Source organism: Daejeonella sp. (assembly GCF_044348475.1).
Classification (GTDB): domain Bacteria; phylum Bacteroidota; class Bacteroidia; order Sphingobacteriales; family Sphingobacteriaceae; genus Daejeonella.
Genome location: NZ_JBIKSU010000010.1, coordinates 1 through 57,671 on the forward strand (window position 1 = coordinate 1; position 57,671 = coordinate 57,671).

Here is a 57,671-nt window from a genome sequence, read left to right on the forward strand (position 1 = left end):
GGTATATGCGGCCATCAGGAAATGAAACGCTTACTTGGCCGTCTAAGTAACCATGCTCGAAGCTTCCTTCTGCAATTATTCCTTTTGAACTGGTAAATTTTCCCTTTCCGTGAAATTTACCATTGAGTACTTGTCCATCGTAATAATCTAATTTTTCCATTATTCTAATTGAGTTTTTTAAAAAAATAGGTCGGTTTGGGCTAACTAATCCCTTTAATGTGATGAAAAAGTTTTGAGTTTTGAATTTCACTGGGTTAGTGCTAATCTTGAAGAATGAGTTTTGAATTTTTTAGTTCAATGTCATTATCTTAATCGTACCCTTGCGAGATTTTGTATCACACTAATTGAAAAAATTAATCCCTCACCGACCAGTATCTTAAATCTGGGTTTTATGGTTATAAAGTTCTATCTCATTTTGAATCTCATCAATTTCATTCTCCAAATCTTTAATCATTTTATCACGCTCCAATAAAGTTATACCAGAAACCTCAATGGTTATGTTTGAATAATTTTCTGTTATTTTCTCACCTTCAATACAACATAAAGACTTGAGGCTCTCAATGGTATCTTTTCGTTCTGAAAGTTTAAAAATCTTTTCCTGAATGCCTTCATTGGCTCTGTGGATTTTAGATTTTAATTGTATTAATTCTTCTTTTAGGGTTAACCAATTTTGGTAGGTTTGTTTAGCCTCGTAAGGCACTGTGGATCCTACCGTATAAGTATTCCACTTGTAGAGACGGTTACTTTCTTTTTGAATGTCTCTAATAATTCTTGATTTCTGTTTTAACGCCTGACTAATATTCATCTTTCCTAAATTTTAATTAAACCTTTTTTTAATTGCACTGCAAAGGTAATCCAAGGATTTAGGGATGGGGGTTGATTTACAAGCTTGTATTTTTGGTTGGTATTCAGTTATCGTTTAAAAAGATAGTTTAAATGGGCGGTTGAATTATTTTTTATATTTATAGTTATGTAATGAATAAATTAGTGATTTAGACACCTTTCACATATACTTTATCAATGATAACGCGGCCCCTCCATCAGTATAACTTTCTTTTTTTTCATATTTAAACATAGTTTAAACTTAGCAAAGAAATCATATCCCAAAATGCCATTATTGCCATCAATTTTTGATAAAAAACCTTCTAATGGTTTGGGAAGGTTTCCATAAAAAACCTCGAAAAGATGTGGCCCTAATCCGCTAAAAATTAAATATTTAGTAGTCGTAAATCTTCCAATAGTTGGATAGAAATCTTCTGTTTCGCCAAGATTTTTATGATGCTGAGTAATGTCTCTTTTTAAATAAGATAATTGCGCACCCGAATCTAGAAACATGGGTATATATTGGTCAATTATTAAAACAGGAATTACTGGAATTCCAGAATTGATATTAATTGCAATCTCTTCACCTTCAAAGTCTTCATCCTCTGACAAACTTATTTGATTGTTATGATAATCAAAAATGATACTTAAGTCTTTCAAAATATCCATTCCCAATAAAGTGGTGATTTGCATCCCCATTTTTTCGCTAATATTTTCAATATTAAATGCGCCTGCACTAGTTTGAACTCGATAATTTTTGTCCAAGAAATTAAAACTTGTTGAATTATGGATTGTATATGGCGAACCCGTATCCAATAAAATGACATGGTCATTATCACGTATAATTGGAACCCCTGATATTAACTCAATAGAAAATGTTTTAATTGACATGATGTAAAGGCTTTATGTTTGTAATTCAATATATGTAATTTATTCAATATGGTATTAAACTAGAGTATTTGCTGATAGAATTCATCGCATTTTATTTGATATTTTTGATATTCTTTTCCGATGGTGATGTTATAATCTAATTCTAATTTCTTTAATTCTAACATCTCATCATCAATATGTTTAATTGACTCTAATTCTGCTTCTAAGGTAGAAATAGGGGTTCTTTCTTCCGATTTTTTTTGTTGATCTTCAGTTAGAAAATTAGTCCACGAATTAACTTGATCTAATGCGGGCAATAGCATTTCTTTAGGCATAAAAGATCGTCCGCTGGCATCTGGTTTATGGAGTCCATTCACAAATTCTGGGAAACTTAATTCCAAACCAGCAATGATTAATTGATTAATTTCATCATTAGTTAAAACCTCAATATTCATTGCTTTAGTAAGCAATTGGATTTGTTCCAAATCATTGTCCTGGCTAGCTTTAACGTTAAGGGCTTGCAACACCATCATGGGCCCTAGGTTATAGGGGTCATAACTATGACTTTTGAGCTTATTTGATATAGTTTGCCAATTTTCAGGGTTTTGCTCACTAAGGCTAGTCACGATTGCCCAATTTTTCTGGAATTTGTTTGCCGCTTGATTAAATGACTTTTCTGCTAACATACCCCTTAAAAAAGTTGAAAAACAAGCAAGCCCTTCTGATTGGTATTTCAATAAGTAGTTTACTATAAACTCTTTTGGTGTTTCTGGATTAATTCCTTTAGGATTATAGGCCCATAGGTTTTGATCCATTCCATGGATTAGTTCATGATCAAAATTTAATTCATAATAGGGGTTGGTATACGCATTAGCGTAAAAGTGTTTTTCAAGAAATGATTTAACCATTCCTGGGCCAATTCCGATTCCAATATTATTTTCTCCTGATTGCTGATAAGAACCCGAATTCAAACAAAATGCATCAGTATCATTCATGCCCATTAAGTCGACATTGACAGAAATATGATGAATAGGAAATTTCTTCAATACAGAATCTAGTCGATTGATTGCATTGTCTAAATTTAAATGGATGACTTCATCCAGCATATCGCAAAAATTAGATTCTTTACTATCTTCATCATCATACTCTCCAGGGAAATAATCAATTTCATCGGCCCAATCTTCTTCATCAATAAAATACCATGAAGTAGGGATTTGACTCTTTTTGTTCGTGCTTATGGTTAATGTTTCCATGTTTATAATTCTAAATTTTAGTGGTGCAAAATTGCTAGAACTAATTTTAATAGGACACTATTTGACAAGCTTGTTTTTTATAAGAAAAATTTAGTTGAATTAATGATAATTGTGGTGACTAATTTTAGAGTAGTTTAGTTTAAAATGCTTAAAAACTTACATTACACTGGGGTCCAAAAAAAATTGAGGCCGTAAAAACGGCACTCAATTTTCAAACACACATTATGAACAACAAAATCAAACACACACGAGTCAAAAAATTGGAATTTTTATTGACCTTACAAAGGTAGAAATGTTTAGGGGAATGAATTTGAGTTTACAAGCTTGTATTCTAGAAAGATTTTTTCACATATTCAAAAGGTTGCTCCTTACCATGCCCATCCACAAAACGGAAATATTTTCTATCTAGATCTATCTTCTTTTTATGACTCCTTGGCCCATCTATTGAATAAAGTTCTGCCAAAGTAGATCCTATTGCAAGTTCAAATTTCCCTTTAATTGTATTTCTGTATTCAGAATAGCTTTTACAAATTCTTTGGATGCTTTTAACCCTTTTGCTGTAACCTTTATCTTCTTCATCAAGTGGATTATCATTAATTGAATTGTTATATAATTTAAACATCTCTTTTTCATGGTTATCAAGTAACTCTGATTCCCGTATACCATTGACATGCTTTAAAAATGTTAAATAAAATACTTTTTCTAGATCGGTTAGTTTTACTTCAATATTTCCCAGCTCTTCGAAATAGAATTTATTTGTGAATTTATTGATGGTTAAAATTAAGGGGTTAGGTTCAAATTGATAGCGTCTTTTCAAAAGCATGAAACTCCTCAATTTCTCTAAAATTTCTAGAACTGTTAAAATTAGGTTGGGGTCAACTTTTTTCTCTATTAAACTGTCTATTTCCTTTTGAGAAAGGTCGGCGGTGCGAAGTTTTAAACTAACATCTTTTTTATAGCTGCAGAAGTCAAGAATCCCGCCCGTACTTTTGAAATAATTGATAACTTTTTCTGCTTCTTCATTATTTTCAAACCATTGCATAATTAAAATAGTAACCGCAATATGAAAGGCTATTGGATGCCGGATGTCGCTACCTGGGAAATAATCGTTATACCCTGAGGTTTGTATATACGCATTAAGTATATTAGTATCATCGGTTCTTAGAAAATAATTATTCTTATTCGGTAAATCGCTTAGGTAAATAACCATGTCGGTATCGCCAACATCTGCATTGGCTCTGAAGGTATTACATTGTTCAAAAAACCAGCTATGCTCCTGTGATGTTTCTAGGAGATTTTGGTATTCAGTTTCTTGATTTAAATCTTCTTTTTCCTTCGTATAAAATTTTATAACCCCTGATATAGATTTTAAAAGGTTAATTATATTCCAATATTCGTTTTTATTCAACTCTGGCGAGCGAACTAGCCATACTTTATAATTAATTTTTTTCATAAAGAGATCTGCAATATGCTGTTAGTAAGATTTCTATTAGTACCAAATTATTAATTATAATTCCAAATCTGACACTATTTAGTAAAAGAAATTTAAAGGCTTTTGCCACAAATGTATTTTTGTAAATTTTCTAGCGCATATTGAATTGCTACAGGGTCTTTTGCATATTGCCCCATAGCTGGGATGGTAAGTTTGATATCACAGTCTAAATCATGGAAAACTCCACTTATTATAATAAATTCTGCTTGGTTTTTTTTTCGAAATTTAATCAGGCTTTTGTTCAACTCTTTAGGGTTAGTATTGCTTGATTTATTTTCATGGCCATCACTTATTAGCGCCAAGTATATTTTGCAGGGTTTGGTTATGCCGGCATTATCTAATTTACTGGATACATACTTCAAGTTTTCAGCAAGAGCATCAAAAATATTGGTATTTCCACTCAACTGCTTTTCTCTAGTTTTCTTGAGCAGTTTTATTGTAGAGAGGCATGATTCTTCAAAACCTAAATTCTCGGAATTGAAATAACTACAAGAAATGTGAATCAGTTTTCCTTGCGCTAGCATTGATTTATTGAGATTTTGCAAATGTTTGATCAGCATGGTATAGAGTTCGGGTTGATGTACCTGCATACTCTTACTAGTATCTAATATAATATGGTAGATAATTGTCTGCGTTTCTGTTTTTAATTTAGTATCTAACATTACTGAGTGGTTCATGACATTATTTTGAGATCTAACTAAATGTCATCAAGCACCTTATAATTCAATTTTTGTGCTTCATGTTTTAATTAATGCATCAAAATTAGTGTAAACAGTTATTCCAAATTCCGTTTTACAAGCTTGTATTAAATGCTAGAATTTTTAAATCATGTGAGCGTTCAGAAAATTAATTGATCTATGAGTAAATCAATTTTATTGGAATGCTAGGGCAGAATCTTTTGCGCGCTATAATCTTTTAAATTAATGGCCAATGTCAATAGTGCAAAGCTTGAGGGAATAGTAATTAGCCTATGGCTCTGATAAAAAATTACGGTTTGCTTACCTTTTTATTCTGATTGGTAAAGTACTTATAGGGTAGATACCATAAAGTCAAGGTAAAAATCCAAAAAACAACTATTCCCCAACCTGGTAAATTACCTCCTTCGGCTTGCCCGCCACTAATAAAATTCAATAAAATGACAAAGAAAAACTCTAAGAGTATGTAGATTAAAATGGAGAAAACGATTTGATTAATTTTCATAATGTATTACTAGCTATTTTTTAATTCCTGAATTATTGTTCTTATCTCTATTTAAGGTGTAATTGACTATCGGTCTTGCCCTGGTACATTGCAATTAACATGGTACTTACAATAGCCCATGTTATGATAAAATTAGAAAGTCTTTAAGCTAAAATTTAGCCATGACATTCTCACCAACGCTATCAAAAATTGGCCTTGGATTTATTTTTTAACTTTGAAATATGTAATACACACTTGGAATTAAAACTAATAGTATACCTAAAATTTTAAGTAAAGTATTCTTCAAAGCAAGTGGAATTAAAATACCTCCTATCAGATTCAAAATACCAATTGCTTGAAAAAAATGGCTAGTATTACTGCTAGACCACTCACTTTCTTGTGGTAATCTTAGGATATTAAATATCAGTATTTGCATACAACTTGCTACGAAACTTATACTTATACCACTAATAATCAAACGATCTGCCCATGGATTATTGGAAGATGTTAAATTATTAGAACTAGATAATGGTGTACCACAGTTTTTACAAAATTTAGCGCTCCCGCTATTTTCAACGTTACATTGAGTACAAATCATAAATTTTTTTACAGTTTTATAAATATTGAAAATAGGACAGCAGACATAAATATGGAGAATAAAAATAGTATACCCATATAAATAAGCATTGCGCTTGCCCAATTTTTTCTTAGAATATTTTTATCATCATTTGCCCAAATTACGGCAAAAATTAAACCTACTACCGGTATTGACAAGATTAACAAATTAATTATCCAATCTTTTACGGATACAACCTTGGAAATATCTCCCTTTAAATTTTCGGGTATAATATAACCGCCATCATCTGGACAAAAAAATACATTCTCATCCTCATTATATTCTTTGGAACAATTAATGCAAATTTTTTTCATACAGATAGATTTATTTTAAGCTATTATAACAGTTTAAATGAAAATATATAAAATTATTTAATGCTTATAAAAATGTATAAAAATTAAAGATTTACAAAAACGCTCCCGTATGCTTATAAGTTGCTGATGTAGATTGGCGGGCACTATTTTGTGTAAAACCCAATTCTGTGCAGTAAATACAGCTAGGAATATTTCAACATGATTTATTTTCGCACTGATAACCCTTTGTTACCCTTTTTCGACCTTGTCCTTTTGAAGCGCAATACTCTTTGCAAATTTATTATGAACTAAGATTATTAAAAGACCAAAAATAATGGCGCATACAATCAATATATTATTTAATAATCCAGTTATAGAAAATGATAAACGGATTAGGATAGTTGATATAATAAATCCCGAATTTCTAATAACCTTATGGAATTCATCAGTTAAAAAAAATGAGAATAACAATAATATAACATCTGCAAAAATTAGAAAAGTAAAAAACTGCTCAAAAAAGATGTTGTTGATATTGGCAAATGAAGAATTGCTGCTCACCACTGGGTTAATAATTTTTATTGACCAGTCTACAAAAGAATAAATAGCAAGTAAAATAAAAATAGGAACCAAGGCCGTAGCTAGTATCTTCTTAATTTTCACAAATCTTGATACAGCACCAAGTTGTGCTTGATTTAGCGGTTTTGAATTGTATGTGATTTTACTCTGAATATAGAAAAGGTAAATAAGAAAAAACATCAAAATTGAGGTAGCTAAATCGTATGTGAATTGTAAATCATACTTGATAGTAAACCAATCAGTTGTTAAAGTCAAATTTGAAAGGTCCTTAAATAATCTACGAATTACAATCAAAGTCATTATCTCATATTGCTTACCAATATACGTGGTAAAAGATTTTGGAAGATAATATATCAGTAGATATACCTCATACAATAGTATAAATGAAAAGGGCGTATAAATAGCAGCAATTGGATTGCTTAATAGATCAGTTGAATTGTTTATTGAAATAATTCCAAAGTCAACCAAATAGATTAGTAAAAGGTGACTTATGAAACTAGCAATGGCTATGGATAGTATAATCCACTCACTACTTTTCTTTGTTTTTTCAGAAAGAAATTTTTGATAAATTGGTTCAACTAGTTTTTCAAAAGTCATAATGAATAGTTATTAGTGTTTAACTAGTTTTAAAAGATTTTTCTTTCTCATTAAAGAAAACAATTGAAATTAAACATTTTATCTAATTAATCAATGGCTTAATTATAGGGGGGGGGGGCTTATAATTTGGGCGACGCTTATGAGGTTCCATAATTCCAGACCTCAATATCAAGCCATTATAGCAACAATCTAAAACGATTGGGGAAAATTAAGATGTCTAAAACATCTTTTTAATGACATGGCACAATTTTTTTTACAAAAACCTATTAACAATTGGTTTTGTATTCAAATAATTTTTCTATTTTAATTTATTATTTGAATTTTATCCTAATAATTAAACCATTAATTAATTAATCATGAATCAAACTGTCAATGCAAATCGCCTATTCTTGGCTAGTTGCTTTGCACTTATTACAACGGCATTTTCGTTTAGTATACGTGCAGGCATTTTAACACAACTTGGAACTGAATTGAATCTGGACACAGTTCAATTGGGTCACATCAATCAAATGTGGTTTTTGGGTTTTCCAATATCTATGATCTTAGGGGGTATTTTTTACGCTAAGATTGGACCTAAATTGATTATGCAAATTGCTTTATTAGCACATGCAATTGGTATAGTGATGACTATTTATGCCACAGATTACTACACCTTACTGATTTCTACATTATTAATTGGTATAGGTAATGGTTGTACCGAAGCGGCTTGTAATCCATTGATCGCTGATTCTTATTCAGGCTTAGACTTCAGCCGAATGATCAATCGTTTCCACATGTGGTTTCCTGGGGGTATCGTTCTAGGTGCTTTGATTTCAAAATTCATGACTGAGGCAAGCATGAGCTGGCAGGCTCAAATTTGGGTAATTTTGATACCTACTATTATATATGCGGTATTGTTTTTTGGTCAAACTTTCCCAAAACCAAGAATTTCGGCAAATTCAACTTTGGATAATTTTAAAGCAATGTTAAACCCATTGTATTTATTTATGGCTGCATGTATGGCATTAACTGCTATATCTGAGTTTGGCCCGCAGCAATGGGTTGGCCCTATCCTTTCAAAGGCAGGAGCAAGCCCAATGTTGATCTTGGCTTTAGTAACTGGTTTGATGGCTGTTGGAAGATATTTTGCAGGTCCGCTGATCAAGAATTTGAATACTGTTGGTGTTTTACTGGGTTCGGCCATTTTCGGTGTGATTGGTATTTACATGATGAGCACCATGGATGGTAGCATGCTTTATGTTGCTGCTGTGTTTTATGCACTTGGAATTTGTTATTTCTGGCCAAATATGATCGGTTTCATTGCAGAGACTATGCCACAAACAGGAGCTCTGGGGCTTTCAATTATGGGAGGAATAGGAATGTTTTCTTCTTCTATGTTCCAGCCAATTATTGGAGCATGGATTCAGGAAAATAAAGTAGTGGCGGTGTCGCAAGGATTAGTTGGTGATGCAGCAGATTTAGCTGCCGGTCAGGCAACTTTATCAAATATGCTTCTTTTCCCTGCTATTTTAATCGTAGCATTTCTTGCATTATACTTGTACATGAAAAAACAAAAACCGCTAAGCGCGGCTGTTTAATAATTTACAGAGGGGGCTTTTGCTCCCTCTGTTGTTATTTTCTATTTTATTTTACCTTTATTCATGCTACTCATTTTTTGTAAAATGAGTAGATGCCACTCGGCCTTATTAAATAAAGCAGTAGTATTCATATCAATTTCTTACCTATCTGTACTGGCTTTTTTAAAATAACTAGTTCAATACCTCAATTCAAATCAATTTATTCCTAACAATTTGCTGTTACTGATTTAATATTCAGGTAATATGCGTTCATTAATGTTGTAAAGATTAAATAGAACGATTTGAATCAAATCTACACTCAGTTATCCGAATTTCTTTTCTACTTCATCTTTATTCGTTTTTCTAAGATCAACTCCTTTTTTAGACATTAATGAATAAAAACAAAAGAAAGGTAGAACTAGTTGTGATCTCAGATGTGCATCTCGGCACCTATGGTTGCAGGGCAAAAGAGCTCCTGCATTATTTGAAATCAATCAAGCCCAAAATTGTTGTATTGAATGGTGATATTATTGACATATGGCAATTCAATAAAAGCTATTGGCCTAAGTCGCATATGAAGGTGATTAAGTATATCATGAACTGGCTTAGTAAAGGTGTTAAAGTATATTATATTACAGGCAATCATGACGAAATGCTTAGAAAGTTTGAAGGTTTCAAGATGGGGTCCTTCCAAATACTTAATAAGCTGATTATTGAGTTGGATAACCAGGAAAAGGCCTGGATATTTCATGGTGATGTTTTTGATGTGACCATGCAACATTCAAAATGGCTTGCAAAACTTGGAGCCATAGGTTATGATACACTGATCATCATCAATAGTCTTGCAAACTGGATATCAGAAACGATATTTAAAAGGGGCAAAATCTCATTCTCTAAAAAAATTAAAAATAGTGTTAAGGGTGCTGTTAAATTTATAAACGGCTTTGAAGAAACTGCTGCAGACATTGGCATAAGTAACAATTATCACTATGTAGTTTGCGGTCATATCCATCATCCAGAAATGCGTAAAATTGAACATGCCCATGGAAGCATCATGTATCTGAATTCTGGCGATTGGATTGAGAATCTTACTGCTTTAGAATACCACAAAGGACAATGGGATTTATTTCGCTTCAGTGAATCAGAAAGGATTGCCATGTTGAAAAATGCTGAAGAAGAAGTTGAAGAAATGGATATTAAGCAATTATTTAACCAGATGGTTTCTGAATTTAATTTAAAGTCATCATGAAGATTCTTTATGCCATACAAGGTACAGGCAATGGGCATGTTACCCGTGCAAGAGAGATCATTCCATTGTTAAAAAAAGAGCACGATGTTGATTTATTAATCAGTGGAACTCAGGCAGATGTAGCACTTCCGTTTAAAATCAACTATCGCTTTCATGGCTTAAGTTTCATATTCGGTAAAAAGGGAAATGTAGACATAACTGAAACGTATAAAAAATCTCGTTTAAAGCAGTTGATCAAAGACATAAAATCACTTCCTGTCAGCGAATATGATTTGGTAATCAGTGATTTTGAACCTGTTTCATCTTGGGCTTGTTATTTTGCCGGAAAGCCTTGTGTTTCAATTAGTCACCAAGCTGCTGTTATTAACAAAAAAGCTCCAAAAGCTAAGAATTTTGATCCTCTAGGAAAAGTTATTCTTCGATCTTATGCCCCCTCAACCAGCCAGTATGGCTTTCATTTTTTACCTTATGATAGCAATATCTATACTCCTGTAATACGTGCTGAAGTACGACAAAAAGAACCTCTTAATTTGGGCCATTATACCGTTTATCTACCTGCTTATGATGATGAACGATTAGTGAAAATATTATCGAAGGTTGAAAATGTTCAGTGGCAGGTATTTTCAAAGCACAATAAGGAGTCATTTCACGAAAAAAATGTCTGGATACGACCTATCAATAATGATGAATTTATAGATAGCATGTCAAAGGCAAGCGGTGTGTTTTGTGGGGCTGGGTTTGAAACTCCTGCAGAAGCTTTGTTTTTGAAAAAGAAGTTGATGGTTATTCCTATGTCTGGCCAATATGAGCAGCAATGCAATGCAGAGGCATTAAAAAACCTGGGAGTTCCTGTCATTAAAAGTTTGAAGAAAAAACACCTGCAAAAAATAGCAGATTGGGTTTCGAATGGTAAAGTTATACCGGTAAATTTTCCGGATATGACTGAAAAAATATTGAAAGATATCATTGAAAAGGAATCACAGGATTCAACAGTAATTAAGCCTTTAAAAATTAAGCGATCTGATTTTAAATTATTTCGCAATTCTAATTTCTTTAAGATATTAGAGAAAACTTCTTTTAGATTATTTTGATAATTAATAAGTCCGATTTTGGTGATCAATTTGTCTGGGGTGTAGCAGCTTCGGCATTTCAAACTGAGGGTTCGATCAATTCTGATGGTAAAGGCTCTTCTATATGGGACGAGTTTTCGAAAAAAAAAGGAAAGATCTTTAAAGGGCATTCTGCCGATGTAAGTTGTGATTTTTACAATCATTATACCGGAGATATTGCATTGATGAAATCAATGCACATCAATAATTTTCGGTTTTCACTCTCCTGGTCGCGCATATTTCCAAATGGTAGTGGACAATTAAATAGCAATGGAGTTGCATTCTATGACCGCGTTATAAATCTTTGTCTTGAATTTGGTATTACCCCATGGGTAACTATTTACCATTGGGATTTGCCCCAAGCACTCCAGCAAAAAAATGGATGGGCAAACCGAGAAATCGTTAATCATTTTTCTGAGTATGTGTCTTTTTGCATCAATCATTTTGGCGACAGAGTAAAGCATTGGATGATATTGAACGAGCCAATGGTCTATACCGGGGCAGGATATTTTCTAGGTATTCATGCACCAGGCAAACGGGGTATGGATAATTTTATTCCGGCAATCCATCACTCAGCACTGTCGCAGGCTGTAGGTATTACAATTGCAAAACAACTACGGAGCGATCTGGAGGTTGGCACTACTTTTTCATGCTCAGCCATACATCCGCACACAAGTAGTGAAAAGGATATCAAGGCGGCAGATAAAGTAGACGCCCTGGTTAATCGATTGTTTGTTGAACCTTTATGCGGGCTTGGTTATCCGCTTGAAAGTTTACCATTCTTAAAAAGAATTGAAAAATTTATGCGCCAAGATGATGAGAAGGCATTACAGGCGGCACCTGATTTTATAGGCATACAGAATTATACCCGCGAAGTTGTCAAGCATTCTTACTTCACACCTTATATAAATTCATCATTGGTGAGTGCAAAAAAAAGAGTGAATGAAGTAACAGAGATGGAATGGGAAGTATACCCTCAGGCCATGCATGAAATGCTTCATCATTTTTCAAAATACAACTTCAAAAAAATGTACGTAACAGAAAATGGAGCTGCATTCCCTGATACCGTATCCGATGGAAAAGTACATGATCATCAACGAAAAAATTACCTACAATCTAATATTGCAGAACTACTTAAAGCAAAGTCGGAAGGTGTAAATGTGCAAGGATATTTTGTGTGGAGTTTTACCGATAACTTTGAATGGGCAGAGGGTTACAGGCCTAGATTTGGACTGGTTCATGTAAATTATGAAAACCAGAAAAGAATTATTAAAGAATCAGGTCATTGGTACAGTAATTTTTTGGCGGGCATTTCTTAACAATTTCCTAATCCTCCAAATGCCTTGTATTCACAGTCTAATTATTGATTGCAGGTTCAATAATCAGCTTTAATTTTAATTGGTATTACTAAAAAGTTAACTGAAGATTAAAAAAATGACTTGTTTTTATAAAGTCTTCCTCACCTGAATTATTAAATTCTTTTTTTCATAATCAAAAAAAAATATAGGCTTACTTTTTTGATAATATCTGAAAGGCACTTTTGAGCATTAATAAAAGCTCACTCAAAAATCCTTTCAATGAAACGACAATTTTTACAACTTATTTTTAAAGGTTTTATTCTCCTTCTAATTAGTCCATTTTCTTTTCCTATTGAAACTTTTGCCCAGAGTTCAGTATCAGGAAAAGTTAAAGATTCAAAAAATGAACCGATTCCGGGTGTTAGTGTTCGTATTAAAGGAACCACTATTGGAGTAACCACTGATGTGAATGGCGATTTTAAAATAGCTGCAACAGCTAGTCAAGGCTATCTTGTTTTTTCATCAATTGGTTATACTACCCTTGAAGTTCAGATTGATAACAGAAAAACCTATGAGGTTATTCTTACAGAAGACAATAAATTCTTGAATGAAGTTGTTGTAACTGCTCTTGGAATAAAAAGAGAAGAAAAATCACTCGGTTTTGCCGCTCAAACTATTAACGCAAATGCCGTGGTAGATGCCAAAACAAATAACTGGGTAAATTCACTTTCCGGTAAGGTTGCTGGTTTAAATATACAGGGTACAGGTGCCGGACCGATGGGCTCATCAAGAATCACACTCAGAGGTGAATCATCGTTGAACCTTGATAATAACCAAGCATTAATTGTAGTTGATGGTGTTCCAATCAGTAGTAAGATAACTGGAACAGGGTTTAATTCCCATCTCTCTCAGGACAGCCCGGTTGATTATGGTTCAGGAGTTTCAGATATCAATCCTGATGATATAGAATCTGTAACTGTACTTAAAGGACCGGGTGCAACAGCTTTATATGGTAGTCGTGCAGCTGGTGGTGTAATGATCATAACAACAAAGAGTGGTGAGCGCAAAGGCAATGGATTGGGAGTAACTTTTAATTCCAACTTTAATATAGAGCAGGTTAATCGCTGGCCTGATTATCAGTTTGAATATGGTGAAGGTAGAACAAGTGCTTATTACTCTTATTTGGATAGTCCGGATGGGATCAATACCAGTACAACGGTAGCTGCAGGTCGTGCTTGGGGTCCTAAGTTTGCCGGACAAAGCTATTACCAATATGATCCAAATACGGTTGGGAACAAACCCACTCAAAAAACTCCTTGGGTAGCCAATAAAAACTACATATCTGATTTCTTTCAAACCGGTCAAACCATTTCTAACAGTTTGGCGCTTGATGGTGGCAATGATAAAGGCTCTGCTCGAATATCCATAACTCAAATGAAGAATAAATGGATTATTCCAAACACGGGTTTCGAAAGGTTAAATGCTGCACTTTCTGTCAATCAGCAACTTTCTCCAAAGCTTAAGATCAGTGGAAGAGCAAATTATTCGAATAAGAAAAGTGATAATCTTCCAATGGCGGGATACAATAATCAATCACTCATGTATTTTTTAATCATTGGCCCTGCTTCAAACCAGCAAGCTTCATGGTATAAGCCTTATTGGGAGCCTGGATTAGAAAACGTAGATCAAAAAAGTCCGTTCAATCCTGGTCCTGATAATCCATACTTGGCTATGTATGAAATGCTGAATTCAATGAATAAAAATGGATTGATTGGCTCAGTATCTGCAAATTATGAAATATCTAAAAAGTTTGATCTTATGCTTAGGTCGGGTATTGATATGGCAAATGAGTTTCGTGCTCAGCAGCGTCCGTTCAGTATGACCAGGTATCCAAGAGGAATGTACCGTGAACAAAATGTATTCAATTTTGAGTCAAATACCGATGTTCTATTAACCTTTAAAGACAAAATTTCATCTAAAATAAGTTTTAATGCTTCGGCTGGTGCAAATGCAATGAATCAAAACTATGATTTTGCAGGCATGTATGCTGATCAACTATCGCAGCCAGGCATTTATCAGATATCAAATAGTTTAGATCAGGCAGTTGCCGATCCATTAAAAACCAGTAAATCTATTCAAAGTGTTTATGGATCTGCACAGATAGCATTTGATGAAAAAATATTTTTAGATATTACTGGAAGGAATGATTGGTCGAGTACACTACCATTTAAAAATAATTCATTTTTCTACCCATCATTGAGTTCGAGTTTTATTCTGGATGAGATCTTTAATTTACCAGCTTCTATATCTTTTGCAAAAGCAAGAGCTTCTTGGGCACAGGTAGGTAATGATACCAGACCTTACCAGACAGCAAGATATTATGACCGGATATACGGGAATAGTTTCACTAATCCTTCGCAGCTTTTTAATGCAGAATTAAAACCTGAAATAACCGCCAGTTATGAGTTTGGTTTAGATGTGAGATTATTTAAGAATAGGCTTGGTTTTGATGTGGCCTATTATAACAATAATAGCCGGAATCAAATCCTTTCAATTCCTTTAGATCCTGTTTCTGGATTTTCAACTGCTCTGATCAATGCTGGATTAATTAATAGCAAGGGTTGGGAATTGAAATTGTCAGGTAAGCCAATCTCAAACAATAAATTTAACTGGAATACTACTTTGCTTTGGAGTAGAAATAGAAGCTATGTGAAAGAACTTACTGAAGGAATTAACAATCAAATTATTTATCAGCATAATACAAATGTTTCAATAGAGGCTCGTGTAGGTGGTTTGATGGGTGATATGTATGGTAGAGGATTTCAGCGTTCTCCGGATGGTCAGATAATCTATAGTTCGGCAAATGGTTTACCTGCACCGCTTGACCAAGTTGCCCGTAAAATGGGGAATGCCTTTGCCGACTGGAAGGGTAGTGTCATGAATGAATTTAGTTATAAAAATATAAGATTTAGTGTTCTAGTTGATGGTCAAAAAGGTGGTGAAATGTATTCACAAACCAGTCATAAAAATAATACGCTTGGCAAAACCAAAGTAACCTTGCCGGGCAGAGAGGGTGGTGTTATTGGACAGGGAGTTGTGAAACTGGCAAACGGAACTTTTATTCCTAATACGGTTAAAGCAGATGCTAGCGCATACTATGATAATTATTATCAAATAAGTAATGCCGAAACCAATATTTTTGATGCATCCTTCATCAAAATAAGAGAAGTACGTCTTGAATTTGGATTGCCTTCTCAATTACTCAAAAAAATAGGAGTTCAAAGAACGAGTATTGCATTATGGGGTAGAGACTTGTTTAATTTCACCAAGTTTCCTGGATTTGATCCGGAGGGTGGAAATCTAAATAATGGTACGCTTACACCAGGGGTAGAGCTTGCCCAATTTCCATCAAACAGGACAATAGGTACCAACCTAACCTTCAAATTCTAATAATAATCAGATTTATTTATTAAGTATTAAATAAACAACAATGAAATTCTCATCAAAAATAGTTCTAACATTAGGTGTATTAATGATTTTGATCACATCCTGTACAGACAAATTCGAAGCACTAAATACTGATCCCAACCGACCAAAAGACGTAACTCCGGGTGTCTTGCTGGGCCAGATGCAGTATAGGATAATTATTAATAATGTAAGTGCATCAAGAAATTTTACAAATGAACTGATGCAGGTTGATGCTCCCCGATCAAGCACAAGTGGGCAAGGGTTACATCGTTATGTGGTACAACCAGGACAGGCGGTTTGGTCAGCTTATTATGATAGACTTACTGATATTCAAGACATTTACAATGTTTCTGAAAGGCTAAAAGAAAATAATTATAAGGCAATTGCCTTGGTTTACAAAAGTTGGGCTTACTCAATTTTAACGGATTTATATGGTGATATTCCTTATTCTCAGGCTATTAAAGCCCAGGAAGGGAACTTTTCGCCGGCATTTGATAAGCAGAAAGATATTTATATTCAAATACTAAAAGATCTAGAAACTGCCAATACGCTGTTTGATGATACCAAGGCACTTACCTACGGTGGTGATATGGTGTACAATGCTAATGTATTAACAGGCAGTAAGAATGTTGGTATTCAGCGCTGGAAAAAATTTGCAAACTCGCTTCGATTAAGGTTATTATTAAGAATTTCAAAACGTGATGGCGAAATCAGCGTAAATCAGCAGATCAATTCAATTCTGTCTGACCCAAGTACAAATCCTGTTTTTTCATCGAATGCGGATGATGCGATATTTAGATTCCCAGGTACATTTCCTTATTTCAATCCATATTATAATGCCAGGTTGTCTGATTGGAGTGCCGGCAACTATTACACCAAGTACTTTTTAACGAAATTGAATAGTTCTAGTGATCCTAGAAGAGCGATATGGATGAGTACTGTAACAGTAAGTGGAGCAAGTGTTTATCAAGGTATTGATAGCGGTTTTCCACCTAGTTTAGAATATATAGTAGGTAGAAATTCAAGTTATAATGATATCCTTAAAACCCTCCCACAATTAGGTATTATGATGACCTATGCGGAGGTTGAATTTATAAAAGCCGAGCTTGCATTGAAAGGATTTAATACAGGCAAAACACCAAAAGCACATTACGAGACTGGAATTACCTCATCTATTGTTCAGTGGGGGGCAACTATGCCTGCAAATTTCTTATCACAAAGTGAAATTTCATACAATGCAACGGCCTCAAAAGAAGCACAATTAGAGCAAATTATGCTGCAGAAATACTATGCTTTCTTCTTTGTGGATTATCAATCTTGGTTTGAAAAACGCAGAACAGGATATCCTGTATTGCCAAGAGGAACCGGTATACCGGCCGAGAATATATTCCCTTCACGTGTTCCTTATCCTACTTATTTGCAATCATTGAACCCCACTAATTTACAGCTGGCGGTTACTTCAATGGGTGGAGACAAGAGTACAATTAAAGTTTGGTGGGAAAAATAGTAAATTCAACATTTTAAATTCATCACTATGAAAAGAATATTGGTATTCGGATTTCTGTTTCTGGCCTTTACTGTAAATGCACAGAATTTAGCTTCTAAATTGGAGGCAAAAACAATACAATTGCCCAATGGTTGGTCATTATCTCCGGCAGGTAGGTCTTTAGAACTTGGAGATCTTCCATTGAATATTGCGGTCTCTAGGTCAGAGAAATTAATGGCTGTCAGTAATAACGGACAAAGTATTCAGACCATACAGTTAATCGATCCTAAATCTGAAACGGTATTAGACAAGGTTGAAATACCCAAGTCTTTTTATGGCTTAAAATTCAGTGCTGATGATAAATTTTTATATGCTTCTGGTGGAAATGATAATTGGATCCTTAAATATGAAATAGTTGGTTCCAAATTGCAAATCAGGGATACCATTAAACTAGGAGAACCATGGCCTGAGAAGATATCACCCGTAGGGATTGAAATTGATGATAAGGCAAACGTACTATATGTTGTGACCAAAGAAAACAATACGCTTTATGTTGTTGATTTAAAAAGCAATAAAATACTTTACAAGCAAAATATTGGTTTTGAAGGTTATACCTGCGTATTATCACCTGATGGGAATATGCTTTATATTTCTTTATGGGGAGGCAAGAAGGTGGCTTTATTTGACACCAAACTTCGTAAAATTACCAAGCATATTGATGTGTCTTTTAACCCGAATGAGCTGATTTTAACTCGGGATGGCAAAACATTATATGTTGCAAACTCACAAGATAATAGTGTCTCTGTAATTGATGTAAATGCTCAAAAAGTAACAGAAGTATTGGATGCGGCAATATATCCTAATTCGCCTATTGGTTCAACAACCAATGGATTGGCACTTTCAACTGATGAAAAAACGCTGTACATAGCGAATGCAGACAATAACTGTCTGGCAGTATTCAATGTAGGCTTGAAGGGTAAAAGTGTTTCTAAAGGCTTTATTCCGGTGGGTTGGTATCCCACCAATGTTCGGGTACTAAAAAATAAGATTTTTGTTAGTAATGGAAAGGGATTTTCGTCTTTTGCAAACCCTCTTGGCCCGCAGCCTGTCCGTAAAGATGTAAAATCTGAATCTCATAAGGGTGAATTGCCCCAGGCTAATAGCCGATTGCAATACATAGGTAGCCTGATGAAGGGAACAATGAGTATTATTGATGTTCCTTCAGTTACTGATCTGGAAGTTTACTCAAAGAGTGTTTATAAAAATACACCTTATAAAAAAGATAAGGAGCTAATCACTGATGGTGAAATGGGAAATCCAATCCCTAAGAAAGTAGGTGATCCTTCGCCCATTAAATATGTATTTTATGTGATCAAAGAGAATCGTACCTATGATCAGGTTTTTGGAGATATTAAGGAAGGCAATGGCGATTCAACGCTTACTCTTTTTGGCGAAAAATATACTCCAAATCAACATAAATTGGCAAAAGAGTTTGTGCTACTCGACAACTTTTATGTAGATGCCGAGGTTAGTGCTGATGGGCATAATTGGTCAATGGGAGCCTATGCAACTGATTTTCTTGAAAAAACCTGGCCTACTTCTTATGGTCGCCGAGGCGGACAAAATGATGGTTTAGGTCGACGAACGGTGGCCAATAATAAGGATGGTTTTATTTGGGATATGTGTAAAAGACAAGGGGTTTCTTTCAGAACCTATGGCGTTTTTGCTGATGGATCACAAGGTAATATCCCAGTTCTGGATGCTGAACATGTTAGCTCAACTTTTACCGGTTATTACGACCAGAAAGTGAAGGATGTTGATCGTTTTGAACAATGGAAAACTGATTTTGATGGTCTTATTGCCAAAAATGCAGTGCCTCAATTGAGTACAATACGTTTAGGTGCAGATCATACTCAGGGTTTGGGCGTAGGTAAGCCAACACCTTATGCCTGCGTGGCAGATAATGATGAGGCTGTTGGAAAATTAATAGAGCATATTAGTAACAGTTCTATTTGGGCGCAGTCGGCTATTTTTATATTGGAAGACGATGCTCAGAATGGCCCTGATCATGTGGATGCTCATCGTTCTATTGCTTTTGTAGTAAGCCCTTATACCAAACGAAAATACCTTGATAATACCATGTATTCAACTTCAGGGATGCTCAGAACAATGGAGCTGATTCTAGGATTGCCTCCTATGACTCAGTATGATGCTGCTGCAATGCCCATGTTTAGGAGTTTCACGAATATTCCAGACAATACTCCATTTAAATCTCTTCCTTCAAACGTAGACTTAAATGAAACAAATAAAATTGTTTCTAAATGGTCAAAAATATCGGATGGTTTTAATTTCGCTGAAGTTGATAAAAATGATGATCGTTTATTCAACGAAGTGCTTTGGAAAGGCCTTAAAGGTGATGATTCAGAAATGCCTGCACCAAGAAGGAGTGCATTTTTAAAACTTGAAAACAAAAAAATGGATAATTAATTTTTAATCAGGATTCAATTTTTATAAAAAAAGCTCCAAACATTACGTTTGGAGCTTTTTGTTTTAGAATGATTTTTGTTAATCTGTTTCTGCCAAATAAATTCTAGAGTAAAGCAGAATCATAAACTACTACCTTTTCCCAAAGATGACTGTAGTTCTTTGCAAATTCTTGGTGGATAGCATGCGTTTGATATACTGCCTGACCTTCAACATCATCAAAGTAAATAAGCTCTGAAACGCCCCAGCTACTGTCTATCACACTTCGCTTTTCAGTGTTTGCAACAATGCCGATATGTATCTCACGAACAGTTTCAATATTCTTTAATGTTTTGATCCCCTTGATCAGTTCCTGTCGGTCTTCTTCTGATCCAGTTCTCTTAAGCCAGAAATATACCTGATGGGCGATACCATATTTTTTAGATGTTGGAGCTAGTGTCATTGCGGTTGCAGCTGTGCCGGCTGTAAGTGCAGCGGCAGTACTTAAAAATTTTCTTCTAGTTGATTTGTTCATAGTATATAGCTTTAAATAAAGCTTAAAGAAATAATGTTTGAATGATCTTTTATTTTTTTATCGCGCTGGTATCCATTTCCCAGTTATCTGTTCTGAATAAATTGACCGGTAATCCTTCTTTATTAAATAAATTGGGTGTATCTGTATTGTTGAATGAAAAACGAACGGCTACAGGAGTCTTTATATTTTTATTAGATACGATCACACTGTTTCCTGCAATTTTTGCCTGTGCCGCAACAAATACTTTATCCTCACCTGCAATTTCAAAACTGCTGATCTTATCCCCTTTTACCATTAAACCATTTCCAGCATTTGAAAATTGAATTTTTATTTTATCTTTTTCAATGCTATGCGTGCTATAAACCGGACTTTGACAAGCAATGTCCGCAAATCCATAGGCGCTGTTCAATGCCAGATCTGATAAACGTTTAGCAACTTCAACTTTTAAAGTTGGATGAATATTGGTGGTGTCGGGCACCAGGTCTGAAACCACTACCATACCTGTATTTGGATGGCGGGCCGATTTGGTTTGTGTTTCCCGCAAAAGCGCTCCAACATTTTTAAAACCATAAGAGAAAGGTGCAATTTGTACAAAATAGAATGGAAAATTTTTATTCCATTGCTGACGCCATGCATCAATCATGCCTGTAAATAACTTCTCATACGCATAATATGTTCTGACATTGCTTTCTCCTTGATACCAGATGGCTCCGGCAATAGAGTAGTTTGTAATGGGGTAGATCATGGCATTATAGGCTAGTGCTGTTTTATGCGGCCAGCCTTGCGAAGTACTTAATTGCTCTGAACCCTTTTTAATAATTTTGTCGTTTTCAATCACATATTCTGGTGCCCAGGTTTCGGCAGGAGTACCTCCCCAATTTGAATTGATCAGGCCAATTGGGATATTCATTTTTTGATTTAAATTTTTACCAAAAAAATACCCGATAGCACTAAACTTAATCATTTCTTCAGGAGCACAAACAACCCATTGCCCATCTACGTTTTCTTGCGGAAAGGCTGAAGTTGATTTAGAAACATAAAACAAACGAATCTTATTATTAGTAGCATTCGGTGCTTCATCTTTACTTTCTTGTAGGTTTTGTGTACCCGACCATTCCATATTACTTTGTCCGCCACATACCCATACCTCTCCAATCAATACATCTTCTAATACGATCGTATTATTTCCTTGTAATGTGATTGAATACGATCCGCCAGCAGCTGGGGTTTTAATTTCTGTTATCCATTTGGCATCATTTGTAGCCTGGGCTTGATAGGTTGAATTATCCCATCCTACCGTAATGCTTATCTTCTCACCCGGTGCTGCCCAGCCCCATAACTTAACCGTTGATTTTTGCTGTAAAACCATGTGAGATCCAAGGATATTTGGAAGTCGCACATTTGCCGTTCCTGATAGGGCAATGAAGCAAGCCAGCATCAGTAATAAAAATTGTTTTTTCATGAATCTTCTTGTTTTTTCTTGATCAAACTAATTAGAGTTTCCTCCTTTAATAGTATATGAATTAATTTAAATATAAATGTTTTAACCGATTATTGAATTATTGATTCTTATTTCTAGTATTGATACTCGTTTTAATGTTTTGCCCATGCTCTAAAATCAATTAAGAATTTCCTGTTTTGAAAGATAATGCTGATTTTGGATTAAATATTATTAAAGAAATATCCATGAAGAAATTTATTAAGTTCTTGTTCTTTTTATTCCTGATTTGCACTGCATCTACACAGGTTTTTTCTCAGAAAATTAAGCATGTGATTTTAATCGGCTCGGATGGCTTTGGTGCCTACGCCTTTGAAAATGCTAAAGTACCTAATTTGAGGGCCATGATGAAGGAAGGCTCTTGGTCACTTCAGGCTAGAACTGTGCTCCCTTCTTCCAGTGCAGCAAACTGGGCTTCGATGGTAATGGGTGCTGGCCCAGAGCTTCATGGTTATACCACCTGGGGCAGTAAAAAACCTGATATGCCTGCAAGAGTGTTAGATGAGTATGGAATGTTTCCGAGTGTATATTCTCTGCTTCGTAAAGCAAAACCCGATAGCGAGATCGGAGTTATTTATGAGTGGGATGGTATAGGATATTTGTTTCCTAAAGCTGCAGTTAATAAAGATCAGAATGCTGATGGCGATATTGCCGTAACCCAAGCTGCTTCTACTTATATCAAAGAAAAAAAACCAAATTTCCTCTTTGTTCATTTACATGATGTGGATAGCGTTGGACATAAAATTGGACATGGAACGCCCGAATATTATGCAGCCATTGAGCGTACCGATACCCACATCGGTACACTCTTAAAAAGTATTGAAGATGCCGGAATTGCCGAAAGCACGGTCGTATTATTTACTGCAGATCATGGGGGTATCGATAAAGGTCATGGGCTCATCACGATGAATGAAATGCAAATTCCTTGGATTATTAAAGGCCCCGGAATTATCAAAAATCAGGAATTATCGCAAAGCATCATGACTTTTGATACGGCAGCCACTATGGCTGATTTATTGAAGTTAAAAACACCTCAGGTTTGGATAGGAAGGCCAGTAAAATTGTTTTAAAAAAGTAATTTGATTGCCAACACTGATTTTGCAAGCTTAATTAAATCGCATTCCGTTTCCATTTTACTGAAACATTTGAGCCCTCAGCAAGTATGACATTATCAGGCTGCTGTGCATTTAAAAATGCAAAATCTGGGCCATACATTTGTTCAAAGTCACAATTAATGCTGTAATCGATAACCTGATTGATTTTCCAGCTTGGATGGTTAATCCCATACTCGAGTGTTTTGTGCTCATTTACGCGCGTATATCCAAAATAATGTTCAAATATGAAGGCCTCTACGCTACCAGTTTTCATTGAATTACTTTTGGATTGGGCATTCACCTGAATAGTATTCCAATTATTATCCTTGTTCCAGGAATAATTAATTTTTTTTGAAGACTCAGTCAATTCCCAATCATGCTTTGTTTTTACAGCAGTATAGTGCTCTTTATACAGGTAATTTGCCATCCAAGCTACTGCTACATAGGGGACGGTTTCATTGATAAAAACCACTCCTCTTTTAAGAGTATCTCCATCCTTTCTTATCACATAAAACCTCAGATTTATTTCTTCAAAAGAGCCCAAATAAGGAATAGGCACGTTAAAAATCTTGGTTTTATTGAACATAAAACCCACTAAACTTACATAGCATTTGCCTTCAAAACTGTCTAGCTCAACTCCTTTTGGCAAGTATGGAATCAATATAGTTGGATCTACAGCATAATTGGCCATGATCAGATTTTCCCATTTTGCTTCCAGAAAATTCATACAATGATTTTTGTGTCTAAGCTATTGAAAAATCAGTATTAATACCATTTTAGGGTTTTAAAAATTCATTTTTTGACTTGTTTTTTATGAGCTTTTGAATTAGTTTATTCTTTAAAAAATCTTTTAAGGAATACCTTTCTGAAATCTCCTGATTTTCTCTTAATTTAAGGCGATCTAATTCTAAAAAATGAAGAAAATTTTGCGTGAGCAAGCTACGAAGTTTGCATTTGATCATTCTGATAAACCCTTGTTAAGGGTAGTTACAGGTGAGCATATTGAAATTGAAACCTGGGATGCAGGAATTGGATTTTTTAAAAGTGAGGCAGATAAGGCTATTCCTGCCAATCGACCTGGGTTTGACCGTACACCACCATTGGTAAACCCAATTGCCGGCCCTATTTTTATTGAAGGGCTTGATCGTGGGGATACACTGATTGTAAATATTCATGAAATTGAGGTAGAAAATACCTCATGGATAGCGGTTGGTCCAAAACGCGGGCCATTGGGTGAATCATCTCGATGGCCTGAACTTTCTTCAGAATATCATACCAAAATATTTAAGCATACACCTGGCGCAAGTGGAACTACCAAAGATGGCACACTTCATTTTAACGATAAAATCTCTTGGCCAATAACGCCGTTCATAGGCACTTTAGGTGTTGCTCCAGACAGAGATGTATGCAATAGTTTGGATGGTCAGGGTGACTGGGGTGGTAATCTGGATATTCGTGATTTTAAGCCTGGAAATAAAGTCTTTTTACCCGTTTATCATGAAGGCGGATTATTTTATCTGGGCGATGTTCATGCCAGCCAGGGGGATACCGAAATCACTGGTACAGCAGCCGAAACCCAGGCAAGGGTTCGATTATCTTTTGATGTGATCAAGGGTAGCAGACCACCAGGAATACGAATAGAAACCCCTGATTCAATCATCACTATACATGCATATCGTCCGCTAGAAGATGCAGTTCATCAGGCAACTGTTTTTATGATGGAATGGTTGATCAATTCGTTTGGCTTTACCCCAACAGATGCTTATTGCTTTGTAAGTACCTGCCCAGATTTCAGAATCAATATTTATCAAATGTGTAAAATTGGAAAGCTAAATTATGTTGCAGGCGCAGAAATCCCTAAGCGATATTTAGGATAGACCAAGATGAAATAAATTTGTTTTTGATTTAAAAATCTGCTTCAAACTGATACCTTTTATTTTACAAAATCTCTTTTCATTATCCTGTCATTTTCATTTTTTTGGTTGCGTTAAAACTACTCGTAAAAGAATATTTCATAGGTAATTACATGGCTTTGCTAGTATATTTTAATTAAATTGCCCCTATTACTCGTATAATTCTCTGTAAACCCTTTCATGTATGATCACTTTAAAAAATATACAAACAGAGGTGGATACTGGCTTTCTGTATAAGATCCTTGCAGAAAATGAAAAAGACCCGAATGTTGCCAAAGTTTTCATAGAAATGAGTGCCATTGAGCACGATCATGCATTAGCTTTTATGGCAAAAAACAATTTGGATCTGTCGCAACTTCCATTGCCTTCAGGCAGGGCTAGAATTCTTAAACTAATTGGTAAAATTTTTGGTTATGATTATATTTTGGGGGTACTGCTGGATACCGAAAAAAGTATATCCTCTTCAATTATTCATGCAAGACAACAAACTAAAACGACAAGTTCAATTTCTGATACTGCTCATGTTACTATTCTAAAGAATATTTTAAATAATCATACTGAAATATCAGGTTCAAACTTGGCCAGGTTTGAAAAAAGACATCGCTCTGTTGGTGGAAATGCATTACGGGCAGCGGTGCTTGGTGGAAACGATGGCTTAGTATCAAATTTCAGTCTGGTAATGGGTATTGCTGGCGCCACAAGCGGGCAAAGTGAGGTATTACTTACCGGGCTTGCAGGTCTTTTAGCGGGAGCACTTTCAATGGCTCTTGGCGAATGGATTTCTGTAAAAAGCTCACAGGAACTCTATGAAAACCAGATGCAGCTGGAAATGGAAGAATTGGAAACCAACCCAGAGGGTGAAGAACAAGAACTTTCATTAATATACATGACTAAAGGTATACCTGAAGCTCAGGCTAGGGCAATGGCAAGTGAGATCATGACCAACAAAGACCATGCCCATGAAATACTGATCAAAGAGGAACTGGGTATTAACCCTGAAGATTTAAAAGGCTCTGCTATGGAAGCAGCAATCACCTCGTTCATACTATTCGCTATCGGAGCAATTATTCCGGTTATTCCATTTTTCTTTTTGAGTGGAATAGCTGCTGTATTATTTAGTGCATTGCTTAGTGCTGTAGGTTTATTTCTAATTGGTGCAGCTATTACGCTATTTACCGGAAAAACGATCTGGTACTCAGGGGCTAGGCAGGTATTTTTTGGCCTAACAGCAGCAGCTATAACTTATGGAATTGGAACTTTGATTGGTGTTTCGCTTGGATAAAATCCTTTTTCCTGTAATTTTAGCTCAATCTTTTTTTATGATTTATAAGTGTAACTTTTGTAACAATAATTCCTTTTTGCTTGTGAGATCTTTGTAGGGAGATAAAAAACATTATGGAAATATTAGGTTACATTCTTGCGGTAGTGGTTGGTGTTTCACTTGGGCTGATTGGTAGTGGTGGTTCCATTCTTACTGTACCAATCCTGGTTTACATAATGGGAGTTAATCCGATATTGGCAACAGCCTATTCATTATTTATTGTAGGATCTACTGCTTTAGTGGGCGGTGTGCAAAGTGCATTACAAAAAAGAGCCGACTTTAAAACCGTCTTCATCTTTGGAATTCCTTCCATTGCTGCCGTATATATCACTCGAATGTGGCTGGTACCATTGATTCCTGCTGAATTATTTTCAATAGGCTCTCTGGTCATCACCAAATCGATTGGTATTATGGTGCTTTTTGCTATCGTGATGATATTAGCCTCTGTGAGTATGATCAGGCCTGGAATAGAAACTGATGAAAATGAAGATAAACCCCTGCATTACAATTATCCTCTGATCTTATTAGAAGGTTCTGTTGTTGGCTTGCTTACCGGTTTAGTTGGTGCAGGTGGTGGATTTCTTATAATTCCTGCTCTCGTTATTTTAGCACGTATGCCTATGAAGCTTGCCGTAGGAACGTCTCTTTTTATTATTGCTGCAAAATCTCTGATTGGATTTATAGGCGATCTGCAGGGTGCTCAGGTTATTGACTGGAAGTTATTGGGAACCTTTACCGGTCTTGCAGGCATAGGAATTTTCATTGGAATATACCTTTCCAAAAAGATCAGTGGTGATAAACTTAAAAAATCATTCGGCTGGTTTGTATTGATAATGGGTATTTATATTTTCGTCAAAGAGCTGTTCTTCCCTTCTTCAGGCGGAGGTCATTAATATGGAAAACGATCAAAATTTTGAAGAAAGATCTTCAAAGGTCCTAGGTCAGAGTTTTTGGAATGATCAATATATTGCCAATACAACCGGCTGGGATCTGGGTCAGGTTTCGCCACCACTGAAGGAATATACTGATCAGCTCCTAGATAAAGATCTCAGGATACTTATTCCGGGATGCGGCAATTCCTATGAGGCAGAATATCTTCTTAAAATGGGTTTCACAAATATAAGCCTGATCGATATAGCCCCTGATCTGGTGGAAAGATTGAAATCGAAATTTAAATCCGATCCGCACATCAAAATTATTTTAGGTGATTTTTTTAGTCACGAAGGTGAATACGATCTGATTTTGGAGCAAACATTTTTTTGTGCGCTGGATCCTGTTTTGCGAAAAAGCTATGTTGGGCAGATGAAGAAACTGTTGAAAAATGGAGGCAAACTCGCAGGATTATTGTTTGTTAAAGAGTTTGAGAAAGCTGGTCCGCCTTTCGGTGGGTCAAAACAAGAATACGAGTTACTGTTTGGAAATGATTTTGAATTGAAGGTAGTTGAGTCATGCTATAACTCCTTTGATAAAAGAGCAGGAACTGAAATGTTTGTTGTTTTAGTTAAGAAATGATCAATAATGAATGCTTCCAATTGTAACCTTTGTTACCGAGCTGCTGAAATAAAGTTCTGATTTTTGTATAACAAAATTAAAATAATATGGAAAATTTATCTACGAATGCAATGCCTAGAATTGGTGACTTAGCTCCTGATTTTGAAGCTGTTACCACCACTGGTAATTTGAAATTTTCAGAATATAATAAAGGTAGTTGGGTAGTATTTTTTTCGCATCCGGCAGATTTTACTCCTGTTTGTACAACAGAGATGAGCGGTTTTGCATTGGAAAAAGATTTTTTTGCTGCGCATAATACAAAGCTTATTGGTTTAAGTATAGATAGTATTCATGCTCATATTGCATGGGTTAATGCGGTAAATGAAAAAACTGGAGTATTATTTGAATTTCCGATTGTTGCAGATATTGACATGAGCGTCTCAAAGCTCTATGGTATGCTTCAGCCTGGTGAAAGTGAAACTGCAGCTGTCAGAGCAGTTTTTATTATGGATCCGATTGGAAAAGTAAGATTGATCATGTACTATCCTTTAAATGTTGGAAGGAATATGGAGGAAATAAAGAGAACTCTGCTTGCTCTTCAAGTTTCTGATGAGTACAAAGTAGCAATGCCATTAAATTGGCAACCCGGTGATAAAGTAATTGTGCCTGCACCAAAAACGATTGAAGCTCTTGCTGAGAGAAAAAGCAGCAATCTTGAAATGGTTGATTGGTACCTTGCTAAAAAATCACTTTAATAGATTATTTAAATATTAAAACTAAAAATTATGTTTTTTCAACACATTTATGATAAGAGCCTTGCACAGGCAAGTTACTTTATCGGTTGTCAGAAGGCCGGAGTAGCGGCAGTTATAGATCCGAAGCGTGATGTGGATACTTATATTGAGATCGCTAAGGCAAATAATATGAAGATCACTCATATCTTCGAAACTCATATTCACGCTGATTTTCTGGCAGGTTCTCGTGAGCTGGCAAAATTAACAGGAGCAGAAATGTATTTATCTGATGAAGGCGGATCGGGATGGGAGTATGAGTTTGACCATCATGGTCTAAAAGATGGAGATGTTGTAGCAATTGGAAACCTGACAATGGAGGTTTTGCATACTCCTGGTCATACTCCGGAAAGTATAAGTTTTCTGTTAACGGATAATCCTGCTACCAAGGAACCAGTGATGCTCTTTACAGGCGATTTCGTCTTTGTAGGGGATATTGGCCGTCCTGATCTGTTAGAAAAAGCAGCAGGCATGGTCGGAACTATGGACGCAGGAGCAAAGCAAATGTATCAGTCGATCAATAGATTCTCATCGCTTCCCGATTACATTCAGGTTTGGCCGGGACATGGTGCAGGATCTGCATGTGGCAAGGCATTAGGGGCAGTTCCTAGTACAACCGTTGGGTATGAGAAAGTAAGAAACTGGGCTTTCCATTATGAGAATGACGAAAAAGGCTTTGTTCAATATCTGCTAGCCGATCAGCCGGAGCCACCAAAGTATTTTGCAATGATGAAAAAACTGAATAAGGTTGATCGTCCCTTGCTAACTGAAGTGCCGGCACTGAAAAAATTAAGTGCTGCCGAGCTGAAAGATGCAATGGCCAAAGGTATGAAAGTACTGGATGCAAGAGATAAAGTTGACTTTGCTGCAGGATTTATTCCCGGCACAATGAATATTCAGGGAAATAATTCCTTCGCTACCTGGGCAGGATGGTTTTTGAAATATGATGAACAGTTCATCATCCTGTCTGATGAATCTCAACTGGACGATCTGACAAGAAAACTAATGCGAATTGGACTAGACAATATCTACGGCTATGTTCCTTCAACCTCTGTTTGGACAGAAGCTGGTGGTGAACTGGAAAAAGCAAATGTGATCTCTATGGAAGAGGCTAAAAAGCTGATGAAAGAAGATGTTCAGATTGTTGATCTCAGGGGAGTTTCAGAGTATAATTCAGGACATATTGCCAATGCCGACAATGTATTTGTTGGTACCCTGCCTCAAAATTTGGATAAAATAAGTAAAGATAAAAAAGTGCTTATCCACTGCCAGGGCGGTGACAGAGCAGCTATTGCCTATTCAATCCTGGTAAAAAATGGTTTCAATAATATTGCCAATTATTCTGGCGGTATTAATGAGTGGGTCAATAAAGGTGAACCATTAGTATCATAAAATAGTTGTTTTCATTTGTTGTGTTAAAAGGCCGTCAAAATTGATTTTGACGGCCTTTTAATTTGCAACAAATGTTACAAACTTAGGATGGAAAAATGCCGATTTTTGTAGTGTTAAATTTATAAATATGAATATAGAACAGATTTATACCGGATGTTTGGCACAAGGTGCATATTACATCACCAGCAATGGCGAAGCTGCCATAATAGACCCTCTTCGTGAAGTTGAGCCATATTTGAGCAGACTCAGCAAAGATGGGGTTAAATTAAAATATATTTTTGAAACGCATTTCCATGCAGATTTTGTCAGCGGCCATGTAGATCTTAGTAAAGAAACCGGTGCCCCGATCGTTTACGGTCCGAATGCTGCCTGTGAATTTGATTGCATTTCTGCAGTTGATGGTCAGGAGTTTAAAATCGGCGACATAACTATCAAGGTTTTGCATACTCCCGGTCATACCATGGAAAGTACCACCTTTTTATTGAAGGATGAAAATGGTAAAGACTATTGTATTTTTAGTGGCGACACCCTATTTTTAGGTGATGTTGGTCGCCCTGACCTGGCTCAGAAAGCGGCGCATATGACACAAGATGAGCTTGCCGGCTTGCTTTATGATAGCCTAATGAATAAGATCATGCCATTATCTGATGATGTGATTGTTTATCCTGCTCATGGTGCCGGAAGTGCTTGTGGTAAAAATATGATGAAAGAAACAGTTGATACTTTGGGAAATCAAAAGCGCGTGAACTATGCTTTGAATCAGCCAGATAGAGAATCATTCATTAAAGCAGTTACAGAGGGCTTACTCCCGCCACCAGCATATTTTGGATTAAACGTAGCCATGAACAAAAAGGGATATGAAAGTTTTGAAACTGTACTAAGTCAGGGAATGAAAGCGTTAAGTGCTGATGAATTTGAACTTGCAGCTGAATCAACCGATGCCCTGATCCTAGATACCCGAGATAACACACTATTTTATCGCGGTTTTATTCCTCAATCTATAAACATTGGCTTAACTGGCGATTTTGCGCCATGGGTTGGCGCTCTTATTGTAGATGTAAAACAGCCAATACTCTTGGTAACAGATGAAGGTAACGAAGAAGAAACGGTTACCCGTTTAAGCCGTGTTGGATTTGATCATGTTATTGGTCATTTGAAAGGTGGTTTTAAGGCTTGGCTGGATGCAGGAAAAGAGGCCGATATTGTAGATCGTATTACTGCAGAGCAGTTTGCCAATGAAGTAAAGATTGGTTCAGATAAAGTTGTTGATGTGAGAAGGGAAAGTGAATATGCCGCTGAGCATGTTGAAGATGCCTATAACAGACCTCTGGCCTATATTAATGACTGGATCAAAGATGTTAACCCTAAAGAGCACTTCTTTTTACATTGTGCCGGTGGTTACAGAAGCATGATGGCGGCATCGATTCTTCAAGCTCGCGGGTTCAGAAACTTTACTGAAATAGCAGGAGGCTTTGGAGCAATAAGCAGTACAGCTATTCCAAAAACAGACTTTATCTGTCAAAGTAAAATCATGCATTCATAATTACGGCCCCTACATTTATACCTATATACTACAAAATAAGGGAGGCCATAAGCCTCCCTTATTTGTTCAGGATACCTTGATTTTTAATTCTTAAATTAGAGTGCTATGCAAGGCTTAGAAAAAAACAAATATCAATTTGCGCTACTTGTGTTGGTCAATGCATTTGTAGGGGCTATGCTTGGTTTAGAAAGATCCATTATGCCTGGCTTTGGAATGCTCGAGTTCGGGCTAAGTGCCAATGCAGCCTTGATGTCTTTTATTATTGCTTTTGGGATAAGTAAATCTCTAAGTAATTATGCCGTTGCTCAACTTTCTAAAAAGTTTACTCGTAAAACCATTCTGATCATCGGCTGGATTGCAGCTCTTCCTGTTCCATTTTTATTGATGTATGCACCAAGCTGGAATTGGGTCATAGCAGCCAATATTTTACTTGGAATTAATCAGGGTCTTGCCTGGAGCTCTACAGTGATCATGAAAATAGATCTTGTAGGTTCAAAGAGCAGAGGATTAGCGATGGGCATCAATGAGTTTGCTGGCTATCTTTCAGTAGGGCTTGCAGCCTGGCTGGCAAGCTCAATTGCAGCTGTTTATGGATATGCCTTTTTTCCGTTTATTCCGGGAGTCCTGTTTGCATTTGCAGGATTATTGATCAGTATGTTTCTGGTGAAAGACACCACTCATTTTGTGCATGCCGAAAGTTTAACTAGTAAGCTGCCAATCTTTCAAAATGTTTGGAAAGAAACAAGCTGGAAACATAGAAACCTGGGTTCAGTAAGCTTAAATGGTTTGGTAAATAATCTCAATGATGGGGTAGTCTGGGGACTGCTTCCAATGTTATTGATACAAAGAGGGTTTGGAATTACACAGATCGGAATTATTGCTGCAATTTACCCCGCAGTTTGGGGTATTTCACAATTATTCACTGGAAAAATGGGTGATACTCATTGTAAAAAACAAATAATTACTGCAGGAATGCTTTTACAGGCACTGGCAATTTTAATGGTAGCTATTGCGTCTGCTTTGCCATTATTGATTCTTGCTTCTATGCTTTTAGGATTTGGAACCGCCTTGGTCTATCCTAACTTTCTTTCAGTTATCGCCGAAAGTACCCACCCGAAGCAAAGGGCTGAAAGCCTGAGCATATTTAGACTTTGGAGAGATAGCGGCTATGTATTTGGAGCACTTTTGAGTGGGGTATTGGCAGATGCCTTTGGGATAACTTATTCCTTATTCATAGTTTCTGGAATTACAGCAACCGCTGGTATTATTGCAAATAAACGAATGTGCTGTACTGCAAAAACATTTTGGAAAAGTGACTATTGTTTACCCGCTTATTAAGATATTTCGAAGGGTCAATTAATATCTAAATTACGTATCCTGCCGTTTGTAACCTTTGTTACTCAGAAACGAAATCCAAGCCTTTACTTTTGTATTGTAATTTAATCAACAGGAGGATTTAGCATGAAAGATTTATTAACAAACAATTGGACTATTATTCGGTTTCTTCGTTTGGGAATTGGTTTGGCAATTATTGTTCAGGCAATTGTAGCCGCTGATCTATTATTTGGTTTAGCAGGTTTACTATTTACAGGAATGGCTGTGTTTAATGCAAGCTGCTGCGGATCAGGAGCCTGTGCAACAACTCCTCGCGTAAACAAAACCGGATCAAAGGATGTTTCCTACGAAGAGGTAGTTTAATAGTATTACCATAAAACCAGAAAGATGACCTTCAATGAATTGATACAATCTGACAAGCCAGTGCTTGTAGATTTTTTTGCAGAATGGTGCGGCCCCTGTAAAGTTATGGCCCCTATATTAAAAGAAGTAAAACAAGAGATTGGTGATGCGGCCAGTATCTTAAAAGTTGATGTCGATAAAAATCCACAAGCAGCTGCCGCATATCAGGTACAAGGTGTTCCAACTTTGATTCTTTTCAAAGAAGGTAAGGTACTTTGGAGGCAAAGTGGCGTGGTGCCCAAAAATGGGTTAGTTGGTGTGATTAAGAAATGCTCAATTTAAACTTATGATAAACTTTTTTAAAAGATTATTTGGCACCGAAGCCAAACCAGATTTGAAATTACTTATTGATGAAGGTGCTTATTTGGTTGATGTAAGAACGCCTCAGGAGTATGCACAGTCTAAGGTAAAAGGTTCTGTAAATATTCCATTGGATAGCCTATCCAGTCAATTAGCAAAATTCAAAGACAGGAAGCATATTATTGTGTTTTGCCGTAGTGGAAATAGAAGTTCTCAGGCTAAATCAATTCTTGACAGAAATGGATTTTCGAATGTTGTAAATGGTGGAACCTCAGATAATGTAAAGCAATTTGTAAAATAAATTCTAAGTATAAATAACTAAATTTATGAGTTCATACTGCATGCTATTAAGCTTGTTTCTGAGCTTATAATTCTCAAAAGCAATTTAAAGTGTTATGAAAACAATTATTGTAGATGTAAGAACACCAGATGAATACGATATGGATGGTCATGCCAAATGCAGCGTGAATTATCCACTGGATAGAATCGAAAATTATGTAGATACTCTGCGTGATTTTGATCAAATCGTATTGGTTTGCAGAAGCGGAAACCGTGCTAATATTGCAAAAAGTATTTTGGCTCAGCATGGTCTCACTAATGTCGAGAACAAGGGTGAGTGGCAAAATATTCATTGCAATTAAGTTAAATCAGATAATTTATAAATATGGAAAGCCTAAAAATTCTTATCCCTACTGATTTTTCTGTTCAGGCCGAATTTGCCTACCTAATGGTGAAGAAACTGGAAGAAAAAACTTCCATTGACATTCACTTTCTGCACGTATTAAATGTTCCGGATACAGTTTCAATGGATTCAAGAGGTGACATTCAAACCTGTGGTGAAATTGATGTGAACTTCGTGGTTAAACAGAAAGAAATTGCAGAAAGAAAATTGGAGAATCTGAAAGTTCTTTACGGGAATCACATTAACGTTCACCTGGTTTTGGGGAAAACAACGGATGCTATTTTGGATTTCTCAAATTCTCATGGCTTTGATTTAATTGTGATGGGAACCAAGGGCGCAAGTGGGATTAAGGAAATTCTTTCTGGCTCAGAGGCCCAGATAATTGCGCGCAGATCTAAAATTCCTCTATTATCATTAATGTGTGACCGTTCAGACCTTCAGATCCAGAATGTGCTGCTTGTGCATAATTTCAGTAATCCTAAAAAGGAGGGAATGGGATTGATGCATAAACTGATTAAAGCATTCAATACCAAAGTTCACTTTCTGCAGATAACTTCTGGAAAGGTTGAATCTGAATTAGGAAAGGTTGAATCAGACATGAAGCATTTTGCTGAGCTTAATGGCATAGTTAATTATGAATGCCATTTAATCAATGATAAAGATGTTGAGAATGGTGTTGTTCATTATAACCAAATCAATAATATGGACATTATCTGTATCGGCACCCATGGTAAGGGGAGCCTGTTCCATCAAAGTGCTACCGAGAAGCTTATTAACCATCTTTTTAAACCGATTATTTCATTTCACTTAAATTAAAATATGATTGAATTGCTAACACAGCCCTGGTCCTGGTGGTTTTCGGGGGCGATGATCGCTGCGATAATGTTCTTCCTTTTATTTTTTGGGCAGTCATTCGGGTTTTCGTCCAATCTTAGAACAATATGCTCAGCCGCAGGTTTGGGTAAAACGAATAAATTTTTTGACTTCAACTGGAAAAGCCAAATGTGGAATCTGGTTTTTCTTATGGGAGCTATTTTAGGAGGCTTTTTAACTAAACAATTTCTTTCTACAGATGCGCCGGTACAGATTGCACAATCAACAATTGAAGATCTATCCAGGCTTGGTATCGGAGCGCCAGAATCGTTACAGCCAGCAGAAATTTTTGGCTTAGAGGCCATGCTCTCCTTAAAAGGGTTTATGATCCTTGCCTTTGGAGGCCTTATGGTTGGTTTTGGTTCCCGTTATGCCGGTGGTTGTACCTCTGGGCATGCGATTAGTGGTTTGTCTGATCTACAAATACCGTCATTGATAGCCGTAATAGGCTTTTTTGCTGGTGGATTGATTATGACATTTTTAATTTTGCCTTTAATTTTTTAATCGATGAAATTTATAAAATTCCTTTTACTGGGTATAGTTTTTGGCATTGTAATGACCAAATCTGAAGCTGTTTCATGGTTTAGAATTCAGGAAATGTTTCGTTTTCAGGCCTTTCACATGTATGGAATTATTGGGACAGCCGTTACATTGGGAGTAAGTGGTGTTGCTTTAATAAAGAAGTTCAAAATACGCGATTATCAGGGTAACCCAATCGTGTTTAGTCCGAAAGACAGATCAGTAAGTAGATACCTTTTAGGAGGTAGTATATTCGGACTTGGCTGGGCTTTAAGTGGCGCTTGCCCCGGACCAATGGTAGTAAATGTGGGTTATGGATACTGGGCAATGGCAATTGTTTTCTTTTTCGCTCTTGTTGGGACTTATCTGTACGGTGTTTTAAAGAATAAATTACCTCATTAAAATTTCAAGCGATGTCTGAGAAGCAGGATGACAAAAATATACTGAACGATTTATTTTCAGTTATCAATAAACTGATCCTAGTGATGGTATTATTGATTTTTGTTATGATCGCCATTCCGATAGGGTATTATATTAGCAATCTGCCTAAAAAGCCGAAAGTGGTTTTGGATGATATGCCTACCGTTATTGCTGAAGTAAAAAAGCTTGTTCTTGAATATTGGACTGCTCCTGATGTAAATACTATTTCCGATGCAGCAGAAAAAGAAACTGTTGAATATGGCAGGGAGCTAATCGCTCATACCTCTAAATATCTGGGTCCAAATGGTTCTGTCATGCAGATCAGTAATGGTATGAATTGCCAGAATTGTCACCTGCAAGCGGGAACGGCAATTTTTGGTAATAATTATGGTTCTGTAGCGTCTATGTACCCTAAGTTTAGAGCCAGAAGTGGTGGAATTGAAAATATTCAAAAGCGCGTTAATGATTGCTTTGAAAGAAGCCTGAATGGTTCTGCACTAGATACCAATTCAAAGGAAATGAAGTCGATCGTTGCTTATATCAACTTTTTGGGAACCAATGTGAAGAAGGGTGAAAAAGCCGCAGGATCCGGGTTTAAGGATCTGGCTTATCTCGACAGGGCTGCTGATCCCGACAAAGGTAAAGCGGTTTACACGCTTAAATGTGTAAGCTGCCATCAGGCTAATGGTTCAGGTTTGTTGAATCCCGAAAAGTCTGAATATACTTTTCCTCCTTTATGGGGAAATAACAGTTATAATGATGGAGCCGGGCTGTATCGTGTTAGCAATTTTGCTAAATATGTGAAATACAATATGCCAATCGGTGTAACGCATGAAAATCCTCAGTTGAGCGATGAAGAAGCTTGGGACATTGCTGCCTATGTAAATTCTCAGGCCCGTCCGCATATTAATGTGCCAAAAGACTGGCCAGATAAGTCTAAAAAACCGGTTGATCATCCTTTTGGACCTTATGCAGACAATTTTACTGAAAAACAGCACAAGTACGGGCCATATAAGCCTATTTCAGAGGAACAAAAGAAACGCGAAGCTGCCGCTGCTGCTCAAAAAAAAATATAGGGTCAATTTCTTAAATTAAATCTATGGAGAATAACAGGAGGGGATTTTTAAGAAAAGTAGGTGCAATTGGTGCTGGAGCGGCATTGGTTTCTGCAAATCCTATTATTTCAATAGCTGAAGAAATTTCAGATCATTCGATTGATACTTTAATAGAATCAGAATTTACCATTTCCATTTTACAAACTACAGATGTTCATTGTCAGGTACATCCTCATGATGAACTTTTTTGGGAAAATGAGCAGTCAGTCTTTCGTAAAACAGGTGGCTATGCTCACCTTGCAACTTATCTGAAGAAGGAAAAGAAAAGAAACCCTGATACCTTTATCATCGATACCGGCGATATGTTTCAGGGAAGTGAACTTTCTGTAAAGACATCCGGCAAGGCAATGGTTCCGGTTTTGAATGAGCTTGGCTATGATCTCTACCTGCCCGGTAATTGGGAGGTTATTTATTATAAAAAGGCAATGCAAACTTTGCTGGGCTCCTTAAATGCGCCCAAAGTTTGTGCCAACATGTATCATGATCTGGGTGATGGTAAGAAGGGCGAATTGATATTTCAGCCTTATCATATCTGGAATGTAAAAGGTGTTAAAATTGGTTTTATCGGATATACTGACCCTTTGGTCCCACTCAGGCAATCACCAAGCTATAGTAAAGGCATCATTTACACAAAACCGGAAGAAAATCTTGCTCATTATGTAGATGTATTAAGAAATCAGGAGCAATGTGCCTATGTCTTAATGTTATCTCATTTAGGCCTTTCACAGCAAATTCACATCGCTAATCTACCGGAATGTGAAGGCGTTGATTATATTTTAGGTGGTGATACACATGAACGTGTTCGCAAGCCTATTCAATGTAAATACGCTAAAGTAGTTGAACCTGGTGCTTTTGGTTCTTTCGTTGGGAAACTCGATCTCCGAATCAAAGATGGTAAGGTAGTTCAGGACGATTATTCATTGGTTGAAATAGACTCAACAAAATATAAAGCAGACAAAAGTATTAGCCGTTTGATAGCAGAAAATGAAGTTCCCTTTGAGGATGATATCAATACCATAGCCGGATACAGTACTATTCCCCTATATCGTTATTTTGTGATTGAAAACACCATCGATACGCTTATTCTGGATGCTTTAAAATGGAAGATCAAAGAAGCCGATATCGTTCTATCGAATGGTTTCAGATTTTGTCCGCCAAATGTAACTGTTGACTCAACTGGAAATATTCCAATTACAAATGGCTACATCTTTGATATGCTTCCTGTAGATAGTGTAGTAAGAACCGGCTCGGTATCAGGAAAACAAATTGCCGACTGGCTTGAAAAGGAATTGCATAATGTATTTGCAAAAGATGCTTCTCAACGTTTTGGTGGCTGGGTAATTAAGTTTAAAGGAATGACTATTAGTTTCAATGCCTTTGCTGATCCAGGAAAACGGGTTAAAGAGGTTGCAATTGGTGGGAAACCATTAGATTATGGTAAAAACTATCGTATTTGTGCATGTGAGCGGGATGGTGATCCTCTGGATATGCTTTGTAGAATGAGAGGGGTTTTTGATGCAAGTAATACTCCTTTTACATTACATTCTGTGTTAAAAGAATATTTAAAGCTAAATTCACCTGTAACTCCTGAGCCTCCACTTTCTGCAAAAGTACTGGATGCTCCGCAAAAATTGCTTACTCAGGTTACAGGTGTCAATTATCAATTTCGCTAATTTAAAAAAGATGAAAAAAATCCTTCTTGTTATGATGCTGTTTGTTGTTTCAAATAGCCTTAGTGCTCAATCAGCAAACGGCCAGGTGGCCACTGCCTCAAAGTATCAGGGACTGAAAATTGTTTTTCAGCTCACCTCGGCTGATACTGTGATTCATCAGACATTAATGAGCCAGTTGAAAAATTACTACAGTGTTGCCCCTGATACAAAATTTGAAGTGGTTTGCCACGGAGGAGGCTTAAATATGCTGTTGAAAAAGACCTGCGTCATTCAAGATCAGATCAAAGTGTATGCTGATCAAGGAGTAAGTTTTGTAGCATGTGAATTTGCTATGAAAAAGAGAAATGTCACTAAAGAAGAGTTAGTTGATGGAGCCGGTACAGTTATTTCGGGGGTTCTGGAAATAGCAAAAAAACAACAGGAAGGCTGGAGTTACATTAAGCTTTAACACCATTATTCTGCTTCCCGATTAAACCCAATTTAAATGAGATCTATTTTCTACTTGGCTTTGCTATGCCTTATTTTATTTCAGTTTGATGAGCTAAAAGCTCAGCACCAGGATGTTAATGAGCGTCCTGAAATGTACAAAAGCAAGGGCGCAAATGCCGTGGATACTGGTTCTATACTTGGTGCTTTTAAAGGAGGGAAGGTACAAGGGCATTTCAGGTATTTTTTTATGAATACTGTCAACGAAGGCTCATTAACAGATTATTATGCAAATGCTGCCGGAGGTGGTCTAAGGTTTGAAACAGCAAAATTTCATAATTTTCAATTCGCTATAAGCGGTTTTTATATTTTCAATATTGGTTCTTCTGACTTGACAAAGCCAGATCCGATTAGCGGACAACTCAACCGCTATGAGATTGGTTTATTTGATCTGGAGGATCCTTTAAATAAAGGTGATATTGATCGTTTGGAAGAATTTTATCTAAAGTACCATTTTAATAAATCATCGCTCATATTTGGTCGCCAATTACTTAATACTCCATTTGTTAATCTTCAGGATGGTAGAATGAGGCCAACCGGAACAGATGGTCTTTGGGCCGAGATCAATGAAATTAAAGGTCTTAAGATTGAAGGTGGCTGGCTATATGCTATTTCACCACGAAGTACAACTAAATGGTATACTATTGGAGAAACCATTGGGATATATTCTGCAGGTTTAAATCCAGATGGGACTCCATCAAAATATCCAAACAATATTAAAAGTAATGGAGTGGCTTTGATGGGGATAAAAACTAATCTTACTAAGCATTTAAAGCTTCAGGTCTGGGATATGTACACCGAAAATGTTTTTAATACTGCGATGCTACAGTCTGATCTTGTTGTTCCAATTAAAAATGAAACCAACTTTATTTTTGCAGCTCAAATAATAAAACAAGATGCGGTCAATTATGGGGGAAATCAGGACCAGTCTGCCAGCTATTTTTTAAAGGATGGCCGCTCTTTAAGCTTTGGTGCAAAGCTTGCATTGAAAAATAAAACCTGGGAGACTTCCCTGAATTATAATCGCATTACAGCAGAAGGGCGATATTTAGTTCCAAGAGAATGGGGAAGAGATCCATTTTTTACTTTTCTTCCGCGGGAGAGAAATGAAGGATTTGGCGATATGCATGCAATTATGGCTAAACTGGATTATAAATTACCAAAGTCGGGTTTTAAAACATCCCTTGCAGCTGGCTATTATAAGCTACCAGATGTAAAGAATTATGCAATGAATAAATATGGGCTTCCTTCTTATACTCAGATTAATACAGATTTTAGATATACCTTTGCTAAAGCGTTAAAAGGTTTGGAGGCACAACTTCTTCTGGTGGCTAAGATCAATGCTGGCCAAACCTATGGTAACAGTAAAACGGTGATTAATAAAGTAAATTTGTTTCAAACTAATTTTGTTTTAAATTTTCATTTCTAATGATAGCTAACCTAGATAAGCTTAAGAGCATTTTTGAGCCTCAGTTAATACAGGAGATTCAACAATTCGGGATCTTTCAAACCTTTAAAGAAGGTGATCTGATCATGGATTATGGTAAGTATGTACGCATGATGCCGATCGTTTTGCAAGGCACTGTGAAGGTTTCTCGTTTGGACGAAAAAGAAAACGAGATATTATTGTATTATTTATCAAGCAATGAAAGCTGTTCAATGGCCTATAGCTGTTGCCTGGAGGCTAAAAAAAGTGAGGTTAGGGCTGTAGCTGAAGACAATGTTGAACTGATTGCTATTCCACATCTTAAACTAGATGACTGGCTGTGTACCTACCCAAGCTGGAAAAATTATATTATGCGCAGTTTCAATGAGCGCTTTATCGAACTATTAAAATCAATTGAAAGTATCGCTTTTCATAAGCTGGATGAACGATTGATCGCTTATTTGAAAGAAAAGCAGCGATTGAGCGGCTCTAGTGTTATCAAGGCTTCTCATCATTTAATTGCCGATGAAATGGCTACTGCAAGGGTGGTCATATCCAGACTTTTGAAGCAGCTTGAAAATGAAAATAAAATCATTCTATATCGGAATGAGATAAAACTACTCGCTTCTTTTGGCTAATCGGGCCTCTTTGATCTACAAAAAAGACTTCTTTTATTATTTAATATCACAAAAGAAATTTTACGATATTGCTTTTCTGAATCTGGCACTTATGAATTAGCCAGATCAGATTTACAAAGCAGATGAAAAATTTTTTAGATCAGGACTTTCTACTTGAAACCAACACAGCAAAAACACTTTATCATAATTTTGCTGCCAAATTACCAATCATAGATTATCATTGCCATCTTCCTCCAAACCAGATCGCAGACGATTCAAACTTCAAAAATCTGACACAAATCTGGTTGTATGGCGATCATTATAAATGGCGAGCTATGCGAGCCAATGGCATTCCTGAAAAATATATTACAGGAGATGCCAGTGATTATGAAAAATTTGAAAAATGGGCTGAAACCGTTCCTTATACCTTAAGAAACCCTTTATATCACTGGACACATCTAGAACTACAACGATATTTTGATGTCTATGATATTCTTTCGCCAGCAACTGCAAGAAAAATCTATGATGAGTGTACGGCTAAACTTCAAACTCCTGAATATTCTGTTCGCCGCTTGATTCAAAAGATGAATGTTGAAAGTATTGGAACAACCGACGATCCGTTAGATGATCTATTTTTTCATCAAAAGATCAAGGCAGATGGATTTTCAGTAAAGGTATTGCCATCATTCAGGCCTGATAAGGCAATGAATGCAGATAATGTCCAGGAGTTTAATTCCTACATCAAAAAGCTGGCCGAAATTTCTGGACAGCAGATAACTAATTTCAATCAATTTCTGGATGCTTTAAAAGGCAGGCATGATTTTTTTGCTCAGCATGGTTGTACTGTTTCTGATCATGGCCTAGAACGGCTTTATTGTGAAGAATATACAGATGCTGAAATTGAAGGCATTTTTACTAAGATCCTTGACCAGCAGATTTTAACAAGCGCTGAAGTTTTAAAATTTAAGTCATGCATGCTCATTAATCTGGCCATTTGGGATCATGAAAAGGGCTGGGTTCAGCAATACCATGTTGGTGCGCTCAGAAATACTAATACCAGACTTTTAGATCAACTTGGTCCGGATACCGGATTTGATTCCATTGGCGATTTTTCGCAGGCAGCAGGGCTATCGAAATTTTTAAATAAACTCGATTCAACCAATAGGCTGACTAAGACCATATTGTATAACCTCAATCCGGCCGACAATGAAATGCTTGCAGCTATGGCTGGTAATTTTAATGATGGCACCATAGCAGGGAAGATCCAGTTTGGTGCAGCCTGGTGGTTCCTTGATCAGAAACATGGAATCATAGATCAGATTAATTCATTATCAAATATGGGTCTCTTAGGTCGCTTTATTGGTATGATTACTGATTCAAGAAGCTTTCTTTCCTATCCTCGACATGAATATTTTAGAAGGATACTCTGTAATTTGATTGGAAATGATGTAGAAAATGGCGAGTTACCTGCTGATACCGAATGGCTTGGTAAAATGGTTGAGAATATTTGCTACTTTAACGCATTGAAATATTTTAATTCATAATAAAATTAAAAACAGGTCTGATTTGAAAAAGCCCATATTAACTAGTTTGCAGCCAATGTCGAATTATCGCTGGACGATATGTTCACTGGTCTTTTTCGCCACAACCATCAACTACCTCGACAGACAAGTGATCAGCTTGCTAAAACCGATGCTAGAGAAGGAATTTAATTGGTCGGAGTCTGATTATTCAAATATCGTGGCTTCGTTCCAATTGGCCTATGCTTTGGGTATGCTGGGCGTAGGTAGTATCATTGATAAAATTGGTAGTAAACTTGGTTATGCAGTATCGCTAATTCTTTGGAGCATAGCTTCTATTATGCATGCATTTGCAACCTCTACATTTGGTTTTGGTGTGGTAAGAGCATTTCTGGGAGTGACTGAAGCAGGGAACTTTCCAGCAGCCATAAAAACAGTGGCAGAGTGGTTCCCAAAAAAGGAAAGAGCCTTTGCTACAGGTATTTTTAATAGCGGGACCAATATTGGAGCGGTGATAGCACCTTTAATCGTACCATGGATCGCCTTAACCTACAGCTGGCAAATGGCTTTTATCCTAACAGGTGCCGTTGGGTTTTTATGGCTTATTTTTTGGTTCCTACTTTATACTTCTCCTGCTAAAAATAAATTTGTTAATGCTGCTGAACTCCAGCATATTAATAGTGATGAGGATTCTGAAGTTATTGAAGGTGCTGAGGTTCAAGCAGATATCCCATGGAGTAAATTATTGACGTATAAGCAAACCTGGGCTTTTGCCGTTGGTAAATTTTTATCTGACGGAGTATGGTGGTTCTTCCTATTCTGGCTTCCTGCATTCTTGATTTCTGAATATGGTCTTGTTGGAATGGAGATCAGTTTTCCTGTTGCAGTTGTTTATCTGATGGCGGGTGTTGGTAGTGTTGCGGGGGGCTGGCTTCCGATGTGGCTTATGAACACAAAAGGCTGGAGCATGGTTCGCGCCAGAAAAACAGCCATGCTTATTTATGCTTTTATCCCCATTTTAGTAATGTTCTCACAGGCGGCAGGCTCCTATAATATGTGGTATGCTGTTATAGTAATTGGTGTTGCGATGTCTGCGCATCAGGCATGGTCGGCTAATATTCTGACCACTGTTTCAGACATGTTTCCAAAAAAGTCTATTGGGGCTGTTATTGGAATTGGCGGCATGTTCGGTGGTTTTGGAAGTATCACAGTTGCAAAATCGGCTGGTGCTTTGCTAGATTATTACAAAGCGCAGGGTAATGTTCAAACCGGTTATTATATTCTATTCCTCTTCTGTGGAACTGCATATCTGATTGCCTGGTTTTTGATGTTTCGGGTTTTAGCGCCTAAAATGACACCAATTCAGCCTGGAGTTAAATAATCGAAATAATCTGGACATAAAATCGAAGGTTCACAATTTGTAAAACCGAGATGTTTATTCTAATTTCATAGATGAAATACTTGGCTCATATCAGTGAAAAGTATTTGTTAATCCATCAATAATTTAATTAAAATGAGATCAGAACAGAATCGCAGATCCTTTATTAGAACTTCAGCCCTTACTGCGGCAGGAATTGGTTTAGGTATCAATGGTTTCGCTGAAAACCTTGGTCCCGCTTCGAGGCAATTGTTTGCAGGAGGCACAAGAGTAGGGATTATAGGGCTGGATACCTCTCATTGTATTGCTTTTACAAAAGCGCTAAACAATCCGGCGGCTGGTATTGAGTTTGGAGGATTTAAAGTGCTTGCTGCCTATCCTTATGGTAGCAGGACAATACAGAGCAGCTTTGACAGGATTGCGGGTTTTACTGTAGAAATGAAAACCCTTGGCGTTGAAATAACGGGCTCAATTGCTGATCTCTTAAAAAAGGTTGATTTCATTCTTTTAGAAACGAATGATGGTCGGCTACATCTGGAACAAGCCCTAGAGGTAATCAAAGCAGGTAAGCCTTTGTTTATTGATAAACCTATTGCAGCTTCACTGGCAGATGCTGCTGCAATTTTTACAGCTGCAAAGAAGGCAAATGTTGGTGTTTTCTCTTCTTCATCTTTAAGATATACTAGTGGTGCGCAAGAACTTGCTGCGGGTAAGCTTGGAAAAGTTCTGGGAGCCGAAACATATAGTCCATGTCATCTAGAAAGTAGTCATCCTGATCTCTTCTGGTATGGTATTCATGGTGTAGAATCTTTGTTCACTGTTATGGGAACAGGTTGTAAAGAGGTGGTAAGAGTGAGTACTCCTGAAACTGATGTGGTTACTGGTACTTGGAGTGATGGTAGAGTAGGAACTTTCCGTGGAATTCGTTCAGGTAAATCTGCCTATGGAGGTCCTCCAGCTTCTGCTTTATACGGGGGTACTGTGTTTGCTGAAAAAGGCACTGCTCAAATAGGCGAATATGCAGGCTATAATCCATTACTTTTAAGAATAATTGATTTCTTTAAAACAGGAGTTGTGCCTGTTAGTGCACAAGAAACCCTAGAGATATGCGCGTTTATGGAAGCAGCAGACGCAAGTAAAAAATTGGGTGGTATTCCTGTTAGTCTGGATTCTATGTTCAGCAAAGCCTTATTAAAACGTTAACAATTTTTAGATTAGCATATAATGAAAAAACCCGATGGGTCACGAAGAAAATTTATAGCTACTGGAGCCCTTGCTATAACTGGCTTAACCGCATTTGGGTTTGAGGGTATTTCAATAGGAAATCTAGGTCAGACTGGTCCGATTCGTATCGGACTAATTGGTTCAGGGAGTAGAGGTCAAGGTTTGGCAAACTTGTTAGGTAAAATTCAGTCATTAGAACTTGTAGCTTGCTGTGATATCATACCTGAAAATTTACAGGGTGGAATGAAGCTTGCGGCTAAAGGAGCTAGATCCTACACCGACTATAAAAAGCTTCTTCAGGATAAGGATATTCAGGCTGTGATCATTGCAACACCGCTGTACCTTCATTATCCAATGGCTGTGGATGCCATGGCTGCAGGTAAACATATTTACATGGAAAAGACCATGGCCTATACCATACCACAGGCGCTTGATCTGGTTAAGAAAGTTGAACGTTCAAATCTAGTTTTTCAGGTTGGCCATCAGTACCGCTATTATTCCATGTATTTGAAAGTTAAAGAAATCCTTTCAAAGGGATGGATTGGAAAGGTGAGTCATTATGAATGTCAATATAATCGCAATTCCGATTGGCGTAAACCAGTCAATGATCCTAAAATGGAGCGCGCAATTAACTGGCGGATGTACAAAGAATATTGTGGCGGCGTACTTTCTGAACTTAGTGCTCATGAAATTGATATTGTGAACTGGATGCAGGATAGTCATCCCTTGAAAGTTGCCGGTTTTGGTGGAATAGATTACTGGAAAGATGGAAGAGAAACTTTTGACAATATCAGGCTTGTTTATGAATATCCTGGCGGTGTAAAAGCAAGTGTAACCTCCATTTTATCTAATGAATATAAAGGGTATTCTATTCGGATACTCGGATCAAAGGGAACCATAGAAATTCTCAGAGATCAGGCATACATTTATGCGGAGGCAACCAAAAAAACACTGGGTACAGTAGATGGTGTTACTGGTGCTACAATGGAAGTACTACCCGGTGGAAAAGGCCAGCAAATAGTATTTGAACAACAAGCAGAACCAACAACCTATGCTTTGCAGGATTTTGCAGAATGTATTTTAAAAGGAAAGAAACCTGCGTCTAATGTAAATACAGGCCGCGACGTTGCCATTGCCGTGCACATGGGAAATCAAGCTGCAGAGACTGAGAAAACCCAATACTGGAAAGATGAATATTCGGTATAAGAGATTAAATAAAAAATAATTTATAAATGGGCCGTAGGTCCGCAAACTGATTCACATGAAAAATTCAGATAATCGCAGAGATTTTATTAAAAAGACCGTAACCGGAGCTGCTGCACTTTCTTTTGGAGGTGTTTTGCCAGGTTTTAGTGCAAAAAGTTATGCCCGAATCTTAGGGGCAAATGAGCGAGTTCAAGTTGCTATGATGGGTGTTAATAGCCGCGGGTTAGCGCTTTCACAAAATTTTGCTGCCCAAAAGAATTGCGAGATTCGTTTCATTTGCGATGTAGACAAACGAGCTGCAGACAAATGTGTCGATACCGTTTCAAAAATACAGGGTAGTACTCCAATGGCACAGCCTGATTTCAGAAAAGCGCTTGAAGATAAACAACTTGATGCACTGGTAGTTGCCGCCCCAGATCACTGGCATGCTCCAGCCGCTTTGCTTGCTTCTGCAGCCGGAAAACATGTATACCTTGAAAAGCCTTGCAGCCATAATCCTAATGAAGGAGAAATGCTTGTCGCAGCAGCTAATAAATATAAAAATGTGATTCAAATGGGTAATCAGCGTCGTTCTTGGCCAAATGTTGCCGCTGGAATAGCTGAATTACATGGCGGAATTATTGGCCGTCCATATTTTGCAAAAACTTGGTACACCAATAACAGACCTTCAATTGGGGTGGGTAAAAACGCAGCTGTTCCTGAATGGTTAGATTATGACCTTTGGCAGGGGCCTGCACCAAGAAGAGAATATAAAGATAATCTGATCCATTATAACTGGCATTGGTTCTGGCATTGGGGAACTGGCGAAGCGCTTAACAATGGTACACATATGATTGACCTTGCACGTTGGGGTCTTCAGGTTGATTTTCCTACAAAAGTTGCATCTACAGGTGGCAGGTATAGATTTCAGGATGACTGGGAAGCGCCTGATACACAGAATATAAGTATAGAGTTTGCCAATAAATCAACAATTTCTTGGGAGGGTAGAAGTTGTAATCCGTTCCCTATTGAAGGAAATACTGTAGGAGTGGTCTTTTATGGTGACAATGGTACCATGGTAATTGGTGGAAGCAATGCCTATAAAGCATATGATCTCAAAAATAATATCATAAAAGAAGCTAAAAATGAAACCAAGATTGATGCAACTAACCTGACCAGCCCTTCACAACAATTAGATGCATATCATATTCAAAACTTTTTCAGTGCAATAAAGAGCGGCACCGCATTAGCCGCTGATATTCATGGAGGCCATAAAAGTACTTTATTATGCCAGCTAGGTAATATTGCGCAGCGTACTGGAAAGACTCTGAATATAGACCCAAGTAATGGTCATATTCTGAATGATAAGGCAGCAATGAAACTTTGGTCAAGAGAGTACCAAAAAGGTTGGGAACCTAAGGTTTGATCGATATCCATAGAACCTTGCGAATAAGCAGGGTTCTATTTAAAAATTCCCATTTCATTTAAACATCAGGTATTATTCCCTCTTTTATAAATTATGGCTATAATGATCTTGTTTAAATCAGCTATTGGTGAAAAAGAGCAATGATCTATCAATTTTAATGAGTACATCATGATTAAAACGACAACATCGGGAATTGGAATGTATCGCTGGAAGATCTGCGCCATGCTGTTTCTGGCTACCACCATTAACTTTGTTGATCGTCAGGTACTTGGCATCCTGGCGCCACAGCTTCAAAAAGAATTTAGCTGGAGCGATTCCCAATACGGTTTTATTGTATCTTCTTTTCAGGCTGCCTATGCAATAGGATTTTTATTCATGGGGCATCTTTTGGATAAGATAGGTACCCGCGTGGGTTCCATGATTGCGATTGGCTTCTGGAGTACTGCCACCATGATGCATGCATTGGTTAGCTCATTGTTTGGCTTTGCAGCTGTTCGTTTTTTACTAGGACTAGGCGAAGCGGGTAATTTCCCTTCTGCCTTGAAGGCGGTTTCTGAATGGTTTCCCAGAAAAGAAAGAGCGCTAGCGACTGGTATTTTTGTATCGGGGGCAAGTATTGGGGCCATAGTTGCTCCTCTTACTGTTCCTTTTATTGCTATTCATTATGGATGGCAAATGACTTTTATTGTTACCGGTGCTATTGGCTTTGTTTGGATCCTTTTTTGGATGCGGATGTATAAATCTCCACAAGATCATCCAAACTTAAGCAAGGCAGAACTGGAATATATAACTAGTGATCCTGTTGAGCCACAGCTAAAAATTCCATGGCTACAGCTGTTAAGATACCGGCAAACCTGGGCTTTTGCCTTTGGTGCGTTCATGACCCATCCCATATTTTCATTCTTCCTTTTCTTTTTACCAAAATTCTTTTATTCGAATTATGAAATTGGAATTGATAAAATAGGTCCGATTCTGATGGTAATTTACCTGATGTCTGATGTGGGGAGCATTTTTGGTGGTTGGGCCTCATCTGCATTGATCAAACGTGGCTGGTCTATTAATAAGAGCCGCAAAACAACCATGCTTATTTCTGCACTATGCGTGGTTCCTGTTTATTTTGCAGCCGAAGCAACAGAGCTTTGGCTTGCGGTTGGATTGATCGGACTTGCTTTGGCCGCTCACTCTGCATGGTCTGCAAATCTGTTTACACTCACTACAGATATGTTCCCAAGGCAGGTGGTTGGTTCTGTAGTTGGAATAGGTAGCATGTTGGGTGCAGTTGGCGGCATGTTCGCAGCAACAATTGGCGGATTTCTACTTCAAACTACAGGTAGCTATGTTTCTTTGTTTTTATTTGCAGGATGCGCTTATCTAATTGCATTCACAGGAATACACATACTTTCTCCAAAATTAAAATCTATTACATTAGATAAAATAATTTAATTATGACAAAAATTAAGCTTAAAAATCTTAAACACCTTTTATTTTTCAATTGCATGATGATCATTGCAGCAGGCTGTTCTACGAGTACAGAAAAATCACAAGAAAAAACGGATACCAAATTGCAGCTGATTACTCTTGATCCCGGTCATTTTCATTCTGCTTTGGTTCAGAAATCCATGTATGCAGATGTTGATTCAGTAGTTCATGTTTATGCGCCTGAGGGTCAAGAAGTAAAGTCGCACCTGAGCCTGGTGGATAGCTATAATACCCGGTCAGAGAATCCTACTACCTGGAAAGAGCAGGTTTATACGGGTCAAGATTACTTCGAGAAAATGTTATCCGAAAAGGCTGGTAATGTGGTTGTAATTGCCGGAAATAATAAATTGAAGACTGATTATATCAGCAGATCTGTTGAATCGGGCCTGAACGTTTTGGCAGATAAGCCAATGGCTATTGATCTTGATGGATTTAATAAGTTGGTTAAGGCATTTGAAGCTGCAGAAAAGAATAAGGTTCTGCTCTATGATATCATGACTGAAAGATATGAGATCAATAGCATGCTTCAAAAGGAGTTTGCTCATCTTCCGGCTTTTGGCCAGCTTGAAAAGGGAACACCTGAAAACCCTTCAGTAACTAAGGTAAGCGTACATCATTTCTTTAAAAATGTATCAGGTAAACCTCTGGTCAGACCGGCATGGTTCTTTGATGTTAAACAGCAGGGCGAAGGGATCACTGACATTACCACGCACCTGGTTGATTTGGTTCAGTGGGAGTGCTTTCCTGATCAGATTTTGGATTATAAAAAGGATGTAGAAATAGTATCGGCAAAAAGATGGGCCACCAGTATTTCTGCTGAACAGTTTGAAAAAGTTACCAAGCAGAAAGAATACCCTGAATACTTGAAAGCAGATGTTAAAGATGGAATGTTGAGTACGTATTCTAATGGTGAAATTAACTACCGTTTAAAAGGTATTCATGCTAAAATATCGGTAACCTGGGATTTTCAGGCCCCCGAAGGTACAGGAGATACTCATTTCTCTGTTATGCGGGGAACCCATGCAAGTGTAGTGATCAAGCAGGGAAAAGAGCAGAACTTTAAGCCGACATTATACATTGAACCTAGCGCTAAAGTAGACTTGAAAGCCTTTGAAAAGGCAATACTAGCAGATTTGAAACAACTCAATAGTAAATATCCAGGTGTTGAATTAAAGAAAATATCTAGTGGTTGGGAAGTACTCATTCCTGAATCGTATAAGGTTAGCCATGAAGATCATTTTGCTCAGGTCACAAAAAAGTACCTTGAATGTCTTAAAAAGGGTCAACTTCCAGCATGGGAGGTACCCAATATGATTGCAAAGTATTATACAACTACCAAGGCACGCGAAAAAGCCTTAGGGCGATAAATTAACAGGGGCTTTGATCAGCCCCTTTTTTTTGTAATAGGCCATACTGAGCCTGATCATTTTGTTGTAAGTTCTTAATCCGTCGGGTTGATTATTGGCCTTCAGGTAGTTATCGTAAAATATGCTGCTCAGTTTTGAAGTTGCTCCGCGATAAGATTTCCAATATTCGTTCTCTGATTTAAGGTCAGATAAAACACCAGGCGAGATCTTACTTTTTAAAGTTTTAAATGCCATACTATCAGTAGCCCAGATTGTAGTCATGAATTCTTGCGTTGCTAGATAGTAGCATGAATACTTTAAGAGCCTATTATTGGAGTTAATTCCAGCTAAAAAACCAATAAAATTAGCCTCATTTTCTGCTCCATATCCATTTTGATGCGCCATTTCATGACAAGCTACAAATGGTCTTAAGTAGATTGGCATCAACATGTTAACCTGCGCTTCTCCAGTAAAAGGGTTATAATATCCCGCTGTGCCTAGATAACTTAAAATGGGTCCTGATAAAGAAGGTTTAGCAATAGGTTTTGAGGTTCCGATATTTTGAATGGCCAAGGATGATGATTTGAAAATACTATCATTTGATTGGGCGAGATCCTCCTTGCTAACTTTCATGCGGCTATAATTGACAGAATCAATAAGCATTGATCCAATTTCAATGAGCTCTGCACTTGAATAGTCGGATTCTGTAAGATCAAGCCTCTTAAATGCATCTGCTCTGAAGTAATTAAGCCCCCAGAATAAGTAAAACACCACTATGCATACTTGCAAGGTAAGTACCAGTTTGAGCAGTATCTGAACCGCATCCCGTCCTTTTTTTTGAAAAAAGCCTTTTTTGATGATCTGGATTAAACTAACTACGATAAAAAGGGCAAGAAATAAATAAAAAATATCGCCTATGCTAAAGGGTATCTGGTTAAAGATCAATTGAAGGTGCGCGCGGATAAATGGAAAAATTGCTTGTGAATAATACTGCTCCACACTTTCAGGATAGTTTTTGAGTTGAAAGATTAAAAAGATCAGTATAGACATAACTACTACTAAAAGCAATCTTTTTTTGACTCCTGAATAAGCTTTTGTAATTTTCATGTATCTAAATAAACTCTATTTAACGCAAAGAAATTCAAATTCATTAATTTAAATATAAATTAGCTTTTAAATTTATCATTAATACAAACTTTAAAAAATCTAAGGAGAATATGCTGGTAATTAGAAACTTTATTGAATTTGAATCTTATTTGGGTAAAGAGCTTGGTGTTTCCAAACTTCATAAAATCACACAGGAGCAGATTATGAAGTTTGCTGATGCAACTATTGATCATCAATGGATTCATACTGATCCCGTACGGGCAGAAAGTGAAGGCCCCTTCAAGGCAACAATTGCGCATGGATATCTTACGCTATCGCTTATTCCATATTTGTGGAAGCAAATTGTGGATGTTCAAAATCTTAAAATGGAGATCAATTATGGCATTGAAAATTTAAGGTTTGGACAGCCGGTAATTGTAGACAGTGAGGTCAAGTTAAAAGCGAAGCTTGTTTCAATAGCCAATCTTCGGGGGGTAACCAAAGCTACCATCGGTGCTGAGCTTGAAATTATAGGACAAAATAAACCTGCGTTTAAAGGCGAAGTAGTATTCCTTTATCATTTTGAGGGATAATTAGTTTACTAGTCAAGATTGAACTTTTTATTGATTGATCTTTTAATCGTTTAGCTTTGTAAGCTAGTGGAGTATCCTATTTAACTACCTGCTTTGGCAGCTATAATCAGAATCTTCCAAAATAATGACTAATTTCAGCAATAAATACCTCAAAAATTTTTATGTCAGAACCTCGTAAAGCTGCCATCAGTTTTATCTTCTTTACCTTATTGCTTGATGTCATTGGGCTTGGTTTGATCATACCGGTATTTCCTCAACTGATTGCTGAATTAGTAGGTGGAACCATGAGTACAGCTTCGCAATGGAGCGGTCTTCTAACCTTTGCTTACGCCATAACCCAATTCGTATTCGCGCCGGTAATTGGTAATTTGAGTGATCAGTATGGCCGTAGGCCGGTATTACTAGTATCTCTTTTTGGCTTTGGGATCGACTATATTTTCCTTTCATTGGCGCCAACTATCTGGTGGTTATTTATTGGAAGAATTATTGCGGGGGTATTTGGGGCAAGTTTTACAACAGCTACCGCTTACATTGCCGATATCAGCACTCCCGAAACGCGCTCCAAAAATTTTGGAATGGTGGGTGCTGCATTTGGATTAGGTTTTATTATTGGTCCGGGTCTGGGAGGTTTATTAGGTGAATTAGGTCCTAGAGTTCCATTCATTGCAGCCGGAATACTCACGTTCGTGAATATGATTTATGGCTACTTTGTTTTACCTGAATCGCTTTCAAAAGAACATCGCAGGCCATTTGAGTGGAAGCGGGCTAATCCGATGGGCTCATTGTTGCAGCTAAAAAAATATAAAGGTGTTGGTGGTTTAATCTTTGCCTTTTTTCTGTTATATATTGGCGGGCATGCGGTACAAAGCACCTGGACATTTGTCAATATTGAAAAATTTCATTGGAGCAAATCCCTGATGGGTCTATCTCTTACATTTGTTGGTATTCTTATTGCATTGGTTCAGGGCGGACTAATTCGTTATACCACTCCAAAATTTGGTGAACAGAAGAGCATATACATTGGCCTAGGCTTATATGCCTTCGGACTGTTATTATTTTCTTTTGCCACACAAGGCTGGATGATGTTTGTTTTTCTGGTTCCGTATTGCCTGGGGGGCATTGCCGGACCTGCTTTACAATCAATTATTTCTGGTAATGTTCCCAAAAATGAACAGGGTGAATTACAGGGAGCTCTTACCAGTGTAATGAGTGTTACTTCAATCATTGGGCCGCTGTTAATGACCAATCTTTTTGCCTGGTTTACTAGGCCTGAAGCAAGTATAAAATTTGCCGCTGCCCCTTTCCTGGCTGGTTCTGTTTTTATGCTAGTAAGCGCAATTTTGGCAGCTAAGACGATGAAGAAGGATTCCTTCTTAAATAGAAAATCAACAATAGATGATGAACCCCTAACTCCAGTTCATTGATTCAAAAAGTACCCTGATTTTATGTTAGTTTTTTTGCGGTGGGCTAATCATGATGTGTGCACGATGAGTTCCCGGATCCATGATCCATGGCATCCCCGCGCTGCTTGGCTTTAAAGGCAATCCGGTGCTTTCTGCGGTTGCATAAGGAACGTAGATTACATACCTTAGGTAACCATCCTTCACTGTGCCTGCGAGTGCATCAAAATTTTCTGCCTTGGCAGTATAAACATATAAACTTGTTGGTTGTTTCGGCATTTTCAGCTTTCCTGATAATGCTTCTGCATCTCTGCTATCTGAAACTTCTTTTGGAGTTTTTCCAGCCATTTTTAAGTCACGACCCCGTTTCATGAATGGTTCAAGGTCTTTATGGTAACATGCAACACTTAAACCGGGAATCTTAGGATCGTCGGCCAGGCAGATCATCTCATTTTTTCCTTTTCTCAATACAATGAAATCGCCTTTTTCAGTATAACCATAAACACTTGCATCATCTCGTTTATCTATTGGAGCAGCCAAAAGTGCTGTTTGAATCTGAACCGAGCTTGAAGGAATAGTGGTTTGTGCCGCGCTTGTAAGCCCCAGACCTAAAAGTGCTATCGATAAAAAGCTTGTTTTCATAAGGTGTTTATTTTGATAAAAATTTGCAGTCCTTTTATTAATATTAGGACTTTTTATTCAGAATAGCAAAATTTATAGGATAGCTTGTTAGGCCTGTGCTTTTGGGACCAGTTTGATCTCAAAATCGGAAACTTCGATTAACCGTTCTTTATACAGACTGCCGGCAGCTTTTTTGAATGCTTTTTTACTAATCTTTAAACGGTTATAGATATCTTCAGGCGAGCTTTTATCACCCAGCGAAATTAATCCACCGTTTTCTTCCAGTTCAATCATTAAACTGTCTTTAAGATCTAGGATATGTTTAAACCCAATTACTTGAAGGCTGAGGTCAATCTTATTTCCTTCTCTGATCTTCTTGATAAACCCTCTTCTTTGATCTCCTGCTTTTAAATCTTCAAAAACCTCATTGTGATATAATAGCCCTAAAAACCTCTGGTTGATCACTGCGGTATAACCAAGATCACTTTCCTCGGTGATCAACAATCTTACCTCATCTCCTTCTTCCAGATCATGTTCGTCCTGATCTACAAACTCGGCTAATCGGGAAGATGCAGTAATGCGTTCGCTTCTTTCGTCATTAAACAGATAAACAACATATTTTTGACCAATCTGCATGGGCCTCTTTTGCTCCCTTTCAGGAACAAAAACATCTTTTCCAATGCCCATGTCTAAGAAAGCACCTTGTTCATTTACATCAACAACGGTCAATAGTGCAAACTCGTCTACTTGAGCAATTGGAGTTTCGGTGGTAGCCATTAATCTACCATCGCTATGGATATAGGTGAAAATATGAAGATTGTCTCCAATTTGAGCATCTTCGGGTGCATGAACATAAGGTAAGAGAACTTCTTTTTCACCATCAGTCAGGATCAGACCCGCCTCAGTCTTTTTGATAAACCTTAATTCATTAAACTTTCCGATTTCTAGCATATTTTCTGATGGTATATGCTACAAAGATACTAAAAGCAGTTTATTGATCCTGTTTTAGCTGTGATTTTGATAAAGTAGACAAATTGAATGATGATTTTAGATGTTTATCCCTATTATATTTTAATTGTTGAATTTTCATTATATTTTAGTGCATGGTTAATTTGAAGCATCGGATAGTATTGGGTCTTGTAGTTTTAGTGCTATTCTCTTTTTCCTCTTTTGGACAGGCGCTACAGAAAACTATTATTAAGCAGTCCCTTTCTTCTTTTGCCTATTCAACAACCTTTGAACTATCACCGAAGTGGAATTTGAATACTGAATTTCAGGAGACGAGTATTTTAATCGTAATATTGCAAGTTTAGCGATAATCCACAAGATAAAAATGCATGTCAAAAATTGAGCATTTATCTAAATTGAATCGCAAATTCATTCATTAAATCAACGCATTGACCAATAAGATATATTTAATTACTCCACCTTTTACGCAGCTGAATACTCCTTATCCGGCAACAGCGTATTTAAAGGGATTTCTTAATTCAAAAGGGATATCCTCATACCAGTCTGATCTTGGTATTGAGGTTATTTTGGCACTTTTTTCAAGATCTGGCCTGACTGATTTGTTTGGTCAGATTCAATTATCAAACACTCGGCAGAGTGAAAATGCCCAGCGAATAATTGCTTTAAAAGAACATTATATCACTAAAATTGATGCGGTGATCTCCTTCTTACAAGGGCATAACCCAACACTTTCTCACTTGATTTGCCAAGAAGATTTTCTTCCTGAGGCATCCCGGTTTGAACAGCTCGAGGAGCTTGAATGGGCATTCGGTACCATGGGAACTCAGGATAGGGCCAAGCACCTAGCTACACTTTTTTTAGAGGATATTTCTGATTTTATTGTAGAATGTGTTGACCCTAATTTTGGTTTCAGCAGATATGCAGAACGTCTGGGAAGGTCGGCAGCTAGTTTTGATGAGCTTTATGATGCACTTCAACAGGAATTCACATTTATAGATAAGCTTTTGATCAAGCTCCTAGAGCAAAAGATGAAGGTGGTGCTTCCTGAAATGGTTTCACTATCAGTACCCTTTCCTGGAAATTTATATGCTTCTTTTCGTATTGCTCAATGGCTGAAACTGGAATATCCGACTATTAAAATTGCCATGGGCGGTGGGTTTCCAAATACTGAATTACGATCTGTATCGGACGTACGTGTTTTTGAATTCATAGATTTTATTTGTTTGGATGATGGCGAAGCACCTGTTGAGCATCTTTGTGAGTTTCTTGATGGTAAAAGAAAAATAGCTGAACTGAAAAGAACATTTACACTGATTGATGGAAAAGTTACCTATTGTAATGGAAGTAAATTGCCTGATTACAAGCAATTTGAAACGGGTACCCCTGACTATAGCGATTTGTTTCTTGATCGTTATATTTCTGTAATTGAAGTTGTAAATCCGATGCATCGGATGTGGAGTGATGGAAGGTGGAATAAACTCACAATGGCTCATGGCTGTTACTGGGGCAAATGCACTTTCTGTGATATATCTCTCGATTATATTAAAATTTATGAGCCCATTGCTGCTTCTGTGCTTTGCGATAGAATGGAACAATTGGTAGAGCAAACAGGTGAACGGGGATTTCATTTTGTTGATGAAGCTGCACCTCCTGCCTTAATGCGCTCATTGGCTCTTGAAATTTTGCGCCGT

Annotated in this window: 52 protein-coding genes and 1 pseudogene (1 of these 53 running past the window's edge); 38 read left to right on the top strand and 15 right to left on the bottom strand. The window is 37.0% G+C overall.

Features of this window, described 5'->3' with window-relative positions; genetic code table 11:
• The 9 genes and pseudogenes from ACIQZ6_RS04255 to ACIQZ6_RS04295 form a co-directional block, all read right to left on the bottom strand.
• Nucleotides 1–160 (bottom strand): annotated as a pseudogene (locus ACIQZ6_RS04255) (hypothetical protein); the annotation flags it as partial.
• A 216-nt stretch (nucleotides 161–376) separates the two neighbouring features.
• Entirely contained in the window at nucleotides 377–805 is a 429-nt protein-coding gene (locus ACIQZ6_RS04260) for a hypothetical protein (RefSeq protein ID WP_395808525.1), read from the bottom strand.
• Between the two features lie 212 nt (nucleotides 806–1,017).
• Nucleotides 1,018–1,713: a hypothetical protein gene (locus ACIQZ6_RS04265; RefSeq protein ID WP_395808527.1), complete on the bottom strand. Its 696-nt coding sequence runs from the start codon at nucleotides 1,711–1,713 to the stop codon at nucleotides 1,018–1,020.
• Between the two features lie 59 nt (nucleotides 1,714–1,772).
• Complete coding sequence (locus tag ACIQZ6_RS04270; protein WP_395808529.1) at nucleotides 1,773–2,945, bottom strand: hypothetical protein; 1,173 nt, start codon at nucleotides 2,943–2,945, stop codon at nucleotides 1,773–1,775.
• A gap of 331 nt (nucleotides 2,946–3,276) precedes the next feature.
• Entirely contained in the window at nucleotides 3,277–4,398 is a 1,122-nt protein-coding gene (locus ACIQZ6_RS04275; RefSeq protein ID WP_395808531.1) for a hypothetical protein, read from the bottom strand.
• 92 nt (nucleotides 4,399–4,490) lie between these two features.
• Nucleotides 4,491–5,114, bottom strand: coding sequence for a hypothetical protein (locus ACIQZ6_RS04280; RefSeq protein WP_395808533.1), 624 nt, complete (start codon nucleotides 5,112–5,114; stop codon nucleotides 4,491–4,493).
• Nucleotides 5,115–5,845: 731 nt separating this feature from the next.
• The gene (locus tag ACIQZ6_RS04285; protein ID WP_395808535.1) at nucleotides 5,846–6,214 is read right to left on the bottom strand and encodes a zinc ribbon domain-containing protein; all 369 of its coding nucleotides are present in this window, start codon (nucleotides 6,212–6,214) and stop codon (nucleotides 5,846–5,848) included.
• A gap of 8 nt (nucleotides 6,215–6,222) precedes the next feature.
• Nucleotides 6,223–6,546 carry a hypothetical protein gene (locus ACIQZ6_RS04290; protein WP_395808537.1) on the bottom strand — a complete coding sequence of 108 codons (324 nt, stop codon included), beginning with the start codon at nucleotides 6,544–6,546 and terminating at the stop codon, nucleotides 6,223–6,225.
• Between the two features lie 228 nt (nucleotides 6,547–6,774).
• Nucleotides 6,775–7,698: a hypothetical protein gene (locus ACIQZ6_RS04295; RefSeq protein WP_395808539.1), complete on the bottom strand. Its 924-nt coding sequence runs from the start codon at nucleotides 7,696–7,698 to the stop codon at nucleotides 6,775–6,777.
• A 356-nt stretch (nucleotides 7,699–8,054) separates the two neighbouring features.
• Between ACIQZ6_RS04295 and ACIQZ6_RS04300 the strand changes: the two genes are divergently transcribed.
• From ACIQZ6_RS04300 to ACIQZ6_RS04330, 7 genes are all read left to right on the top strand, one after another.
• The gene (locus tag ACIQZ6_RS04300; protein ID WP_395808541.1) at nucleotides 8,055–9,275 is read left to right on the top strand and encodes an MFS transporter; all 1,221 of its coding nucleotides are present in this window, start codon (nucleotides 8,055–8,057) and stop codon (nucleotides 9,273–9,275) included.
• Nucleotides 9,276–9,645: 370 nt separating this feature from the next.
• Nucleotides 9,646–10,503 carry a UDP-2,3-diacylglucosamine diphosphatase gene (locus tag ACIQZ6_RS04305; RefSeq protein WP_395808543.1) on the top strand — a complete coding sequence of 286 codons (858 nt, stop codon included), beginning with the start codon at nucleotides 9,646–9,648 and terminating at the stop codon, nucleotides 10,501–10,503.
• Nucleotides 10,500–11,594, top strand: a complete 1,095-nt coding sequence (locus ACIQZ6_RS04310; protein WP_395808544.1) for a glycosyltransferase family protein — start codon at nucleotides 10,500–10,502, stop codon at nucleotides 11,592–11,594. Before ACIQZ6_RS04305 ends, ACIQZ6_RS04310 begins: the two co-directional genes overlap by 4 nt.
• A complete protein-coding gene (locus ACIQZ6_RS04315) occupies nucleotides 11,591–12,931 on the top strand; it encodes a GH1 family beta-glucosidase (RefSeq protein ID WP_395808546.1) in 1,341 nt (446 codons plus the stop codon). The genes ACIQZ6_RS04310 and ACIQZ6_RS04315 overlap by 4 nt, the downstream gene beginning before the upstream one ends.
• Before the next feature lie 258 nt (nucleotides 12,932–13,189).
• Entirely contained in the window at nucleotides 13,190–16,360 is a 3,171-nt protein-coding gene (locus ACIQZ6_RS04320; protein WP_395808548.1) for a SusC/RagA family TonB-linked outer membrane protein, read from the top strand.
• Between the two features lie 40 nt (nucleotides 16,361–16,400).
• Nucleotides 16,401–17,885: a SusD/RagB family nutrient-binding outer membrane lipoprotein gene (locus ACIQZ6_RS04325; RefSeq protein WP_395808550.1), complete on the top strand. Its 1,485-nt coding sequence runs from the start codon at nucleotides 16,401–16,403 to the stop codon at nucleotides 17,883–17,885.
• A gap of 27 nt (nucleotides 17,886–17,912) precedes the next feature.
• Entirely contained in the window at nucleotides 17,913–20,351 is a 2,439-nt protein-coding gene (locus ACIQZ6_RS04330) for a bifunctional YncE family protein/alkaline phosphatase family protein (protein ID WP_395808552.1), read from the top strand.
• Between the two features lie 103 nt (nucleotides 20,352–20,454).
• Here ACIQZ6_RS04330 and ACIQZ6_RS04335 read toward each other — a convergent pair whose 3' ends face one another.
• Complete coding sequence (locus tag ACIQZ6_RS04335; RefSeq protein WP_395808554.1) at nucleotides 20,455–20,862, bottom strand: Dabb family protein; 408 nt, start codon at nucleotides 20,860–20,862, stop codon at nucleotides 20,455–20,457.
• Nucleotides 20,863–20,911: 49 nt separating this feature from the next.
• Nucleotides 20,912–22,324, bottom strand: coding sequence for a sialate O-acetylesterase (locus ACIQZ6_RS04340; protein ID WP_395808556.1), 1,413 nt, complete (start codon nucleotides 22,322–22,324; stop codon nucleotides 20,912–20,914).
• A gap of 224 nt (nucleotides 22,325–22,548) precedes the next feature.
• On the opposite strand from ACIQZ6_RS04340, the gene ACIQZ6_RS04345 reads away from it, so the two are divergent.
• Entirely contained in the window at nucleotides 22,549–23,430 is an 882-nt protein-coding gene (locus ACIQZ6_RS04345) for an alkaline phosphatase (RefSeq protein ID WP_395808558.1), read from the top strand.
• Between the two features lie 40 nt (nucleotides 23,431–23,470).
• On the opposite strand, the gene ACIQZ6_RS04350 is transcribed toward ACIQZ6_RS04345, so the two are convergent.
• Nucleotides 23,471–24,181, bottom strand: coding sequence for a YqjF family protein (locus ACIQZ6_RS04350; protein ID WP_395808560.1), 711 nt, complete (start codon nucleotides 24,179–24,181; stop codon nucleotides 23,471–23,473).
• A gap of 187 nt (nucleotides 24,182–24,368) precedes the next feature.
• Here ACIQZ6_RS04350 and ACIQZ6_RS04355 point away from each other — a divergent pair, with 187 nt between their 5' ends.
• From ACIQZ6_RS04355 to ACIQZ6_RS04485, 27 genes are all read left to right on the top strand, one after another.
• On the top strand, nucleotides 24,369–25,331 hold the full coding sequence (locus ACIQZ6_RS04355) for an acetamidase/formamidase family protein (protein WP_395808562.1): 963 nt from the start codon (nucleotides 24,369–24,371) through the stop codon (nucleotides 25,329–25,331).
• Between the two features lie 220 nt (nucleotides 25,332–25,551).
• On the top strand, nucleotides 25,552–26,649 hold the full coding sequence (locus tag ACIQZ6_RS04360) for a VIT1/CCC1 transporter family protein (protein WP_395808564.1): 1,098 nt from the start codon (nucleotides 25,552–25,554) through the stop codon (nucleotides 26,647–26,649).
• A 113-nt stretch (nucleotides 26,650–26,762) separates the two neighbouring features.
• Complete coding sequence (locus ACIQZ6_RS04365) at nucleotides 26,763–27,581, top strand: sulfite exporter TauE/SafE family protein (protein WP_395808565.1); 819 nt, start codon at nucleotides 26,763–26,765, stop codon at nucleotides 27,579–27,581.
• 1 nt (nucleotide 27,582) lies between these two features.
• Nucleotides 27,583–28,200 (top strand): methyltransferase domain-containing protein, encoded by a 618-nt coding sequence (locus ACIQZ6_RS04370; RefSeq protein ID WP_395808567.1) that lies wholly within the window; start codon nucleotides 27,583–27,585, stop codon nucleotides 28,198–28,200.
• 86 nt (nucleotides 28,201–28,286) lie between these two features.
• Nucleotides 28,287–28,934 carry a peroxiredoxin gene (locus ACIQZ6_RS04375; RefSeq protein ID WP_395808569.1) on the top strand — a complete coding sequence of 216 codons (648 nt, stop codon included), beginning with the start codon at nucleotides 28,287–28,289 and terminating at the stop codon, nucleotides 28,932–28,934.
• A 30-nt stretch (nucleotides 28,935–28,964) separates the two neighbouring features.
• Nucleotides 28,965–30,362 carry a rhodanese-like domain-containing protein gene (locus tag ACIQZ6_RS04380; protein WP_395808571.1) on the top strand — a complete coding sequence of 466 codons (1,398 nt, stop codon included), beginning with the start codon at nucleotides 28,965–28,967 and terminating at the stop codon, nucleotides 30,360–30,362.
• A 127-nt stretch (nucleotides 30,363–30,489) separates the two neighbouring features.
• Complete coding sequence (locus tag ACIQZ6_RS04385; protein ID WP_395808573.1) at nucleotides 30,490–31,905, top strand: rhodanese-like domain-containing protein; 1,416 nt, start codon at nucleotides 30,490–30,492, stop codon at nucleotides 31,903–31,905.
• Nucleotides 31,906–32,010: 105 nt separating this feature from the next.
• The gene (locus tag ACIQZ6_RS04390; RefSeq protein ID WP_395808575.1) at nucleotides 32,011–33,243 is read left to right on the top strand and encodes an MFS transporter; all 1,233 of its coding nucleotides are present in this window, start codon (nucleotides 32,011–32,013) and stop codon (nucleotides 33,241–33,243) included.
• Between the two features lie 123 nt (nucleotides 33,244–33,366).
• Nucleotides 33,367–33,603: a hypothetical protein gene (locus tag ACIQZ6_RS04395; RefSeq protein WP_395808577.1), complete on the top strand. Its 237-nt coding sequence runs from the start codon at nucleotides 33,367–33,369 to the stop codon at nucleotides 33,601–33,603.
• A gap of 24 nt (nucleotides 33,604–33,627) precedes the next feature.
• Complete coding sequence (trxA, locus tag ACIQZ6_RS04400) at nucleotides 33,628–33,924, top strand: thioredoxin (protein ID WP_395808579.1); 297 nt, start codon at nucleotides 33,628–33,630, stop codon at nucleotides 33,922–33,924.
• Between the two features lie 4 nt (nucleotides 33,925–33,928).
• Nucleotides 33,929–34,243: a rhodanese-like domain-containing protein gene (locus ACIQZ6_RS04405; protein WP_395808581.1), complete on the top strand. Its 315-nt coding sequence runs from the start codon at nucleotides 33,929–33,931 to the stop codon at nucleotides 34,241–34,243.
• A 94-nt stretch (nucleotides 34,244–34,337) separates the two neighbouring features.
• Nucleotides 34,338–34,583, top strand: coding sequence for a rhodanese-like domain-containing protein (locus tag ACIQZ6_RS04410; protein ID WP_395808583.1), 246 nt, complete (start codon nucleotides 34,338–34,340; stop codon nucleotides 34,581–34,583).
• A gap of 23 nt (nucleotides 34,584–34,606) precedes the next feature.
• Nucleotides 34,607–35,440, top strand: coding sequence for a universal stress protein (locus tag ACIQZ6_RS04415; protein WP_395808585.1), 834 nt, complete (start codon nucleotides 34,607–34,609; stop codon nucleotides 35,438–35,440).
• Between the two features lie 3 nt (nucleotides 35,441–35,443).
• Nucleotides 35,444–36,001 (top strand): YeeE/YedE family protein, encoded by a 558-nt coding sequence (locus ACIQZ6_RS04420; protein WP_395808587.1) that lies wholly within the window; start codon nucleotides 35,444–35,446, stop codon nucleotides 35,999–36,001.
• 3 nt (nucleotides 36,002–36,004) lie between these two features.
• Nucleotides 36,005–36,418, top strand: a complete 414-nt coding sequence (locus ACIQZ6_RS04425; RefSeq protein WP_395808589.1) for a DUF6691 family protein — start codon at nucleotides 36,005–36,007, stop codon at nucleotides 36,416–36,418.
• A gap of 11 nt (nucleotides 36,419–36,429) precedes the next feature.
• Nucleotides 36,430–37,512 carry a c-type cytochrome gene (locus ACIQZ6_RS04430; RefSeq protein WP_395808591.1) on the top strand — a complete coding sequence of 361 codons (1,083 nt, stop codon included), beginning with the start codon at nucleotides 36,430–36,432 and terminating at the stop codon, nucleotides 37,510–37,512.
• 23 nt (nucleotides 37,513–37,535) lie between these two features.
• Nucleotides 37,536–39,224 carry a bifunctional metallophosphatase/5'-nucleotidase gene (locus ACIQZ6_RS04435; RefSeq protein ID WP_395808593.1) on the top strand — a complete coding sequence of 563 codons (1,689 nt, stop codon included), beginning with the start codon at nucleotides 37,536–37,538 and terminating at the stop codon, nucleotides 39,222–39,224.
• A 10-nt stretch (nucleotides 39,225–39,234) separates the two neighbouring features.
• Complete coding sequence (locus ACIQZ6_RS04440; protein WP_395808595.1) at nucleotides 39,235–39,672, top strand: DsrE family protein; 438 nt, start codon at nucleotides 39,235–39,237, stop codon at nucleotides 39,670–39,672.
• Nucleotides 39,673–39,708: 36 nt separating this feature from the next.
• Nucleotides 39,709–41,139 carry an OprD family outer membrane porin gene (locus tag ACIQZ6_RS04445; protein ID WP_395808597.1) on the top strand — a complete coding sequence of 477 codons (1,431 nt, stop codon included), beginning with the start codon at nucleotides 39,709–39,711 and terminating at the stop codon, nucleotides 41,137–41,139.
• Nucleotides 41,139–41,774, top strand: a complete 636-nt coding sequence (locus ACIQZ6_RS04450; RefSeq protein WP_395808599.1) for a Crp/Fnr family transcriptional regulator — start codon at nucleotides 41,139–41,141, stop codon at nucleotides 41,772–41,774. The genes ACIQZ6_RS04445 and ACIQZ6_RS04450 overlap by 1 nt, the downstream gene beginning before the upstream one ends.
• Nucleotides 41,775–41,896: 122 nt before the next feature.
• Nucleotides 41,897–43,297, top strand: coding sequence for a glucuronate isomerase (gene uxaC, locus ACIQZ6_RS04455; protein WP_395808601.1), 1,401 nt, complete (start codon nucleotides 41,897–41,899; stop codon nucleotides 43,295–43,297).
• 22 nt (nucleotides 43,298–43,319) lie between these two features.
• Nucleotides 43,320–44,654, top strand: coding sequence for an MFS transporter (locus tag ACIQZ6_RS04460; RefSeq protein ID WP_395808603.1), 1,335 nt, complete (start codon nucleotides 43,320–43,322; stop codon nucleotides 44,652–44,654).
• Nucleotides 44,655–44,786: 132 nt separating this feature from the next.
• Nucleotides 44,787–45,854: a Gfo/Idh/MocA family protein gene (locus ACIQZ6_RS04465; RefSeq protein WP_395808605.1), complete on the top strand. Its 1,068-nt coding sequence runs from the start codon at nucleotides 44,787–44,789 to the stop codon at nucleotides 45,852–45,854.
• 21 nt (nucleotides 45,855–45,875) lie between these two features.
• Nucleotides 45,876–47,081, top strand: coding sequence for a Gfo/Idh/MocA family protein (locus tag ACIQZ6_RS04470; protein WP_395808607.1), 1,206 nt, complete (start codon nucleotides 45,876–45,878; stop codon nucleotides 47,079–47,081).
• Between the two features lie 55 nt (nucleotides 47,082–47,136).
• Entirely contained in the window at nucleotides 47,137–48,486 is a 1,350-nt protein-coding gene (locus tag ACIQZ6_RS04475) for a Gfo/Idh/MocA family protein (RefSeq protein ID WP_395808609.1), read from the top strand.
• Between the two features lie 168 nt (nucleotides 48,487–48,654).
• Nucleotides 48,655–49,929, top strand: coding sequence for an MFS transporter (locus ACIQZ6_RS04480; protein ID WP_395808611.1), 1,275 nt, complete (start codon nucleotides 48,655–48,657; stop codon nucleotides 49,927–49,929).
• A 2-nt stretch (nucleotides 49,930–49,931) separates the two neighbouring features.
• Complete coding sequence (locus ACIQZ6_RS04485; RefSeq protein WP_395808613.1) at nucleotides 49,932–51,332, top strand: putative oxidoreductase C-terminal domain-containing protein; 1,401 nt, start codon at nucleotides 49,932–49,934, stop codon at nucleotides 51,330–51,332.
• Here ACIQZ6_RS04485 and ACIQZ6_RS04490 read toward each other — a convergent pair.
• Nucleotides 51,321–52,418, bottom strand: coding sequence for a DUF3810 domain-containing protein (locus ACIQZ6_RS04490; RefSeq protein ID WP_395808615.1), 1,098 nt, complete (start codon nucleotides 52,416–52,418; stop codon nucleotides 51,321–51,323). The two genes, ACIQZ6_RS04485 and ACIQZ6_RS04490, sit on opposite strands and share 12 nt — an antisense overlap.
• 110 nt (nucleotides 52,419–52,528) lie before the next feature.
• Here ACIQZ6_RS04490 and ACIQZ6_RS04495 point away from each other — a divergent pair, with 110 nt between their 5' ends.
• Entirely contained in the window at nucleotides 52,529–52,990 is a 462-nt protein-coding gene (locus tag ACIQZ6_RS04495; protein WP_395808617.1) for a MaoC family dehydratase, read from the top strand.
• Nucleotides 52,991–53,151: 161 nt separating this feature from the next.
• Nucleotides 53,152–54,414: a TCR/Tet family MFS transporter gene (locus ACIQZ6_RS04500; protein WP_395808619.1), complete on the top strand. Its 1,263-nt coding sequence runs from the start codon at nucleotides 53,152–53,154 to the stop codon at nucleotides 54,412–54,414.
• Between the two features lie 24 nt (nucleotides 54,415–54,438).
• On the opposite strand, the gene ACIQZ6_RS04505 is transcribed toward ACIQZ6_RS04500, so the two are convergent.
• Both ACIQZ6_RS04505 and ACIQZ6_RS04510 read right to left on the bottom strand, forming a co-directional pair.
• Nucleotides 54,439–55,032, bottom strand: a complete 594-nt coding sequence (locus ACIQZ6_RS04505; protein ID WP_395808621.1) for a hypothetical protein — start codon at nucleotides 55,030–55,032, stop codon at nucleotides 54,439–54,441.
• Between the two features lie 87 nt (nucleotides 55,033–55,119).
• Nucleotides 55,120–55,962: a S1 RNA-binding domain-containing protein gene (locus ACIQZ6_RS04510; RefSeq protein ID WP_395808623.1), complete on the bottom strand. Its 843-nt coding sequence runs from the start codon at nucleotides 55,960–55,962 to the stop codon at nucleotides 55,120–55,122.
• A 446-nt stretch (nucleotides 55,963–56,408) separates the two neighbouring features.
• Here ACIQZ6_RS04510 and ACIQZ6_RS04515 point away from each other — a divergent pair, with 446 nt between their 5' ends.
• Nucleotides 56,409–57,671, top strand: the 5' portion of a protein-coding gene (locus ACIQZ6_RS04515) for a B12-binding domain-containing radical SAM protein (RefSeq protein WP_395808625.1). The gene runs 936 nt beyond the window's last position; 1,263 of the gene's 2,199 nt are visible here — the first part of the coding sequence; it begins with the start codon at nucleotides 56,409–56,411; its stop codon lies off the right edge, out of view.

Bases quoted from the DNA above. Each gene is read 5' to 3' on its own strand.
- ACIQZ6_RS04260 (WP_395808525.1), bottom strand. From the start codon at position 805: ATGAATATTAGTCAGGCGTTAAAACAGAAATCAAGAATTATTAGAGAC.
- ACIQZ6_RS04265 (WP_395808527.1), bottom strand. From the start codon at position 1,713: ATGTCAATTAAAACATTTTCTATTGAGTTAATATCAGGGGTTCCAATT.
- ACIQZ6_RS04270 (WP_395808529.1), bottom strand. From the start codon at position 2,945: ATGGAAACATTAACCATAAGCACGAACAAAAAGAGTCAAATCCCTACT.
- ACIQZ6_RS04275 (WP_395808531.1), bottom strand. From the start codon at position 4,398: ATGAAAAAAATTAATTATAAAGTATGGCTAGTTCGCTCGCCAGAGTTG.
- ACIQZ6_RS04280 (WP_395808533.1), bottom strand. From the start codon at position 5,114: ATGAACCACTCAGTAATGTTAGATACTAAATTAAAAACAGAAACGCAG.
- ACIQZ6_RS04285 (WP_395808535.1), bottom strand. From the start codon at position 6,214: ATGATTTGTACTCAATGTAACGTTGAAAATAGCGGGAGCGCTAAATTT.
- ACIQZ6_RS04290 (WP_395808537.1), bottom strand. From the start codon at position 6,546: ATGAAAAAAATTTGCATTAATTGTTCCAAAGAATATAATGAGGATGAG.
- ACIQZ6_RS04295 (WP_395808539.1), bottom strand. From the start codon at position 7,698: ATGACTTTTGAAAAACTAGTTGAACCAATTTATCAAAAATTTCTTTCT.
- ACIQZ6_RS04300 (WP_395808541.1), top strand. From the start codon at position 8,055: ATGAATCAAACTGTCAATGCAAATCGCCTATTCTTGGCTAGTTGCTTT.
- ACIQZ6_RS04305 (WP_395808543.1), top strand. From the start codon at position 9,646: ATGAATAAAAACAAAAGAAAGGTAGAACTAGTTGTGATCTCAGATGTG.
- ACIQZ6_RS04310 (WP_395808544.1), top strand. From the start codon at position 10,500: ATGAAGATTCTTTATGCCATACAAGGTACAGGCAATGGGCATGTTACC.
- ACIQZ6_RS04320 (WP_395808548.1), top strand. From the start codon at position 13,190: ATGAAACGACAATTTTTACAACTTATTTTTAAAGGTTTTATTCTCCTT.
- ACIQZ6_RS04325 (WP_395808550.1), top strand. From the start codon at position 16,401: ATGAAATTCTCATCAAAAATAGTTCTAACATTAGGTGTATTAATGATT.
- ACIQZ6_RS04330 (WP_395808552.1), top strand. From the start codon at position 17,913: ATGAAAAGAATATTGGTATTCGGATTTCTGTTTCTGGCCTTTACTGTA.
- ACIQZ6_RS04335 (WP_395808554.1), bottom strand. From the start codon at position 20,862: ATGAACAAATCAACTAGAAGAAAATTTTTAAGTACTGCCGCTGCACTT.
- ACIQZ6_RS04340 (WP_395808556.1), bottom strand. From the start codon at position 22,324: ATGAAAAAACAATTTTTATTACTGATGCTGGCTTGCTTCATTGCCCTA.
- ACIQZ6_RS04345 (WP_395808558.1), top strand. From the start codon at position 22,549: ATGAAGAAATTTATTAAGTTCTTGTTCTTTTTATTCCTGATTTGCACT.
- ACIQZ6_RS04350 (WP_395808560.1), bottom strand. From the start codon at position 24,181: ATGAATTTTCTGGAAGCAAAATGGGAAAATCTGATCATGGCCAATTAT.
- ACIQZ6_RS04355 (WP_395808562.1), top strand. From the start codon at position 24,369: ATGAAGAAAATTTTGCGTGAGCAAGCTACGAAGTTTGCATTTGATCAT.
- ACIQZ6_RS04360 (WP_395808564.1), top strand. From the start codon at position 25,552: ATGATCACTTTAAAAAATATACAAACAGAGGTGGATACTGGCTTTCTG.
- ACIQZ6_RS04365 (WP_395808565.1), top strand. From the start codon at position 26,763: ATGGAAATATTAGGTTACATTCTTGCGGTAGTGGTTGGTGTTTCACTT.
- ACIQZ6_RS04370 (WP_395808567.1), top strand. From the start codon at position 27,583: ATGGAAAACGATCAAAATTTTGAAGAAAGATCTTCAAAGGTCCTAGGT.
- ACIQZ6_RS04375 (WP_395808569.1), top strand. From the start codon at position 28,287: ATGGAAAATTTATCTACGAATGCAATGCCTAGAATTGGTGACTTAGCT.
- ACIQZ6_RS04380 (WP_395808571.1), top strand. From the start codon at position 28,965: ATGTTTTTTCAACACATTTATGATAAGAGCCTTGCACAGGCAAGTTAC.
- ACIQZ6_RS04385 (WP_395808573.1), top strand. From the start codon at position 30,490: ATGAATATAGAACAGATTTATACCGGATGTTTGGCACAAGGTGCATAT.
- ACIQZ6_RS04390 (WP_395808575.1), top strand. From the start codon at position 32,011: ATGCAAGGCTTAGAAAAAAACAAATATCAATTTGCGCTACTTGTGTTG.
- ACIQZ6_RS04395 (WP_395808577.1), top strand. From the start codon at position 33,367: ATGAAAGATTTATTAACAAACAATTGGACTATTATTCGGTTTCTTCGT.
- trxA (WP_395808579.1), top strand. From the start codon at position 33,628: ATGACCTTCAATGAATTGATACAATCTGACAAGCCAGTGCTTGTAGAT.
- ACIQZ6_RS04405 (WP_395808581.1), top strand. From the start codon at position 33,929: ATGATAAACTTTTTTAAAAGATTATTTGGCACCGAAGCCAAACCAGAT.
- ACIQZ6_RS04410 (WP_395808583.1), top strand. From the start codon at position 34,338: ATGAAAACAATTATTGTAGATGTAAGAACACCAGATGAATACGATATG.
- ACIQZ6_RS04415 (WP_395808585.1), top strand. From the start codon at position 34,607: ATGGAAAGCCTAAAAATTCTTATCCCTACTGATTTTTCTGTTCAGGCC.
- ACIQZ6_RS04420 (WP_395808587.1), top strand. From the start codon at position 35,444: ATGATTGAATTGCTAACACAGCCCTGGTCCTGGTGGTTTTCGGGGGCG.
- ACIQZ6_RS04425 (WP_395808589.1), top strand. From the start codon at position 36,005: ATGAAATTTATAAAATTCCTTTTACTGGGTATAGTTTTTGGCATTGTA.
- ACIQZ6_RS04430 (WP_395808591.1), top strand. From the start codon at position 36,430: ATGTCTGAGAAGCAGGATGACAAAAATATACTGAACGATTTATTTTCA.
- ACIQZ6_RS04435 (WP_395808593.1), top strand. From the start codon at position 37,536: ATGGAGAATAACAGGAGGGGATTTTTAAGAAAAGTAGGTGCAATTGGT.
- ACIQZ6_RS04440 (WP_395808595.1), top strand. From the start codon at position 39,235: ATGAAAAAAATCCTTCTTGTTATGATGCTGTTTGTTGTTTCAAATAGC.
- ACIQZ6_RS04445 (WP_395808597.1), top strand. From the start codon at position 39,709: ATGAGATCTATTTTCTACTTGGCTTTGCTATGCCTTATTTTATTTCAG.
- ACIQZ6_RS04450 (WP_395808599.1), top strand. From the start codon at position 41,139: ATGATAGCTAACCTAGATAAGCTTAAGAGCATTTTTGAGCCTCAGTTA.
- uxaC (WP_395808601.1), top strand. From the start codon at position 41,897: ATGAAAAATTTTTTAGATCAGGACTTTCTACTTGAAACCAACACAGCA.
- ACIQZ6_RS04465 (WP_395808605.1), top strand. From the start codon at position 44,787: ATGAGATCAGAACAGAATCGCAGATCCTTTATTAGAACTTCAGCCCTT.
- ACIQZ6_RS04470 (WP_395808607.1), top strand. From the start codon at position 45,876: ATGAAAAAACCCGATGGGTCACGAAGAAAATTTATAGCTACTGGAGCC.
- ACIQZ6_RS04475 (WP_395808609.1), top strand. From the start codon at position 47,137: ATGAAAAATTCAGATAATCGCAGAGATTTTATTAAAAAGACCGTAACC.
- ACIQZ6_RS04480 (WP_395808611.1), top strand. From the start codon at position 48,655: ATGATTAAAACGACAACATCGGGAATTGGAATGTATCGCTGGAAGATC.
- ACIQZ6_RS04485 (WP_395808613.1), top strand. From the start codon at position 49,932: ATGACAAAAATTAAGCTTAAAAATCTTAAACACCTTTTATTTTTCAAT.
- ACIQZ6_RS04490 (WP_395808615.1), bottom strand. From the start codon at position 52,418: ATGAAAATTACAAAAGCTTATTCAGGAGTCAAAAAAAGATTGCTTTTA.
- ACIQZ6_RS04495 (WP_395808617.1), top strand. From the start codon at position 52,529: ATGCTGGTAATTAGAAACTTTATTGAATTTGAATCTTATTTGGGTAAA.
- ACIQZ6_RS04500 (WP_395808619.1), top strand. From the start codon at position 53,152: ATGTCAGAACCTCGTAAAGCTGCCATCAGTTTTATCTTCTTTACCTTA.
- ACIQZ6_RS04505 (WP_395808621.1), bottom strand. From the start codon at position 55,032: ATGAAAACAAGCTTTTTATCGATAGCACTTTTAGGTCTGGGGCTTACA.
- ACIQZ6_RS04510 (WP_395808623.1), bottom strand. From the start codon at position 55,962: ATGCTAGAAATCGGAAAGTTTAATGAATTAAGGTTTATCAAAAAGACT.